General features: G+C 63.7%; 53 protein-coding genes (2 of these 53 cut by a window edge). 18 read left to right on the top strand and 35 right to left on the bottom strand.

From position 1 onward, the window contains the following. On the bottom strand, positions 1-606 hold the 5' portion of the coding sequence (locus PXK07_RS06680; protein WP_274847426.1) for a bile acid:sodium symporter family protein. 297 nt of this gene lie to the left of the window's left edge; 606 of the gene's 903 nt are visible here — the first part of the coding sequence; its start codon is at positions 604-606; its stop codon lies off the left edge, out of view. Next, on the bottom strand, positions 603-1,919 hold the full coding sequence (locus PXK07_RS06675) for a flavin-containing monooxygenase (RefSeq protein ID WP_274847425.1): 1,317 nt from the start codon (positions 1,917-1,919) through the stop codon (positions 603-605). The genes PXK07_RS06680 and PXK07_RS06675 overlap by 4 nt, the downstream gene beginning before the upstream one ends. A gap of 79 nt (positions 1,920-1,998) precedes the next feature. Here PXK07_RS06675 and PXK07_RS06670 point away from each other — a divergent pair, with 79 nt between their 5' ends. Next, entirely contained in the window at positions 1,999-2,652 is a 654-nt protein-coding gene (locus tag PXK07_RS06670; protein WP_274847424.1) for a TetR/AcrR family transcriptional regulator, read from the top strand. Here PXK07_RS06670 and PXK07_RS06665 read toward each other — a convergent pair. Then, on the bottom strand, positions 2,649-3,653 hold the full coding sequence (locus PXK07_RS06665) for a LacI family DNA-binding transcriptional regulator (protein ID WP_274847423.1): 1,005 nt from the start codon (positions 3,651-3,653) through the stop codon (positions 2,649-2,651). The two genes, PXK07_RS06670 and PXK07_RS06665, sit on opposite strands and share 4 nt — an antisense overlap. 183 nt (positions 3,654-3,836) lie before the next feature. Here PXK07_RS06665 and gap point away from each other — a divergent pair, with 183 nt between their 5' ends. After that, entirely contained in the window at positions 3,837-4,865 is a 1,029-nt protein-coding gene (gene gap / locus PXK07_RS06660) for a type I glyceraldehyde-3-phosphate dehydrogenase (protein WP_274847422.1), read from the top strand. A gap of 2 nt (positions 4,866-4,867) precedes the next feature. On the opposite strand, the gene PXK07_RS06655 is transcribed toward gap, so the two are convergent. The 3 genes from PXK07_RS06655 to PXK07_RS06645 form a co-directional block, all read right to left on the bottom strand. Further along, on the bottom strand, positions 4,868-6,796 hold the full coding sequence (locus tag PXK07_RS06655) for a putative bifunctional diguanylate cyclase/phosphodiesterase (RefSeq protein ID WP_274847421.1): 1,929 nt from the start codon (positions 6,794-6,796) through the stop codon (positions 4,868-4,870). Positions 6,797-6,929: 133 nt separating this feature from the next. Continuing rightward, the gene (locus PXK07_RS06650; protein ID WP_274847420.1) at positions 6,930-7,580 is read right to left on the bottom strand and encodes a ChrR family anti-sigma-E factor; all 651 of its coding nucleotides are present in this window, start codon (positions 7,578-7,580) and stop codon (positions 6,930-6,932) included. Further along, the gene (locus PXK07_RS06645) at positions 7,577-8,227 is read right to left on the bottom strand and encodes a sigma-70 family RNA polymerase sigma factor (RefSeq protein WP_274847419.1); all 651 of its coding nucleotides are present in this window, start codon (positions 8,225-8,227) and stop codon (positions 7,577-7,579) included. The genes PXK07_RS06650 and PXK07_RS06645 overlap by 4 nt, the downstream gene beginning before the upstream one ends. Before the next feature lie 162 nt (positions 8,228-8,389). On the opposite strand from PXK07_RS06645, the gene PXK07_RS06640 reads away from it, so the two are divergent. The 9 genes from PXK07_RS06640 (at position 8,390) to PXK07_RS06600 (ending at position 17,390) form a co-directional block, all read left to right on the top strand. Continuing rightward, positions 8,390-9,685 carry an NAD(P)/FAD-dependent oxidoreductase gene (locus tag PXK07_RS06640; RefSeq protein ID WP_274847418.1) on the top strand — a complete coding sequence of 432 codons (1,296 nt, stop codon included), beginning with the start codon at positions 8,390-8,392 and terminating at the stop codon, positions 9,683-9,685. After that, the gene (locus tag PXK07_RS06635; RefSeq protein ID WP_274847417.1) at positions 9,682-10,449 is read left to right on the top strand and encodes a DUF1365 domain-containing protein; all 768 of its coding nucleotides are present in this window, start codon (positions 9,682-9,684) and stop codon (positions 10,447-10,449) included. Before PXK07_RS06640 ends, PXK07_RS06635 begins: the two co-directional genes overlap by 4 nt. Beyond that, positions 10,449-11,606: an SAM-dependent methyltransferase gene (locus PXK07_RS06630; protein ID WP_274847416.1), complete on the top strand. Its 1,158-nt coding sequence runs from the start codon at positions 10,449-10,451 to the stop codon at positions 11,604-11,606. Before PXK07_RS06635 ends, PXK07_RS06630 begins: the two co-directional genes overlap by 1 nt. Beyond that, positions 11,599-12,123, top strand: coding sequence for a chalcone isomerase family protein (locus PXK07_RS06625; RefSeq protein WP_274847415.1), 525 nt, complete (start codon positions 11,599-11,601; stop codon positions 12,121-12,123). Before PXK07_RS06630 ends, PXK07_RS06625 begins: the two co-directional genes overlap by 8 nt. Position 12,124: 1 nt before the next feature. Beyond that, positions 12,125-13,345, top strand: coding sequence for an MFS transporter (locus tag PXK07_RS06620; protein WP_274847414.1), 1,221 nt, complete (start codon positions 12,125-12,127; stop codon positions 13,343-13,345). Continuing rightward, positions 13,342-13,890: a DUF3833 domain-containing protein gene (locus PXK07_RS06615; RefSeq protein WP_274847413.1), complete on the top strand. Its 549-nt coding sequence runs from the start codon at positions 13,342-13,344 to the stop codon at positions 13,888-13,890. Before PXK07_RS06620 ends, PXK07_RS06615 begins: the two co-directional genes overlap by 4 nt. A 1-nt stretch (position 13,891) precedes the next feature. Beyond that, positions 13,892-14,611, top strand: a complete 720-nt coding sequence (locus PXK07_RS06610) for an SDR family NAD(P)-dependent oxidoreductase (RefSeq protein WP_274847412.1) — start codon at positions 13,892-13,894, stop codon at positions 14,609-14,611. Positions 14,612-14,620: 9 nt separating this feature from the next. Continuing rightward, a complete protein-coding gene (locus PXK07_RS06605; protein ID WP_274847411.1) occupies positions 14,621-15,349 on the top strand; it encodes an SDR family NAD(P)-dependent oxidoreductase in 729 nt (242 codons plus the stop codon). Between the two features lie 88 nt (positions 15,350-15,437). Continuing rightward, positions 15,438-17,390 carry a sensor histidine kinase gene (locus PXK07_RS06600; protein WP_274847410.1) on the top strand — a complete coding sequence of 651 codons (1,953 nt, stop codon included), beginning with the start codon at positions 15,438-15,440 and terminating at the stop codon, positions 17,388-17,390. Positions 17,391-17,542: 152 nt separating this feature from the next. Here the strand turns inward: PXK07_RS06600 and PXK07_RS06595 are convergent, their stop codons facing one another. The 10 genes from PXK07_RS06595 to PXK07_RS06550 form a co-directional block, all read right to left on the bottom strand. Beyond that, positions 17,543-18,904: a sigma-54-dependent transcriptional regulator gene (locus tag PXK07_RS06595; RefSeq protein ID WP_274847409.1), complete on the bottom strand. Its 1,362-nt coding sequence runs from the start codon at positions 18,902-18,904 to the stop codon at positions 17,543-17,545. Continuing rightward, a complete protein-coding gene (locus PXK07_RS06590; RefSeq protein WP_274847408.1) occupies positions 18,901-19,026 on the bottom strand; it encodes a hypothetical protein in 126 nt (41 codons plus the stop codon). Before PXK07_RS06590 ends, PXK07_RS06595 begins: the two co-directional genes overlap by 4 nt. A gap of 4 nt (positions 19,027-19,030) precedes the next feature. After that, positions 19,031-20,344 (bottom strand): c-type cytochrome, encoded by a 1,314-nt coding sequence (locus tag PXK07_RS06585; RefSeq protein ID WP_274847407.1) that lies wholly within the window; start codon positions 20,342-20,344, stop codon positions 19,031-19,033. Positions 20,345-20,365: 21 nt separating this feature from the next. After that, the gene (locus tag PXK07_RS06580) at positions 20,366-21,574 is read right to left on the bottom strand and encodes a formate dehydrogenase subunit gamma (protein ID WP_274847406.1); all 1,209 of its coding nucleotides are present in this window, start codon (positions 21,572-21,574) and stop codon (positions 20,366-20,368) included. Between the two features lie 131 nt (positions 21,575-21,705). Then, positions 21,706-22,299 (bottom strand): formate dehydrogenase FDH3 subunit beta, encoded by a 594-nt coding sequence (gene fdh3B / locus PXK07_RS06575; RefSeq protein WP_274847405.1) that lies wholly within the window; start codon positions 22,297-22,299, stop codon positions 21,706-21,708. Between the two features lie 12 nt (positions 22,300-22,311). Next, positions 22,312-25,314 carry a formate dehydrogenase subunit alpha gene (locus tag PXK07_RS06570; RefSeq protein WP_274847404.1) on the bottom strand — a complete coding sequence of 1,001 codons (3,003 nt, stop codon included), beginning with the start codon at positions 25,312-25,314 and terminating at the stop codon, positions 22,312-22,314. Positions 25,315-25,431: 117 nt separating this feature from the next. After that, positions 25,432-25,623 (bottom strand): twin-arginine translocation pathway signal protein, encoded by a 192-nt coding sequence (locus PXK07_RS06565; RefSeq protein WP_274847403.1) that lies wholly within the window; start codon positions 25,621-25,623, stop codon positions 25,432-25,434. A gap of 59 nt (positions 25,624-25,682) precedes the next feature. After that, positions 25,683-26,306 (bottom strand): TorD/DmsD family molecular chaperone, encoded by a 624-nt coding sequence (locus PXK07_RS06560; protein ID WP_274847402.1) that lies wholly within the window; start codon positions 26,304-26,306, stop codon positions 25,683-25,685. A gap of 14 nt (positions 26,307-26,320) precedes the next feature. Continuing rightward, entirely contained in the window at positions 26,321-27,058 is a 738-nt protein-coding gene (locus tag PXK07_RS06555) for a DUF3306 domain-containing protein (RefSeq protein ID WP_274847401.1), read from the bottom strand. After that, the gene (locus PXK07_RS06550; RefSeq protein WP_274847527.1) at positions 27,055-27,594 is read right to left on the bottom strand and encodes a DUF3305 domain-containing protein; all 540 of its coding nucleotides are present in this window, start codon (positions 27,592-27,594) and stop codon (positions 27,055-27,057) included. The genes PXK07_RS06555 and PXK07_RS06550 overlap by 4 nt, the downstream gene beginning before the upstream one ends. A gap of 375 nt (positions 27,595-27,969) precedes the next feature. On the opposite strand from PXK07_RS06550, the gene PXK07_RS06545 reads away from it, so the two are divergent. After that, the gene (locus PXK07_RS06545) at positions 27,970-29,916 is read left to right on the top strand and encodes a 4Fe-4S binding protein (RefSeq protein ID WP_274847400.1); all 1,947 of its coding nucleotides are present in this window, start codon (positions 27,970-27,972) and stop codon (positions 29,914-29,916) included. Here the strand turns inward: PXK07_RS06545 and PXK07_RS06540 are convergent. Then, positions 29,910-30,746 (bottom strand): hypothetical protein, encoded by an 837-nt coding sequence (locus tag PXK07_RS06540; RefSeq protein ID WP_274847399.1) that lies wholly within the window; start codon positions 30,744-30,746, stop codon positions 29,910-29,912. The genes PXK07_RS06545 and PXK07_RS06540 overlap by 7 nt on opposite strands. Positions 30,747-30,830: 84 nt before the next feature. Here PXK07_RS06540 and apbC point away from each other — a divergent pair, with 84 nt between their 5' ends. The 3 genes from apbC to PXK07_RS06525 are packed head-to-tail and all read left to right on the top strand — an operon-like array spanning position 30,831 to position 33,087. Beyond that, the gene (apbC, locus tag PXK07_RS06535; protein WP_274847398.1) at positions 30,831-31,895 is read left to right on the top strand and encodes an iron-sulfur cluster carrier protein ApbC; all 1,065 of its coding nucleotides are present in this window, start codon (positions 30,831-30,833) and stop codon (positions 31,893-31,895) included. Then, positions 31,892-32,608: a biotin/lipoate--protein ligase family protein gene (locus tag PXK07_RS06530; RefSeq protein ID WP_274847397.1), complete on the top strand. Its 717-nt coding sequence runs from the start codon at positions 31,892-31,894 to the stop codon at positions 32,606-32,608. The genes apbC and PXK07_RS06530 overlap by 4 nt, the downstream gene beginning before the upstream one ends. Continuing rightward, positions 32,608-33,087 (top strand): DUF6505 family protein, encoded by a 480-nt coding sequence (locus tag PXK07_RS06525; RefSeq protein ID WP_274847396.1) that lies wholly within the window; start codon positions 32,608-32,610, stop codon positions 33,085-33,087. The genes PXK07_RS06530 and PXK07_RS06525 overlap by 1 nt, the downstream gene beginning before the upstream one ends. A gap of 156 nt (positions 33,088-33,243) precedes the next feature. On the opposite strand, the gene PXK07_RS06520 is transcribed toward PXK07_RS06525, so the two are convergent. The 6 genes from PXK07_RS06520 to phnC form a co-directional block, all read right to left on the bottom strand. Further along, positions 33,244-34,179, bottom strand: a complete 936-nt coding sequence (locus PXK07_RS06520) for a hypothetical protein (RefSeq protein ID WP_274847395.1) — start codon at positions 34,177-34,179, stop codon at positions 33,244-33,246. Between the two features lie 258 nt (positions 34,180-34,437). Next, entirely contained in the window at positions 34,438-35,052 is a 615-nt protein-coding gene (locus PXK07_RS06515; RefSeq protein WP_274847394.1) for a chloramphenicol acetyltransferase, read from the bottom strand. A 22-nt stretch (positions 35,053-35,074) separates the two neighbouring features. Beyond that, positions 35,075-36,472: a phosphonate ABC transporter, permease protein PhnE gene (gene phnE, locus PXK07_RS06510; protein ID WP_274847393.1), complete on the bottom strand. Its 1,398-nt coding sequence runs from the start codon at positions 36,470-36,472 to the stop codon at positions 35,075-35,077. Next, positions 36,469-37,350: a phosphonate ABC transporter, permease protein PhnE gene (gene phnE / locus PXK07_RS06505; RefSeq protein WP_274847392.1), complete on the bottom strand. Its 882-nt coding sequence runs from the start codon at positions 37,348-37,350 to the stop codon at positions 36,469-36,471. Before phnE (PXK07_RS06505) ends, phnE (PXK07_RS06510) begins: the two co-directional genes overlap by 4 nt. A 121-nt stretch (positions 37,351-37,471) precedes the next feature. After that, entirely contained in the window at positions 37,472-38,374 is a 903-nt protein-coding gene (gene phnD / locus PXK07_RS06500) for a phosphonate ABC transporter substrate-binding protein (protein ID WP_274847391.1), read from the bottom strand. A 65-nt stretch (positions 38,375-38,439) separates the two neighbouring features. After that, positions 38,440-39,264, bottom strand: coding sequence for a phosphonate ABC transporter ATP-binding protein (phnC, locus tag PXK07_RS06495; RefSeq protein ID WP_274847390.1), 825 nt, complete (start codon positions 39,262-39,264; stop codon positions 38,440-38,442). A gap of 276 nt (positions 39,265-39,540) precedes the next feature. On the opposite strand from phnC, the gene rpe reads away from it, so the two are divergent. After that, a complete protein-coding gene (rpe, locus tag PXK07_RS06490; RefSeq protein ID WP_274847389.1) occupies positions 39,541-40,230 on the top strand; it encodes a ribulose-phosphate 3-epimerase in 690 nt (229 codons plus the stop codon). A gap of 260 nt (positions 40,231-40,490) precedes the next feature. On the opposite strand, the gene PXK07_RS06485 is transcribed toward rpe, so the two are convergent. The 12 genes from PXK07_RS06485 to PXK07_RS06430 form a co-directional block, all read right to left on the bottom strand. Beyond that, positions 40,491-41,984 (bottom strand): class I adenylate-forming enzyme family protein, encoded by a 1,494-nt coding sequence (locus PXK07_RS06485; protein WP_274847388.1) that lies wholly within the window; start codon positions 41,982-41,984, stop codon positions 40,491-40,493. A 44-nt stretch (positions 41,985-42,028) separates the two neighbouring features. Then, positions 42,029-42,808 carry an oxepin-CoA hydrolase, alternative type gene (locus PXK07_RS06480; protein ID WP_274847387.1) on the bottom strand — a complete coding sequence of 260 codons (780 nt, stop codon included), beginning with the start codon at positions 42,806-42,808 and terminating at the stop codon, positions 42,029-42,031. Beyond that, positions 42,805-43,227: a PaaI family thioesterase gene (locus PXK07_RS06475; RefSeq protein WP_446728355.1), complete on the bottom strand. Its 423-nt coding sequence runs from the start codon at positions 43,225-43,227 to the stop codon at positions 42,805-42,807. The genes PXK07_RS06480 and PXK07_RS06475 overlap by 4 nt, the downstream gene beginning before the upstream one ends. Beyond that, positions 43,208-44,341: an acyl-CoA dehydrogenase family protein gene (locus tag PXK07_RS06470; RefSeq protein ID WP_274847386.1), complete on the bottom strand. Its 1,134-nt coding sequence runs from the start codon at positions 44,339-44,341 to the stop codon at positions 43,208-43,210. Before PXK07_RS06470 ends, PXK07_RS06475 begins: the two co-directional genes overlap by 20 nt. Beyond that, positions 44,338-45,537, bottom strand: coding sequence for an acyl-CoA dehydrogenase family protein (locus PXK07_RS06465; protein WP_274847385.1), 1,200 nt, complete (start codon positions 45,535-45,537; stop codon positions 44,338-44,340). Before PXK07_RS06465 ends, PXK07_RS06470 begins: the two co-directional genes overlap by 4 nt. Positions 45,538-45,658: 121 nt before the next feature. Next, positions 45,659-46,834: an acetyl-CoA C-acyltransferase gene (locus tag PXK07_RS06460; protein ID WP_274847384.1), complete on the bottom strand. Its 1,176-nt coding sequence runs from the start codon at positions 46,832-46,834 to the stop codon at positions 45,659-45,661. A gap of 1 nt (position 46,835) precedes the next feature. Then, positions 46,836-48,929, bottom strand: coding sequence for a 3-hydroxyacyl-CoA dehydrogenase NAD-binding domain-containing protein (locus PXK07_RS06455; protein WP_274847383.1), 2,094 nt, complete (start codon positions 48,927-48,929; stop codon positions 46,836-46,838). Between the two features lie 376 nt (positions 48,930-49,305). Next, positions 49,306-50,544: a Tm-1-like ATP-binding domain-containing protein gene (locus PXK07_RS06450; protein ID WP_274847382.1), complete on the bottom strand. Its 1,239-nt coding sequence runs from the start codon at positions 50,542-50,544 to the stop codon at positions 49,306-49,308. A gap of 14 nt (positions 50,545-50,558) precedes the next feature. Beyond that, positions 50,559-52,001 carry an aldehyde dehydrogenase gene (locus PXK07_RS06445; RefSeq protein WP_274847525.1) on the bottom strand — a complete coding sequence of 481 codons (1,443 nt, stop codon included), beginning with the start codon at positions 51,999-52,001 and terminating at the stop codon, positions 50,559-50,561. Further along, positions 51,908-53,527, bottom strand: coding sequence for a tripartite tricarboxylate transporter permease (locus tag PXK07_RS06440; protein WP_274847381.1), 1,620 nt, complete (start codon positions 53,525-53,527; stop codon positions 51,908-51,910). Before PXK07_RS06440 ends, PXK07_RS06445 begins: the two co-directional genes overlap by 94 nt. A gap of 24 nt (positions 53,528-53,551) precedes the next feature. Next, the gene (locus PXK07_RS06435; RefSeq protein WP_274847380.1) at positions 53,552-54,082 is read right to left on the bottom strand and encodes a tripartite tricarboxylate transporter TctB family protein; all 531 of its coding nucleotides are present in this window, start codon (positions 54,080-54,082) and stop codon (positions 53,552-53,554) included. A gap of 73 nt (positions 54,083-54,155) precedes the next feature. After that, complete coding sequence (locus PXK07_RS06430) at positions 54,156-55,100, bottom strand: tripartite tricarboxylate transporter substrate binding protein (protein WP_274847379.1); 945 nt, start codon at positions 55,098-55,100, stop codon at positions 54,156-54,158. A 180-nt stretch (positions 55,101-55,280) separates the two neighbouring features. Between PXK07_RS06430 and PXK07_RS06425 the strand changes: the two genes are divergently transcribed. Together PXK07_RS06425 and PXK07_RS06420 are read left to right on the top strand one after the other, a co-directional pair. Then, positions 55,281-56,060: an IclR family transcriptional regulator gene (locus PXK07_RS06425; RefSeq protein ID WP_274847378.1), complete on the top strand. Its 780-nt coding sequence runs from the start codon at positions 55,281-55,283 to the stop codon at positions 56,058-56,060. A gap of 78 nt (positions 56,061-56,138) precedes the next feature. Continuing rightward, positions 56,139-56,211, top strand: the start of a protein-coding gene (locus PXK07_RS06420; RefSeq protein WP_274847377.1) for an aspartate aminotransferase family protein. 1,283 nt of this gene lie beyond the right edge of the window; only the first 73 of its 1,356 coding nucleotides appear in the window; it begins with the start codon at positions 56,139-56,141; its stop codon lies beyond the right edge, outside the window.

Below are 56,211 nucleotides of genomic sequence, written 5' to 3'. Positions count from 1 at the left end.
GTTGGCCGCCAGCGCCAGTACGATGAAGGCGATGAAGATGCCCATCGACAGCCATTGCAGCGGGCGGCGAATGCGCGCGGTCAGATCCGGCTTGCGCATATTGAGCTGCACGCCCAGCACCAATGGCAGCACCAGCATCAGCCCCACGGTGATGGCAATCTGCACCGGGTCGATCTCGGTCTGTTGCAGGATCGCGCGTGTCGGCGGGTAAAGCCCACCCCACAGACCGATATTGACCGGCGTCAGCAGGATCGCCCCCACAGTGGCAAAGCCGGTCATCGACACCGACAGGGCCGCGTTGCCGCCCGCACGATGGGTGATGAAATTGGAGATATTGCCGCCCGGACAGGCCGCCACCAGGATCAGCCCCAGCGCGATCGAGGGGCGCGGATTGGTGAGCCAGACCATCGCGAAGGTCAGCACCGGCAGCACCAGGAACTGTGAGATGAGGCCCACGATCAAGGGTTTCGGCGCCCGCCGCAACCGGTGAAAATCGGACGGCTTCAGGTCAATGGCGATGGAGAACATCACCACCGCCAGGATCCCGTTCAGCAGCGTCAAAGAGGCGGGGCTGAAATTCAGCGCGACGTCATCAATCCCGTTCATGCGCCCGCCCCTGAGAGGCGCTTGATCCAACCGGTGACCGCCTTGCGATAGGTCGCCTTGTCCACGTAATAGGCCATGCGCGCGAGTTTCAGATAGGCCATGCCGCCGGTGGCGCGCTCGAACCCTGCGGCCTTTTCTGCCTGCAGGGCCTTGGCCTCGGCACTGCCGATCTGCAGCCCCTTGATGTAGCGGGCGACCATCTCGGCCTGCTCGTGCCGTCCCTGCCAGCCAAGGCCGCTGGCCTCGACCATGCCGAGGACGAACAGGTCATCGCGGGCAGGGTGCATCGCGTTGAGGTAGAGATGCGGCGCGGCGCCCTGCCAGTTCAGCAGATCCTTGTCGATGAAGGGATAATGCAGCTTGTAGCCAGTCGCGGCGAGGATCATGTCATAGTCAGCCTGGCTGCCATCGGTGAAATGCACCGTGTTGCCATCGATCCGGTCAATATCGGGGCGGATCTTCAGATCGCCATGCCCCGCGTGATAAAGCACCAGCGAGTTCACCACCGGGTGGCTTTCGTAAAGCTGGTAGTCGGGTTTCGGGAAGCCATATTTTTGCGGATCGCCCACGAACCATTTCAGGATCAACCCGTCGATGCGCCGCTTCAGCCACATCGGCAATTGGATCAACCCGCCCATGGTGTCCGCCGGTTTGCCAAAGACGTATTTTGGCACGAAGTAATAGCCGCGCCGCATCGACAGATCGCAAGTGGCGCCATGGTGGATCGCATCCACCGCAATGTCGCAGCCCGAATTGCCCGCGCCCACAACCAGCACCCGCTTGCCGCCGAACTGTTCGGCCCTGCGGTACTGGCTGGAGTGGATCAGCTCCCCCGCGAAATCTCCCGGGAATGTCGGCATGTTCGGCTCGGACAGGGTACCATTGGCAATCAGCACCCCTGCGAAGTCTTCGCTATGCTCACCTTCCGCATCGCGCCAGGTGACACGCCAGCCCTCGCCGGGGCCGCCCAGGGGTTCGGTCTTCAGCACCTCGGCGCCAAAATGGTAGTGCTGCCGCAGCCCGAAATGATCGGCAAAATCGTGGAAATAGCCTTTCAGGTCCCGGTGCGAGGGGTATTCGGCCACCTCCTCCTTCATCGGAAAATCGGCAAATTCCGTCATCCGCTTGGAGGAGATCAGATGCGCGCTTTCGTACATCGTGGACTTTGGCCCATCGATGTCCCACAAACCGCCCACATCCGAATGCAGCTCAAACCCCTGAAAGGGAATGCCTTGCTCGACCAATACCTTGGCCATAGCCAGCCCCATCGGCCCAGCGCCGATAAGGGCATAGCGCCCGCGCGTTTCCGTCATATTTCCTCCCTGTCCTCCGGCTTTAGATTGAACAATCGTTCAAAATAAGGCAAGATATTTTCGTCACAGGGAGTTTTTCGTGGAAAAACAACGCAAACGCGCCCCATCGGCCCGGTCGCTGCAGACCAAGGCACGCATCTTGGATGCTGCCGAACAGCTATTTGCCGAGCGCGGATTCGAAGGGGCATCGCTGCGCGACATCGCCGCGCTGGCCGGGGTTCAGGTGGGGCTGGTGCATCACCATGGCGGCGGCAAGGAAGAGCTGTTTCACCAGACCGTCACCCGCCGCGCCGATGAGCTGGCGGCGCTGCGCCTGACGGAACTGGAGGCGTTGAAACAGTCGGGGGATGTGACCCTGCGCGGGCTGCTGGATGCCTTCATGCGGGCCTATGTGACGCTGGCCCGCAACGGGGGTGCGCATTGGCAGCACTATGGCCGGTTGGTGGCGCATGTCTCCGCCGATCCGCGCTGGCGCCCCCTGGCGGCGGAGTGTTTCGACCCCACCGCGAACCGGTTCATCGAAGAGATCCTGGCGCTCTACCCGGCCGCCGAACGGCAGGCCGCCGCCACCGGCCAGGTCTATTCCGTCGCCGCCATGCTGGCCTTTCTCAACACCGGCTGGCGGATCGAGGCGCTCAGCCCCGGCGCGGCAGAGGCGCAGGTGGACCAGCTGATCGATTTCTGCACCGCAGGGATGGAGGCGATCCTCAGCCCCGGGCCGACCTGCACCTAAAGCGACTGGCCAAGGCTGATCTGCGGGCCAAGCCGCGTGCAGATGGGATCAAGCGGCTTTTCTGCGTCGCGCGCCTGCAAGACGATCTTTGCCGCCCTCTCACCGATTTCGCGGCGGCAGGCATCGGTGGTGGCCAGCTCCAGCGGCAGGCCTTGCAGGATCTGCAGGTTGTTGAACCCCGCCAGCGCCACATCCTGGGGCACCGTCAGCCCGGCGCCCAGGCAATGCATCAGCCCGCCGACGCTCATCACGTCCGACGAATAGTAGATACAGTCAAGGTCAGGGTTGCGCTCCAGCATCTGCGCGGTCAGCTGGCGCCCGGTCTGGATCGAGCTTTCTCCGGCATAGTGTTCGCGATCCAAGAGCGCGACGCCCTGCTCTGCAAGCCCTTCGACAAAGCCGTCAAACCGTTTACGGGCGCGGAAATCCTGCGGCATCTTGGTGCCGATGAAGCCAATCCGCCGATAGCCCCGCGCCAGGATCTGCGCCGCCATGTCGCGACCCACCTGAAGGTGGGAAATGCCGACACAATGGCGCACCGGGATGCCGTCCACATCCATCACCTCGACCACCGGACAATCGGCCTGCGCCATCATCCGCCGGGTCGCCTCAGAATGTTCCAGCCCCGCCACGATCAGCCCCGACGGCCGCCAGCTGAGCATTTCGCGGATAACCTCTTCTTCCTCTTCCAGCTCGTAGCCCGACACCCCCACCACCGGTTTCAAGGGCGTCTCCTTCAGCACCGAGGATATGCCCGACAGCACCTCGGGAAAGACGAAGCTGTTCAGCGAGGGCACCACCACCGCCACCAGGTTCACCGATTGCGACGACAGCGACCCGGCGATGCGGTTGGGCACATAGCCATGGGTGCGGGCGATCTCCTCGACCCGCGCCCGCGTCGCCTGGGAGACATCCGCCGTCCCGCGCAACGCCCGTGAGGCGGTCATCTCGCTGACCCCGGCGAGGCGCGCGACATCCTTGAGCAACAGTTTCTTCGTCATGGGCGCATCGTCCAGCACTTTGCCCGTCGCCGCAAGGGGCTGCGCCCCTTGGGCGTCAAAACTCCGCGAGCGGGGTTGATCTTCAAATCCGTTATCGATAACGATTCCCCCAATGTTAGCGATACCAAACTCCATTCCATACCCAAGGGGCACCCGCAGGCCCGCCGCACGGAGACAGAGACAATGACCCTCAAGATCGCAATCAACGGATTTGGCCGCATTGGCCGCGGCGTGCTGCGCGCCCTCTTGGAGCGCGGCGACAAGGATATCGAAGTGGTGGCGATCAACGACCTGGCACCGCCGGAGATGCTGCTGCACCTGCTGAAATACGATTCCGTCCATGGCCGTCTGCGCGCGCCTGTCGCGCTGTCAGGCGGGGTGCTGCGGGTCGGCAGCCAGACGATCCGGCTCAGCGGAGAACGCAACCCGGCGGATCTGCCCTGGCAGGATGTGGATATCGCCTATGAATGCACCGGGTTGTTCACCGCCCGCGACGCGGCGGCGGCGCATCTGCAGAATGGTGCGAAACGGGTGCTGATCTCGGCCCCCGGCAAGGATGCGGACCGTACCGTGGTCTATGGCGTCAACCATATGGATCTGACGGCAGAGGATGTGATCGTCTCCAACGCCTCCTGCACCACCAACTGCCTGGCCCCGGTGGCGCAGGTGCTGGACCGCGCCTTTGGGATCAGGACCGGCTACATGACCACGATCCACGCCTATACCGGCGATCAGCCCACCCATGACAGCCCGCATAAGGATCCCTATCGCGCCCGTGCGGCTTCGCTGTCGATGGTCCCCACCTCGACCGGCGCGGCCCGCGCCATTGCAGAGGTGCTGCCGCATCTGAAGGGACGGCTGGAAGGATCGGCGATCCGGGTGCCGACGCCGAACGTATCTGTTGTGGATCTGAGTTTCATGCCCGAACGCCCTGCCACGGTTGAAACGGTGAATGCCGCCATCCGCGCGGCCTCGGACACCGATCTTGCAGGCATCCTCGCCTATGAGGAGGATCCGATGGTCTCAGTCGATTTCAACCACGACCCGCATTCCTCCTGCTTTGCCGCGGCGCAAACGGCCGTAACCGGCGAAGGTCTGGTGCGGGTGGTCAGCTGGTATGACAACGAATGGGGCTTTGCCAACCGGATGCTGGACACCGGTCGCCACATGGGGCGGCTGCTGCACGGCGCGCAGATGCCATTGGCGAGCTAGGCTCAGGAGGCGCGCGAAATCGTGCCGGGATCCTCGGAGTCCTCCGGGGTTTCGATCCCGTCCAGGGATGTGGGGCGACCATAGAGGTAGCCCTGCAGGATGTCGCAACCCAATTGCGACAGATACTCGGACTGTTCCCGCGTTTCGATCCCTTCCGCCGTCACCCGCATGTCGAGACGATCACCCAAGAGGAGGATGGCCTCGATGATCTGGCGGGAGCGTTCCGGATCGCGGTCCAGCGCCGTCACGAAGGAACGGTCCACCTTGAGCCGGTCAAAGCCGAAGCGCCACAGATAGCTGAGGCTGGAATAGCCGGTGCCAAAATCGTCCATGGCCAGCGAGACGCCCATCTCCTTCAGGCAGTCGATCTGATAGGCCACCGCCGGATCGTCATCCAACAGCAGGGATTCGGTGATCTCCAGCTCCAGCCGGTGCGCCGGCAGCTCAGCCTCTGCCAGCGCGGAGCGCACGATGTCGGGCAGGCTGCCATCGCACAGCTGCGCCGCCGAGAGGTTGATCGCAACGGTGCTGTGATCGTCCAGCTGCGCGATCTCACGAGTGGCTTTCCGGATCACCCAGGCGCCGATATCTGCGATCAGGCCCAATTCCTCGGCGACGGGGATGAAGATGGAGGGCTCAATCTCCGAGCCGTCCTCGTCCTTCATCCGCAACAGCGCCTCATAGCCAACAACCTGTTTTGATTGCGCATCCACCAGCCGCTGATAGACGATGGCAAAGTTCTTTTCCTTGGTCGACTGGCGCAGCCGGGCGTGCAGCGCCATGCGCTTGCGATACTCATCGCCCATTTCCTCGCCGTAGACCGAGAAGGTGTTCCGACCGTTCGATTTCGAATGATAAAGCGCGGCATCGGCGTAGGACAGCGTGGTATCCAGACAGGTATCCTTGCCCAACAGCGCAATGCCCGCACTCATGGAACCGGCAATGACCGCATCATCGTGATGGAACTCTTCAGAGGCGTTGACGATAATGCTGCGCACACGTGCGACCACCCCGTCGTGATCCAGGTTCCGGAAGCCGATGACGAACTCATCCCCGCCAAACCGGGCCAGAAGATCATTGTGATGGGTGCAGCTGCGCAGGATCCCCGCAAGATGCACGAGATAGGCATCCCCCACTGCATGCCCGTGAACATCATTGATCGCCTTGAACTTGTCCGCATCCATATAGCAGATGGCCGACAGCTCTCCCTCGGCCCTCAAGGCATCAGCCTGCTGCAGGAACTCGCGCCGGTTCATCAACCCGGTCAGAGAGTCGTAGCTGGCAAGGAATTCCACTTCTTCCTGTGAATGCTCGGCGCGCCGTCTCTGCAGCATGTAGCCGATGTAAGGAACCGAGAACAGCAGCGCACAGACCGTTGTCAGGAGGACGGCAAAGCGGCTGAAGCTTTCATGGAAATATCCGTGGGTATCCGTCTGATCGATATAGACCTCGGCCACGCCGAAGATCTCACCCTCTGCGTCCAGCAGTGGCACATAGGCCTCGGCATATAGATCGGGGCGGTTCGGCTTCTCGGTGCCGTCCTTCACCTCGGCAAAGGACACATGGGATGCGATCACCTTCACGGCCTCGGGATCGGGTTCGCCCAGGGTCTGAGGCAAGCCCCCCTTGAGCGACGGATCATCCGACACCAGGACAAGCCGCCCGGCCGCATCAAAAAGCTTGAAGCGGAAGACATCGCCTAGGTGTCGAAGGTCACGGATCTGGTTTAACTGATCGGGAGCGGGGGTTGCACTGTTCAGCAGACCTTCGAGATCACGGATCTGCGACGCCATATAGGTCGCATGGTGCACCGCCTTGTCGACCGACTCGCGGCGCATCGCCTCAAAGACGCTGCTGCGCGTGGCATAGACAATGCCCGCCGCAAGGACGCTCAGCGCGATAGCAAGAAACCCAAGAAATCTAAACAGCATGGCCCCACTCCCCAGTAAGGAGTGACCCTTATAGGCCACAGACCTTAACAACCCTTGAACCAGGGTCCCAGGTGGAGCGCTCGGTCGACCTCCCCGCCGGTCTCTGCGGCAGGGAAAGCCCCGCAGCGGCGCCTCAGATACGGAAGACGGGCTGCAGCAGGCGCGGGATAAGCGAGCGGAACCGCAACGCCGCATCCGTGGCCGCCAGGCAGATGCAGGCCGGCCCCTCTTCGGCGATGGGAGTATGTTCCAGATCAGCGTTGGCAACCTCGACATCTCCGACGCCAAAGCGGCCGGTTTCATCGGAGAACGCCCCCTGCAGCACCAGGGTCAGCTCCAGCCCGTTGTGGCCGTGGTCAGGCACGGCCTGGCCGCCGGGGATGTACAGAAGCCGCACGCTGCCGCCCGTCCCACGCGACAGGATCGACTGGCGCACGCCGCCGCCCAGCGGTTTCCACTTGGGTGGCAGACCGCCCAGCGCCTCCATCACCGGGGCCGGGAAGATGCCGGAGGCGCCATAGCTTGGCGGTGCCTCGTAGGGATCGTCCAGCGCATCCATCAACCGGGCCTTCATATCGGCGGAGATGGAGATCCCCTGGTCCTCGGGCGGGGCAAGACTGTCCAGCAGCGCACCGCCAACAGCCTGATGGGCGCCAAGACGCGCCCGGCTTTCATCACACATGGAAACATGCGTCGCCACCACCAGCGCAAAGGCCGGATCGAGTGTCCCCGAAGCATAGGCGATCAGCAGCTCATCAGGAATATGATGGGTAATGCCGCTCATGTCGTGTCCGTTCCCTTTAGTTCGTGCCGCAACCGTTCCAGCCCCAGCCGGATGCGGGATTTAATCGTTCCGAGCGGCAGGCCCGTCTCGGCGCGGATGTCGGAATGGCTCAACTCGCCAAAGTAAGCCTTTTCCACCATTTCGCGCTGCGCAGGCTTCAGCCGCTTCAGTGCGTCCCTCAGACGTGTGGTCTCCTGTTCCAGGGCCACGATCTGACTGGCGTCTTCCTGAACCTCTTCGGGCTGCTTCAGCTCTTCGGGTACGGGGCGGCGTTCCTTTCGGATCACATCGATCTGGCGGTTGCGCGCAACCTGGTAGATCCAGGACGACACCTGCGCCCGCTGCGGGTCGAACAGATGCGCCTTGCGCCAGACGGTCAGCATCACGTCCTGCACGATGTCTTCGGCCTGGCCCTGGGAAATGCCGGACCGGCAGATCACCCCTTTGAGCCGTGGCGCGAAATAGTCGAACAGCCGCCCAAAGGCCGCCCGGTCCCGGTTGTCCCGTACCGCCAGCATCCATTGGGTCTGCTCTGAGAGCCTGTTTCTGTCCACCTGTTCCCTTTCGCGCGGGCGCGCTGCCGCAGCGTTCACCGTAACCGGTGGCGCGGGCGCTTCAAGTGCGGGATCGGGGTCAAGTTCCAACATATGTCCATTACGTTGCCACCCCGCATCCGGATCACAGCTGCGCAAGTTTTTTCTTCCCCTTGTCCTGTCGCACGCCAGAGCCGCCGTTTCCCCACCCTTTCGACAAAGTTTTGATCCGTCCCCGATGAGCCTGCGTACTGATTGAAAAGCCACGGAGTTGCCATGTCATTTGATGCCCCCCCAGTTCCTCGCCAACGCGTTGCCATTGTCGGCGGTGGTATTTCCGGCCTTGCGGCGGCCTATCGGCTGTCCCCCGGCCACGACGTGACCCTGTTCGAGGCCGCGCCGCGTCTTGGTGGCCATGCTCGTACCGTGCTGGCCGGGCGCCGGGGCGATCAGCCTGTGGATACCGGCTTCATCGTCTTCAACTTCGTGAACTACCCGCATCTGACGGCCATGTTCCGCGATCTGGATGTGCCCATCGTCAAAAGCGACATGACCTTTGGCGCCAGCATCGACGGGGGCGCGGTGGAATACGGGCTGAAGAATCTCCGGTCGCTGTTCGGCCAACCGCTGAACGCCGCGCGTCCGGCCTTTTACGCGATGGTGCGCGACATCCTGCGTTTCAACGCCCACGCGGTGGAGGCCGCCCAAAGCGACGATGTCACCATCGGTCAGCTGATGCAGGAGCTGCGCCTTGGCGATTGGTTCCAGCGCTACTACCTGATGCCGATCTGTGGCGCCATCTGGTCCACCCCGATGGAGGAAATCCACGGCTTTCCTGCCCGCACCCTGGTCCAGTTCTTCCGCAACCACGCGCTGCTCAGCGCCACCGGACAGCACCAATGGTGGACCGTGAAGGGCGGCAGCATCGAATATCTGCGCAGGCTGGAAGCGCATCTTCTGGCCAAGGGCTGCACCCTGCGCCCCGGCACACCGGTGCAGTCCGTCGAACGGCGCCCCGATGGCGTGACCCTTCGCCTGCCCACGGGCGAGGCGCAGGACTTCGACCAGGTGATCACGGCCTGCCATTCCGACGATGCCCTGCGCCTTCTGGCGGATCCAACCGCCCGGGAAGCCTCCCTTCTGGGCAATATGCGCTATCAAGACAACGAGGTGATCCTGCACCGCGATGAGGCCCAGATGCCGAAACGGCGCGCCTGCTGGTCCTCCTGGGTCTACAAGGCCGAGGCCCGCGATACCCGCCCGGCGATTGGCGTCACCTACTGGATGAACCGCCTGCAGAACATCCCCGAAGACGACCCGCTGTTCATCTCTCTGAACCCGGTCCAACCGGTGCGTGACGACACCATCTATGATGTCAACACCTTCCGCCATCCGATCTTTGACCGCGCCGCCCTCAGCGCCCAAAAGCAGATTGAGGAAATCCAAGGGCAGAACAACACCTGGTTTGCCGGTGCCTATCTGCGCCACGGCTTCCACGAGGACGGGTTCGCCAGTGCCGTGCGCGTCGCCCGCGCGATCGAGGCCAGAACAGCCGCGCGGATCACGGCATGAACCTGTTTGCCGCACCTCTTTGGCCCGACCACATCGCGGGCCATACCACACACGCGCGGCGCGGCAGCATCCGCAATGCCTTTCGCTATGGTGTCGATTACGTGCTGATCGACCCGGAAAGCGACGCAGGACCGGGGCTGTTTTCGCGCAATCGCTTCAACCTGGCCTCGGTCGATGATCGCAACCACGGCGGCCCCGTCGGCGCCGGGCGCGGCCTGCCCTGGGCGCAAGAGGTCTTTGCACGCGCGGGTCTGGACCTTGAAGGGCTGCGGATCCTGTTGCTGACGCAACCCAGCTTTCTGTGGTACACTTTCAATCCTGTCAGCTTCTGGCTGGCGATGGAAGGCGAGGATCTGCGCGCCGTTATCGCGGAGGTCTCCAACACCTTCGGAGACCGCCACAGCTACCTGTGTCATCGGGACGGGTTCGCGCCAATATCCGGCCCGGACGAGATCACGGCGCGCAAGATATTCCACGTCTCGCCCTTCCAGAAGATCGCGGGGGAATACCGGTTCCATTTCGACATCCGCACGGACCGGATCGCCATTCGCATCGCCCTGGAAGACGGGGCGGACGGCGTGATTGCCACCCTTGCCGGGCGGCGCCAACCGCTCAGCAATGCCTCGCTTTTGCGTGCCAGCCTGCGCCGCCCGCTTGGCGCCTTTCGTACCATCGCCCTGATCCACTGGCAGGCATTGAAACTCAAACTCAAGGGCGCGCCCTATCGTCGGCGCCCCCTGCCCCCGAAACAGGAGGTCAGCTGATGCTTTTCATTACCAACCGCGTAAAACGTGATTTCCTTGAGAGCTGCGCCCGCATCCGAAAGGGCAGCCTGCGCCTGACCACCCCAGAAGGCGAAGTGCATGATTTCGGCCAGGGCGCGCCTGAGGCCGAGATGGTCCTGTTCGATTGGGCCGCCATCACCGCCATGGCAGCGCGTGGCGACATCGGCCTTGGCGAGACCTACATCGAGGGCCTGTGGGAGACCTCCAGCATCGAGACCCTGATCCAGGTGGCCCTTCTGAACCTCGATTACTTTGGCGATTTTGCCTACCCGAGCTTCTGGAGCGGGCTGAAGTTCCGCGCCGTGGACCGCATCCTGCGCGCCAATTCGATCCGTGGCTCATCCCGCAACATCAAAGCCCATTACGATGTCGGCAACGAGTTCTACCAGCTATGGCTCGACAGTGGCATGACCTATTCCTCGGCCCTGTTTGCACCCGGCGACAACGATCTGGAGCGCGCCCAGACCCGAAAGTACGACCGCGCGCTCAGCCGACTGACCGGAGGTGAGCGCATTCTGGAAATCGGCTGCGGCTGGGGCGGCTTTGCCGAACGTGCCGCAGATACCGGGCGCCATGTGACCGGGCTCACCATCTCACCCAGCCAGCACGGCTATGCCGATGCGCGGCTGGATGGGCGCGCCGCGATCGAGCTGTGCGACTACCGCAAATCCAGCGGCACCTATGACAATATCGTCTCCATCGAGATGATCGAGGCGGTGGGTGAACGCTATTGGCCGAGCTATTTCGCAACCGTCAAATCGCGCCTTGCGGAGGGCGGCAAGGCGCTGGTGCAAGCCATCACCGTGCAGGACAGCTATTTCGACATCTACCGCAATTCCTCGGACTACATCCGCCAGTACACCTTCCCCGGTGGCATGCTGTTGTCGGATGCGGTGATCTCACACCAGGCGCGGCAGGCGGGGCTGAAGGTGACCAACTCCTTTGCCTTCGGGCAGGACTACGCCCGCACCTGCCGGATCTGGGCCGAGCGGCTGGGCGAGCGCGCGCCCAAGATCATGGAGCTGGGCTATGATGCCGCCTTCCTGCGCAACTGGCGCTACTACCTGGAAATCTGTGCTGGCTCCTTTGCCGTTGGCCAGACCGATGTGGTGCAGGTGGAGCTGAGCCATGCGTGACCTTCTGCGCAGGGCTTTGATCACCGGAGCTGTGGCGGCCCTGGTGCTGCCTGCCCCGGCGCTGGCGAACCTGCGCAGCTACGGGCTGGTGCAGCCGGTCGAACTGGGCAGCGCCACCCTACGCTGGCTGGGCCTTGCGGTCTATCGCGCCCGCCTGCACACCGATGGCGCCGACCAGTTCGACTGGAACCGCCCCCTGGCGCTGGAGATCGAGTACTTCCGCAGCATCAGCCGCGCCGATCTGACCCAATCGACCCGGTCTGAACTCCAGCGCATCGAAGGCACACGCCCCGATCTTGAGGCTTTGGTGCGCAAGCTCGGCAGCTGTTTTCGGGATGTGAACAAGGGCGATGTCTTCACCGCCGTGTCGGTACGCCCGGACAGCATGGAATTGTATCTGAACGGAGAACGCACCTGCGCGATCCGCCATGAGGAGCTGCGCAAGCGCTTCCTCGGTATCTGGCTCTCCGAGAACAGCCGCTCGGCGCGCCTGTCGGCCGAACTGCGGGGGCAATGACATGCACACCGCCCGGATCAGCCTGTTTGCCCTGATGCTGGCAGCGGCCGGGCTGCCGCTTTACATTCACCTGCCACGCTATGCCACCGCCGAGCTGGGCTTGAGCCTGGCGACGCTGGGCGCGGTGCTGGCCGGGATCCGGGTGCTTGATTTCGTGCAGGATCCCGCCCTTGGCTGGCTGATCGACCGCCACCCCGAGGCACGCAGCCGTTTTGCCGCTGTGGCCTGCCTTGGCATGGCTGCGGGGTTCCTGCTGCTATACACGCTGCTGCCAGCCTCGGGCACGCTGGTCTGGTTGGTCGTCGCATTGGTGCTGCTGTTCAGCGCCTATAGCCTGGGCACCATCCTGTTTTACGGCCAAAGCCTGTCGCTGGCCGGATCGTCAGAGGCGCTGATCCGCATGGCCGCCTGGCGTGAGGGCGGCAGCCTGACCGGCATCATCCTGGCCGCGCTTGCCCCGACGCTTCTGGTGGCGCTTGGCGCCGCGGGTCAGGGCTACGGCGCCTTTGGCGTGCTGCTGGCCCTTGTCTGCCTTCTGGTCTGGCTGCTGACGCGCCCCCTTTGGCGCCTGCCCGCCCGTCCCGAAGCGCCGATCTCCTGGGCCGCGCTGCACGATGCCGGGGGCACCCGGTTGCTGGTGCTGGCGCTGATCAACAGCCTGCCGGTTGCCATGACCTCCACCCTGTTCCTGTTCTTCGTGGAGGAAAGGCTGGGCCTGCCGGATCTGGCCGGTCCCTTTCTGATCCTGTTCTTCCTGGCTGCAGGCCTGTCGGTTCCCCTCTGGACCCGTGCCAGCGCCAAATACGGCGCGCGGCAGGTGCTGGTTCCCGCCATGACCCTGGCAATCCTGTCCTTCATATCCGCCGCCGCATTGCCCGAAGGCGCCGCCTTGGCCTTTGCCCTGATCTGCCTCGGATCGGGCGCCGCCCTGGGCGCGGATATGGTGATCCTGCCGGTCCTGTTTTCCTCGGCCTTGGCGCGGGCAGGGATTCAGGCCGGGCAGGCCTTTGGTCTCTGGAGCTTTGCAGCGAAACTCGCCCTCGCCGCTGCCGCGCTGATCCTGCTGCCGCTGCTGGAGCTCAGCGGGTTCAAGCCGGGTCAGCCAAACAGCGCCGCCGCCCTGCAGGCGCTCACGCTCGCCTATGCGGTTCTTCCCTGTCTTATCAAGCTACTGGCAATCGCCCTGGTGGTGCGCTTGCCGCGCGAGGTCTCTTTTTCATGAAACTGATCCTTCTCCTTCTTGTTGCAGCCATTGTGCTGGCCCTCTGGCGGCCCGGTTTCGGCTTTCGCTCCCAGCGGCTGGAGCAATACGCGGGCACCGGCCCCGCCTTTGACATCCAGGAACGCCTGTCGGGCGATCTGATCTCGGAAGGCATGATCTACGGGCCACGCGGGCGCGTGGTCTCTCGCTTCGTGGCGCGGATGCGGGGGGAGTGGGACGGCAGCAGCGGCACCTTGAGCGAGGATTTCTCTTACGCCAATGGCAGCACCCAGGCCCGCAAATGGAACCTCACCATGGGGAGTGACGGGCATTTCACCGCCACCGCCGACGACATCATCGGCACCGGCACAGGGCGCCAGCTGGGCGCCACGGTACAGCTTTCCTACCGCATCCGCCTGCCCGAAGATGCCGGTGGCCATGTGCTGGACGTCACCGACTGGATGTACCTGATGGACAACGGCACCATCCTCAACCGCTCGGAAATGCGCAAGTTCGGCATCAAGGTCGCAGAGCTGATCGCCACCATGCGACCGGAGGAGGGCTGAGATGTTTCAGGGCCGCAGATGGTGGATCGTCGGCGCCAGCGAAGGGCTGGGCTATGCCCTGGCCGAGGCGCTGGACGAGGCCGGTGCGCGGCTCATCCTGTCGGCGCGCAATGCAGCGCGTCTGGACGTGCTTGCATCGCGGCTCAGGGATGCCACATCGCTGCCGCTGGATGTCACCGACGCCGACAGCCTGTCGCAGGCCATGGCCACACTTGGCCCCTTGGATGGGGTGATCTACTGCGCCGGCGCCTATGATCCGCTGGCGGCGCGGGATTGGCAGCCGGAGGCGGTAGAGACCATGTGCCAGGTGAATTTCATGGGCGCCATGCGGGTGCTGGGGCAGATCGTGCCACAGTTCTGTCAAAGGGACAGCGGCCATATCGTGCTGATCGGCTCGCTGGCGGGGCACACCGGCCTGCCCGGCGCCATCGGCTATGGCGCCTCCAAGGCAGCATTGATGCACCTGGGCGAGAACCTGCAGGCAGATCTGCGCGGCACCGGCGTGCGCGTGCAGGTGATCAACCCCGGCTTCATTCGCACCCGCCTGACGGACAAGAACAAATTCAGGATGCCGCAGATCATGGAGCCGGAAGAGGCCGCGCGCCGCTGCCTGCAGGCAATGCGAAGCGGGCGGTTTTCCACCTCCTTTCCCGCGCCCTTCTCCTGGGTCTTCACCCTTGGCCGAGTCCTGCCCCGTCGCCTGTTCCTGAAACTGATGTGAGGGCCATCCATGTCTGCAGAGCCTGCCCCCAAAGAGGTGGTGATCCTTGGCGCCAGCGGCGGGATCGGAGACGCCCTGCTGCGCCACTATGCAGCGTTGCCCGGCGTGAAAGCCATCCATGCGGTCAGCCGCAGCGGTACCGTATCCGCCCCCGGTCCGGTCATCTCTCACAAGGCCGAGATCACCGATGAGGACAGTCTTGCGGCCCTCGCGGCCCGTGTGGAGGCCCCCGATCTGGTGATCGTCGCCGTCGGCATTCTGTCGGACGGTACGGCCCTCAGGCCCGAGAAATCCCTGAAACAACAGAGCCTGCCATCCTTTGAGCAGGTGTTTTCAGTCAATACCTTCGGGCCTGCGCTGGTGGCAAAACACCTGCTGCCCCGCATGCCGCGCGACCGCCGCGCGGTCTTTGCGGCGCTGTCGGCGCGGGTGGGCTCAATCTCGGACAATCGCCTGGGCGGCTGGCACGCCTATCGCGCCTCAAAGGCGGCGCTGAACATGCTTCTGCGCAATTACGCGATCGAGATGGCGCGCACCCATCCGCAGCTGATCTGCGCCGGTCTGCATCCCGGCACGGTAGACACGGATCTCTCCCGGCCCTTCAGCCGCGCGGTTCCCAAGGAAAAGCTGTTCACAGCAGACCACGCCGCCAGCTGTCTGGCGCAGGTCATCGCAGACCTGCACCCCGGTGTCAGCGGCCAGGTCTTCGACTGGGCCGGGAAAGTCATTCCCGCCTGATCCCTGCCAGGTCGATTATGCGGGCCTGCCCCTTGCCCTCCTCATGGAAGCGATGTCACAGTGCCCCGGCCATGGGAGGGGCCACACCTTGAAATCCGTTCGCCTACGCCTGCTCTTGCTGGCGCTTGTACCACTCAGCGTTTTGATGCCGCTGATGCTGATCCTGGCGATGACCCGTTGGAACGCGGATTACGACGCGGTGCTGATCGCCAAGGTGGACAGCGATCTGCGGATCGCGGAACAGTATCTTGGCCATCTGCAGACCGGTAGCGCCAACAGCCTGTTGAGCCTGGCGCAATCCACCGCTTTCGAGACCGCGCTGAAGGAGGGACCGGAAGCGGTGAGCCGCTTTCTGAGCGATCGCAGACCCCAGATGCAGCTGGATTTCCTGGAATATCTGCCTCTGACGGCGCTGAGTGGCGCGCAGGGAAAATGGCCCGTGGTGCAGACCGCCGCGCGTGGACGGCTGGCCTCGGAGATCGATATCTTTTCCGCCGCTGACCTGGCGCTTTTGTCGCCAGCCTTGCAGGAACGCGCCATCATCCCGCTGATCGAAACCGAAGCCGCCGCCCCAACCACGCGCCGGATCGAGGATCGCGGCATGGTGGTCCATACCGCGGCCCCGGTGATCATGCCCGGCCATAACGGTGTCCTGCGCGGCGGGCTGTTGCTGAATCGCAACCTCGATTTCATCGACCGGCTGAACGCGCTGGTCTATCTCGGCGACAAGGACGGCGGCAACCGGCAGGGCACGGCGACGCTGTTTCTGGAGGATACCCGGGTCTCCACCAATGTGCGCCTGTTCGAGGAGGTGCGCGCCCTTGGCACACGGGTCTCTGCGGCGGTGCGCACCCTGGTACTGGAGGAAGGGCGCACCTGGCTTGATCGGGCCTTTGTGGTCAACGACTGGTATATCTCGGGCTACCTGCCGCTCACCGACAGTTTCGGCGCCCGTGTCGGCATGCTCTATGTGGGATTTCTGGAAGCCCCCTACAATGCCGCAAAATCCGAAGCCTATTGGACCATCGTCGGGGTGTTCCTTCTGGTTCTGGCAATCTCGGCGCCGCTGTTTCTAAAGCTGGCCAAGGGGATCTTTGCGCCGCTTGAGCGGATGACCGACACCATGAAACAGGTGGAGCGCGGCGACCTTGCGGCCCGCAACGGCGATGTGGGCAGCCGCAACGAGATTGGCCAGGTGGCCAGCCATCTGGATACGCTCCTGGACCAGATCCAGGAGCGCGACCAAAAGCTGCGCGATTGGGCCGAAGAGCTGAATGCCCGCGTGGATCAGCGCACCAGCGAGCTGAAGGCCGCCAACCGCAAGCTGGAAGAGACCTATAAACAACTGGTTCTGAACGAAAAGCTCGCCTCCATCGGTGAGATCACCGCAGGTGTCGCCCATGAGATCAACAATCCCGTGGCGGTGATCCAGGGCAATGTCGATGTGATGCGGATGACCCTGGGGCCCGCAGCGGATGAGGTACAGACCGAGCTGGGCCTCATCGACAATCAGGTCATGCGGATCGGCGCCATCGTCGGCAAGCTGCTGCAATTCGCCCGGCCCTCGGAATTCGGCACCTTCGAGGAAAGCGTCGATATCGCGAATGTCATCACCGATTGCCTGGTGCTGGTGGATCACCTGATCGCCAAACATGACATTACGGTGACCGGTGATCTGGGGGCTGCACCGCTGGTGCGGATCGATCCGGGCGAATTGCAGCAGGTGATCATCAACCTGATCATCAATGCGGTCCACGCGATGAAGGACGGCGGCACCCTGACCCTCTCTCTTGCGGCTCAGGATCGCGATGGTGCGCCCGGCGCCTGCCTGACCGTTTCGGACAGCGGCACCGGGATCGATGAGGCGCATATCGCCGAGGTCTTCAACCCGTTCTTCACCACCAAACCGGGCGAAGGCACCGGCCTCGGCCTGTCGATCAGCCAGACCCTGATCCAACATGCAGGCGGTATCATCACCGCCCGGAACCGCCCCGAAGGCGGGGCTGCCTTTTCGATCTGGCTGCCGGAACGCCGCGACTAGACGCGCCCCCGCTGTGCAATAGCGCAGCCATCTATGCACGCGCGCGCTGCGCAATAGCGCAGCGCTGGGCCCAAGGCTATTTTGCGGGATTTGCCCTGCAAATCATGCAACAGGCGCGGGAGCCTCCCGCCCCGCGTCAGGCCCGCCCCCCGTCACACCCCCCAGGAGGCGCATTTGCGGTCGATGGTCTTGCGCGACACTCCCAGGCGCCGGGCCGCCTCGGCGCGGTTACCCTCGCAGGCGTCCAGCATGTGCATGATGTGCCGTTGGGTGACCAGGTCGAGCGTTTCGATCGCCGCCGGTCCCGTGACCGATCCCTTGCCGGAAAACTCCTCCGGGAAGGCGCCGAGGATCACCGAACGTTCGATGAGATTGCGCAGCTCACGCACGTTCCCGGGCCATTCGTAGCGCGAGAATTTCAGCAGGGTTTCCTCGTCCAGCTCCAGCGCCGGCATGGCCAGCGTTGCCGAGAACTGCTCCATGAACAGCGCCGCCAGTTCCACGATATCCTCGATGCGGTCGCGCAAGGGCGGCATCTCGATCTTCACCACGTTGATCCGGTGATAGAGATCGGCGCGGAACCGCCCCTCGGCCACCGCCTGCTCCAGATCGGCATTGGTGGCGAAGAGGAACCGCAGGTTCAGCGGGATGTCCCGCTCGGCGCCCACGGGCCGCACGCGCTGATCCTCCAGCACCCGCAGCAGGGCCGCCTGCACCTGATCGGGCATCTGCGCCACCTCGTCCAGGAACAGGGTGCCGCCGTCGGCATGCAGGAACAATCCGTCCCGGCGCCGGTCGTTGTCATCCAGCACCCCGAACAGCTCCTGCCCGATGCGATCCGGCGCAATGGCGGCGCAGTTGACCGCCACGAATGGCTTTTCCGCGCGTTCCGACAGGGAATGCAGGGTGCGGGCGGCGATCTCCTTGCCGGTGCCGCTGGCACCGGTGAACAGCACCGGTGTCGGCAGCGGCGCCAGCCGGGTCAGCATCTCCCGCGCCCGGGTGATGGCCGCCGATTTCCCCAGCAGCCGCCCCCGCGCCGTCGCCCCTTCGGCCGAAAGTTCGTGCTTCAGCAGGTAATTTTCCCGCCGCAGGTATTTTCGATCCAGCGCGCGGGCCACCGAGTTCAGGATCTGGTTGGCGCGGAAAGGCTTCAACACGAAATCCGCCACCCCGGCCCTCAGCGCCAGGATCGCGGTTTCCAGATCCGCATAGGCCGTGACCAGGATGGTATCGGCAAACAGCCCCACCCGGCGCTGTTCCTGCACCCACTCAAGGCCGGTCTTGCCGGGCATGATATTGTCCAGGATCACCAGGTCAAAATGGGCCTTGTCCAGGATCTGCGAGGCTTCGGCGGCAGAGCTCGCCTGCTCCACCCGCTTGCAGCGGGGGCTCAGGATCTTGGTCATGAAATTGCGCATGCCCGGTTCGTCATCGATCACCAGGATCGAGGCACCGGCAAGGTTTTCGCCGTATTCATCGCGCGGGGCGGCAGAGATCACAGGCTGGTTCAATCCAGTCGCACCGCTTGGCCAGAGAATTTCTCATCAGCGGCAAACCCTGCACGATCCAAGGCCAGATCCGCCCCCACGGCAATCACGGCAATCGCCGCAAAGCCTGCAATCATCGCTTTCATCCTGTCACTCCTCCGGTCGCGTTGCGCGTTTCAGAAACGCCACCAGATCCTTGCGATCCTCGGCGGCGGTAATGCGCTGCATCGGCATCTTGGAACCCGGAATATAGTGATCCGGCCCCAGATCGAACAGCGCGTCAATGGTGTCGTCGGTCCATATGATATCAGATCCATCCAGAACCGGCGAATAACGGTATCCCGGCAGGCTGCCCGCACGGCGCCCGAACAACGCATAAAGCGTCGGCCCCGCCTTTCGGCTGTCGCCAGGTGTCAGCGCGTGGCAGATCGAGCATTTGCGCATGAACTGCCGCTCGCCGTTGGGCATGCTGTCGGCCGGGCGCAGGAATGTGCGCTCCTGCCCCATGGCGGGATCGAAGTCTCCCATCAGTGCCACTGGCCAGCCATAGATCACGTCATCCAACCCTCCGGCCCATATGGTGTTGCCATCGGGGGAAAAGGCAAGCGCCCATATGGGGCCCTTGCGGGTGGCGCGGAAATCACGGGCGATACGCCAGCCATCATTCTCGTTGGCGCTGCCCTGCCCGGTGGCGATCATCATGATATAGCCGTGCCCATCACCCACCGCCAATTGGCCGGTGGCTGCATGGTAGGCCATGGCCAGGATCGGGCGGCGGTCGAGGGTGAAATCCGCGATTGCAGCGCCGTCGTTCAGGTCAATGATACGCGTCGCCCCATCGACGGCGCCATAGGCGAGCCAGCCTGCTGTCGCATCGACGATCAGGCGGTTGACGCCAAATCCCTGCTCTGCCAGCGGACGCGGCGCGCCATCCCCCTTGGGATCGATCCGCAGGACGCGCCCGTCCATGGTTGCGGCAAACAGCAGACCCTCCGGCCCATGGGCCACGTCATTCACCCCACTGCCGATCTCAATCATCCGCGCAGGCGCGCCATCCAGTGGCCAGATCCCGATGCTGCCATCCCAGCTGGCCGAGGCAATGGCGCCCCCATCGGCTGACACCGCCAGCCCGCGCACCTTGCCCTTGTGCCGCCCCAGCAGCTTTGAGCTGCCATCGGGCGCCCAAAGACGCAGGGCAAAATCGTCTCCCCCCGTCACCAGGCGATCCTGCCCGACAAAACGGACCGCCGTCACCGCCGCATCATGGCCCTCCAGCCACTGCGGCGCGCGCGCCTGCCAAAGCGCTGCCGAATTGTCGAAACTGGCGCTGGCCACCTGCCCCGAAGGCGCCGTCGCCACCCCCATGATCGGCCCGCCGTGTCCTTTGAGCGTCACGAATTCCTGCGCCGGAAGCGATCCGGCGCAGAGACAGGCAACAAGGGTCAGGCTGGCAAGAAGACGCATCTGCTTTCGGTCTGTGGAGGCCTATTCCGCCGGGGTTGCGCCCTTGGCGCTTGCGGCGGCTTTGGCTTTTTCTTCCTCCAGCCAGATCGAGTGGTGCTGATGGGCCCAGGCCTCGTCCACTTCCCCCGATCCCATGGCATCATAGGCACCCTCCATACCGACCGAGCCGATATAGATATGGGCAATGATGATCGCCATCAGCACGAAGGCCATAATGGCGTGCCAGGCTTGCGCGAACTGCATTTCTTCCTGCGGCGACAGCTGTTCCGGCAGGGTGCCAAGCCCGATCCACTGGGGTGCGCCGATATCGTTCAGCACCGCGAATGTCTTGGCGAACAGCGGCAGCTCATAGGGGAACAGCAGCGACAGCCCCGAGACCGAGATCGAGGCGCCAAACAGGATCACCGACCAGAAGATCACCTTCTGGCCTGCGTTGAATTTCTTTGCGGGCGGGTGTTTCTTGCCGATGATGCCGCCGAACTGGCGGATCCACACCAGGTCGGTGCGGTTCGGAATGTTGTGCACCACCCACATCACGAAGACCAGGACCAGCGCCACCATGAAGGCCCAGGCGACCGAGTTGTGCAGCCATTTACCATAAATCAGCAAGAAGGAATTGAGATCCTTGCCAAGGTAGGGCGCGATGAAGGCGCGGCCGAACAGGGTCAGAAGTCCGGTGATACCCAGCACGATGAAGGAGCCCGCCAGCGTCCAATGGGCCATGCGCTCGATGAACTTGAAGCGGGTTACGGTGCGCCCGGTCAGCTCTTCATCTATGGCGATGCGCCCGCGCAAGAGGAAGAACACCACCAGAGCGCCGATGGTGCCAAGCAGCAGCCAGCCCCCGTAGCTGCGCAACGGCCCGTCGCGGAAGGAAAGCCAGGTCATGCCGCCGTCCTGCATCAGCACGCTGGCAACCTCGCCCCCGGCCGAGACCGTCACATCGGCCGACCCATAGCGCAGCTGGCGCCAGACCTCGGGATCGGAGGCGCCGCCAAGGGTGCCCAGCTGTTCGGTGATACCGGCAGCGATCTCGGGGTTGCCGGTGGCATCGCGGCGGAAGGAGTCGTCCAGTCTCTCGCCCCGCTGCCGGGCGAGGATATCTTCAAGCGTCTGCGCGCCGCCGGTGGCGCTGCGATCCGGCGCGATTGGCGCGGTCGTGTCCTGTGCCTGCACCGCGCCGACCAGCAGCGTCAATTGCAGAACAAATGCGAAAACCATGCGCAGCATGAGCCACACTCCTTCGAGTCTGTCGTACGTACGGACGGGTGTGTCGTACGGGTGTGTCATCTGTGAATCACGTAGGGCAGGATGGCCCGCGCATTGCAGGCCATCCCCTAGTTTACCCTGAAAAGGCGGGTTTAGCCGCCCTTCTGGTCGTAAGCCGTACCCCAGCCCCAGGCACCGGTGCCGAAACCGCGCGCCACGACGCGTTCGCGGTAGACCGCCGACACCACGTCGCCGTCACCGGCCAGCAGCGCCTTGGTCGAGCACATCTCGGCGCAGATGGGCAGCTTGCCCTCTGCGATCCGGTTGCGGCCGTATTTGGAGAACTCCGCGTTGGAGTGGGTCTCCTCCGGGCCACCGGCGCAGAAGGTGCATTTGTCCATCTTGCCACGGCTGCCAAAGTTGCCCGCCTGCGGATACTGCGGCGCGCCAAAGGGGCACGCGTAGAAGCAGTAGCCACAGCCGATGCAGAGGTCCTTGGAGTGCAGAACCACCCCTTCCTCGTTCTGGTAGAAGCAATCCACCGGGCAAACGGCCATACAGGGCGCATCCGAGCAATGCATGCAGGCGACCGAGATCGAGCGTTCGCCGGGCTTGCCATCATTGATGGTCACGACACGGCGACGGTTGATCCCCCAGGGCACCTCATGCTCGTTCTTACAGGCGGTGACACAGGCGTTACATTCGATGCAGCGTTCGGCATCGCAGAGAAACTTCGCTCTTGCCATTACTCTAACTCCTTACGCTGGCATGATTTTGCAGAGAGTACACTTGGTCTCCTGCATCTGGGTCACACTGTCATACCCGTAGGTCTGCGCCGTGTTGGTGCTTTCGCCCAACACATACGGATCAGCCCCATCGGGATATTTCGAGCGCAGGTCGTCGCCCTGGAAATGACCGCCGAAGTGGAACGGCATGAAGGCAACGCCCGCGCCGACCCGTTCGGTGACCATGGCCATGACCTTGACCTTGCCGCCCTCCGGACCTTCGACCCAGCACTGTTCGCCGTCCCGCACGCCAAGGTTATTGGCGTCACGCGGGTTGATCTCGACGAACATGTCCTGCTGCAATTCGGCCAGCCAGGGGTTCGAGCGGGTCTCGTCGCCGCCACCCTCGTATTCGACCAGACGGCCGGAGGTGAGGATGATCGGATACTCCTGCGAGACATCCTTCTTCTGGATCGAGGCGTACATCGTCGGCAGACGATAGAACTTGCGATCCTCGTAGGTCGGATAATCCGCAACCAGATCCCGGCGGTTGGTGTAGAGCGGCTCGCGGTGCAGCGGCACCGGATCCGGGAAGGTCCACACAACCGCACGCGCCTTGGCGTTGCCGAAGGGAGCGCATTCGTGCTTGATCGCGACCCGCTGGATGCCGCCCGACAGGTCGGTCTTCCAGTTGATCTTTCCGATCGCATCGCCCGATTTGGCAAAGATCGCCTGGATCGCATCCGGCGTTTCGCCATCCTCGAAATCCGCATCGCTCAGGTTCAGGCTTTCGACATCGGTGAATTCACCGGCGGCGATGGCCTGGATGATCGCCCATTCGGCCTTGGTCAGGTCTTGGTCCCAACCCAGGTCATGCAGCATCGCCATGGTGAATTCAGGATAGCCGTCCTGGATTTCCGAACCTGCGGAATAGACGCCCTCGGCCAGGAGGTTGTCGCCGTCCCGCTCCACGCCGAAACGGGCGCGGAAGGTGAGACCACCCTCGGAGACCGGTTTGGACATGTCGTAAAGGTTCGGCGTGCCAGGATGGTTCATCTCGGCGGTGCCCCAGCAGGGCCAGGGCAGACCGTAGTAGTCGCCATCGGCCGGGCCACCCACCGCGCGCAGCGTGGTGCGGTCGAAGGTGTGCTGGTTGGCCATGTGCTTCTTCAGCCGTTCCGGGCTTTGACCGGTATAGCCGATGGTCCACAGGCCGCGGTTGAACTCCCGCGTGATGCTTTCGATGTTCGGGGTTTCCGCGTCTTCCATCTCGATGTTGCGGAACAGGCGGTCGGCCCAGCCGAACTTGTTGGCGAATTTCGCCATGATCACGTGATCGGGCAGGCTTTCGAACAGCGGATCGACCACCTTGTCGCGCCACTGGAACGAGCGGTTCGACGCGGTGACAGAGCCACGGGTTTCGAACTGGGTACAGGCCGGCAGCAGGTAGACGCCATCGGTGCGGTCATGCAGCACGGCGGAAACGGTGGGATACGGGTCGACCACGACCAGCATGTCCAGCTTTTCCATCGCCGTCTTCATTTCCGTCATCCGGGTCTGCGAGTTGGGCGCATGCCCCCACAGTACCATGGCGCGAACATTGTTCGGCTGATCCATGTTCTCCTTGTCTTCAAGGATACCATCGATCCAGCGGCTGACCGGGATACCCGTCAGGTTCTGCAGGCTCTTGTCCTTGCCGTCAGCGCCTTTCAGCGTGTCGAACTGACCCGCAAGCCATTCCGGATCTTCCTCCCAGACGCGGGCCCAATGTGCCCAGGCGCCCTTGGACAGGCCATAGTAGCCCGGCAGGGTGTGCGAGAGAACGCCAAGGTCGGTTGCACCCTGCACGTTGTCATGGCCACGGAAGATGTTGGTGCCACCACCCGAGGTGCCCATGTTGCCCAGCGCCAGCTGGAGGATGCAATAGGCACGGGTGTTGTTGTTGCCATTGGTGTGCTGGGTACCGCCCATACACCAGATCACGGTGCCGGGACGGTTGTTGGCCATGGTGAGGGCCACGCGGCGCAGCTGCGAACCGGGGGTGCCGGTGACGCGCTCGACCTCTTCGGGGGTCCACTTGGCCACTTCCTCGCGGATCTGGTCCATGCCCCAGACACGGGTGCGGATGAACTCCTTGTCTTCCCAGCCGTTCTCGAAGATGTGCCACAGGATGCCCCAGACCAGCGCAACGTCGGTACCGGGACGGAAGCGCACATATTCGTCGGCATGGGCCGCGGTGCGGGTGAAACGCGGATCGCAGACGATCAGCGGCGCGTTGTTCTGCTCCTTGGCCTTCAGCACGTGCAAGAGCGAGACGGGGTGCGCCTCGGCCGGGTTGCCGCCGATGATGAAGATCGCCTTGGAGTTATGGATGTCGTTGTAGCTGTTGGTCATGGCGCCGTAGCCCCATGTGTTCGCAACACCCGCAACGGTGGTGGAGTGACAGATCCGCGCCTGGTGATCCACGTTGTTCGTGCCCCAGTAGGCGGCGAACTTGCGGAACAGGTAGGCCTGTTCGTTGTTGTGCTTGGCCGAGCCGAGCCAGTAGACGCTGTCAGGTCCGCTTTCTTCGCGGATCTGCATCATGCCGTCGCCGATCTCGTTGATCGCCTGATCCCAGGAGATGCGCTTCCACTCGCCACCCTCTTTCTTCATCGGGTACTTGAGGCGGCGCTCGCCGTGGGCGTGTTCGCGCACGGATGCCCCCTTGGCGCAATGGGCGCCGAGGTTGAACGGGCTGTCCCAGCCGGGTTCCTGCCCGACCCAGACACCGTTCTGGACTTCTGCCACCACGGTACAGCCGACCGAGCAGTGGGTGCAGACGGATTTCACGGTTTCAACAGCGCCCGCAGCCGCGGTGGCCGCATTGGCCTGGGTCACCGACCCGCCGGTGGCGCTGATGGCAGCCAGGCCGCCGATGGCCAGGCCGGAGCCACGCAAAAAGGCGCGGCGGTCGACGGATGTTTCGCCGACTTTGGACAGGATACTGGTCCGCTGGGGGCGTCTCGCAACCCCGTTGGTCTTTTTCCTAAGCATTTAGAACCTCCCTTGCTTGCTTCCTCCTCAGAAAGCGCGCTGGGTTGACGAAAAACCTGTTGGCGGTCGGGCGTCACGCAACCAGTTGCCTCAGGCCATTAATGTGCGAACGGAGCCTTAGAACCGGGCGCTTTCGTAATAGGCGCGGGTATGCGCGGTATCCTGCATCGTCTCCTTTGCAAGATCGGGTTCTGCGGCCTCCACCGCGCCCCCGGTCGTCGCAACGGCCACTGCTGCCAGCGGCGCCGTTGTTGCGGCGACTTTCAGAAAGTCGCGGCGGCTCGATGCTGCCTCTGCTTTCTTGGTCATGTGAGTGTCTCCTCCTTGGTGGTCGCTCACGTTGATGGGGCAGGCAATTCTGCCCCGGTTTATGCGGATTGCTCCGCGCTCATCCGGAAGGCCTCGGCCTCGATCTCCATGAACACCCGGCCGACAGCGCCGACCGAGGCATAGAGAACCGAGTTCTTGGCCTTCTCCAGATCCAGAAAGAAGTGACCGGCCCAGGGGCCGATGTGGGTGTTGAAGAAGGTCTTCTGATCCGCAAGGCTGGCCGCTGCGCCAAACCGTCCCGCAATCAGCGCCCCCATCATCTCCATCAATGAGGCGATGTTGTCCTCGGGCTCATAGACATTCGCCGCCCGCGTCATGCCGCGCGCCGCCATGTCACGGCGCAGCTGTGCCAGCGGCTTTTCATTCAGGAAACCGGTCAGATAATAGCTTGCATAGGGCAGAAGCTCGCCCCGGCCCAGACCGATGAACAGCTTGTTGAACTCGCGCTCCACCGCAGGAGGCTTCGAAAGCTTCGCGATCTTGGCCAGCGCGTTGATCGCCACTCCCAGGTCGGTGTCATCCCCTTGCAGGCCCGCCGTCTGGGCCAGCAGGAATTCATCCGGCGGCGCCGACAGGATCAGCCCCAGGAAATTATACAGATCCGCGCGCAGGCGGTCCTCTTCGCTTACCAGCGGCGCTGAAGGGTCAGCGGTGGCTGTCATGGTGTACTCCTTGTTCATGCCCTCACCCGCGCGTCAGCCCGATCCTGATCAAAGGAAAACCGCATCCGGCGCGGCAGGGTGTCCAGGGGATCAGTATCACCGGCTTCATCCGTTCTGTCAGCCACCTGGGTGGCAGGCACAGAAGTGACGGGCGCAGAGACCGGAACCGGCCGATCTTCGGCCATCGCGGCCTGGGCCTCCTGTTCGATGGCGGCATCTGCTGCCAGCGCTTGGGCCTGTTCACAGGCCTGTTCCTCGACCTGTTCGCCTTGGTCCAGCGCGGGCGCGGCATCCTCTGCGGCAGTCTCTGCCGCACTCCCTGACCCGGCTGCCGCCGCCTTTTCCTTTTCGGCGGCTTGGCGGGCCAATTCCTCGACGTGTTTGGTCATGCCCTTGCCCACCTGATAGGCAGTCTGCATGCCTTCGACGACCATGGCGCTGTCGGTGAAATCCTCGCCGTAGTCCACCAGCCCATCGACATTGGCCAGCACCGGGTTGAGCCGCCACAGGCGGCGCAGCGCCCGGGTGCGGATGCGCGCGGGCACCACATCGCGCAGGAAGATCTTGAAATCGTCGCCCTGCTCCAGCGTGTCGGGATCCGGCAGCTCCAGCTCGGCCAGGATCTCTTCGTCGCTCTTTTCTTCCAGCGCCTGTTCGCGCTCGGCGATTTCGGCTGCAGCCTCGGCGCGGGCTTCGGCTTCGGCCTCTGCCTCCACGGCGGCCTTGCGGCGGGACCAGAAATCGCGGCTCATTGCAGGCGACCCTTCCTGACCAGCGCGGGCGAGCGGTAGACATCGGTCAGCTGCGCGATGCGCGGATCGCCAACGCCGTCCTCTGCCTCGCCCACGGTACGCTTGTCGCGACGGCGCTTCTTGAATTCCTCTTCCTGGAAATGCTTGAGCGTGAACTCCCGCACCCAGGCCACCAGGCCCGAGGGCATCGGCACCCTCTCCACCATATCCTCGCCGTTGTCGGCATAGTCCTGCGCCTCGAACGGAGAGGCGGTGACCAGCGTCACCTCCAGCGGGCGGGCGGCATCATCGCTGTCGCGCAGGATCACGTAGACGCAGGGCGGCTCGGCGGTGAGGCCCTGCATGTAAGCTTCGGCGTCGGCCCGGTGCAGCTCCAGCGGCAGGGTGGCGGCGTGGAATTCACTGGCGCCATCCTCTTCGCGCAAGAGCTGCCAATCGGCCGGTTTCGCGGCCGGCAGGACCCCGGACACCCGCCACGACCATTTGGCCCAGCGGGTAACCCCGGGGGTGCGGCGGATGACGATGCCCAGCGGCATCACATCGGTCTTGTCCAAAGTCTGGTTCACGGTCGGTTGGATCCCGGCTCTCCCTGCGTCACCGAAACTGTGCAGCATCATCGCGCTATCGTGAAAGCCTGCTGTGCGGTGTCTGGCCATATTTCGCACCAGCCGGACAAATTGGGGCAGCCAGCAAGACCCAGAGAGGCGCCGTGGTCGAATTGTCTATGTCGATCTTTTTTGTCGGAATACCGCAGTACACAATTCCCAGCGAATCACCCCGGCATTTTGCCCCCGCAAGATGCGCCTCGGCTCCAGCCAAACCGGTTTACGCGGCCCTCGAATCATGCCTAATCTGAGGCCCTGACAGCGGAAATTCGCCGTCACGCCAGCCCTGATGCAAGCGAGGAAAACATGACTAAGCATCTGATTTTATGCGATTGTTCCGGATCTCAAAAGATCGATGCGCAAGGCTTGTCACAGGCCACCGAATTGCCCTGCTCCAAGGTGCATTCCGCCCTTTGCACCCGCCAGACCGACAGCGCCGCCGCCGCCATCGCCACCGGCGAGGCAGTGATTTGTTGCACCCAGGAACAGCGCCTTTTCGAGGAGATCGCGGAGGAAATCGGCGCCCCGGTCCCGGCCTTTCTCGACCTGCGGGACAGGGGGGGATGGACCGCCGATAAGGGGGATCTGCTGCCCAAAATGTCCGCCCTGGTGGCAGAGGCGGCTGTGGATCGGTCCGCGGCCAAGACCGTGGATGTGGTCTCCGAAGGGCTGTGCCTGATTGTCGGCACCTCCGACGTGGCTCTGGCCGCTGCTGAACGGCTGCAGGATACGCTGGGTGTGACCGTGCTGCTGACCGATGCGGTCGAGGCCCCGGCAACCCGCGCCTTTGATGTGATCCGGGGGCGGTTACGCCAGGCAAGCGGGGCACTTGGCCAGTTCCACGTGACCATCGACGCCCTGCAGCAGATCGATGTCACCGGGCGCGCCTGGACCTGGAGCGATGCCCGCGATGGCGGGCGCTCGGAATGCGATATCATCCTGGATCTGACCGGTGGCACGCCGCTGTTTCCCGCCCATGAAAAACGCGAAGGCTACCTGCGCGCCGATCCAAAGGGCGTCCAGGCGGTGGCCGATGCGGTGCTCGCGGCGAGCCAGCTGATCGGCACCTTCGAGAAACCTCTCTATGTGCGCAGCGAACCGTTGCTTTGCGCCCATTCCCGCGCCAGCCAGACGGGCTGCAGCAACTGCCTTGACGTCTGCCCCACCGGCGCGATCACCGCGAGCGGCGATCACGTCAGCATCGATCCGATGATCTGTGCCGGTTGCGGCGCCTGTGCCTCGCTCTGCCCCTCGGGGTCGATCACCTATGACGCGCCGCCCACCGAAACCCTGATGCGCCGCATCCAGGTGCTGGCAAAGGCCTACCTTGATGCGGGCGGCCATGCGCCGCGGCTCTTGGTGGTCAATGCCCATGGCGCCGAGATGATCCGCCTTGCGGCGCGCTTTGGCCGCGGCCTGCCCGCCGATGTGCTGCCGCTGGAGGTGGAGGCGCTGAACACCTTCGGCCATGCCGAAATCCTGGCGGCGCTGGCAGCAGGCTTTGCCCATGTGTCCATTCTGCTGTCGCCCAAGGCAGACCGGGAGGTGCAAGAGCGCGAATGCAACCTCGCCTGCGCCATCGCAGGCGAGAAGGCCACGCTACTGGATCTCAACGACCCGGATGCGCTCAGCGATGCCCTATACGATGCACAGGTGCCTGCGCCGATTGCCGCGCCGCTGCGCCCCATGGGCACCCGCCGCCAGATCACCCGCCAGGCGGCCCGCGCATTGGCGCCCGAGGCCGAGATGCTGCCCCTGCCCGAAGACGCCCCCTATGGCGCGGTGCTGGTGAACACCGACAGCTGCACCCTGTGCCTGTCCTGCGTGTCGCTCTGCCCCTCGGGCGCGCTGGGGGACAACCCGGACCAACCGCAGCTGCGGTTCCAGGAGGACGCCTGCCTGCAATGCGGCCTTTGCGCCAACGTCTGCCCCGAGCAGGCGATCACTTACGAGCCGCGCCTGAACCTGCAGCCCGAAGCGCTGAGCCAGGTGGTCCTGCACGAGGAGGAACCCTTTGCCTGCATCGAATGCGGCAGCCTGTTCGGGGTGAAATCCACCATCGAGAAGATCACCGAGAAACTGGCCGGAAAGCACGCGATGTTTGCCACGTCCGATGCGGCGCGGATGATCCAGATGTGTGATGACTGCCGCGTCAACGCGCAGTTCCATCAGCAGAACAATCCCTTCGCGGGCAAGGATCGCCCAGCCGTGCGCACCACCGAAGACTACCTCAGCAAGCGCCGCGATCACTGATGCTGCAAGGGGGCCCCCAGATCCGCCGGCGTGAGGCCGGCCACATAGGCAAGGATTGCCTCCAGATCGTCGAGCGTCATGGCGACCGGCACGATCGGGGACGGGCGATCCTCGGGGAAGGGCGGCGTCACATCCTCCACCTGGGTGAAGGCGGGATGCGGGTTCAGCGCATAGAAGGCCTGGAAGCGGTAATCCCAGTCCGGCAGGGTGCGCAGCACAAAAAACGAAGGGGTCGAGCCGATATCGGACATCCGCCGGTCCTCTGCCACCACGTGGCAGCGTCCGCACATCACCTGCGACAGGCTTTGCCCCCGTTCGGCATCGCCGTCGAAAGAGATCTCCTCGACCGTGGCGCGCTGAACCTGCGGCAGGGTGAACATCTGCACGCCCTGTGGCGCATAGGCGGTGATGGTGCGCGCGCCGATCTCGGAATTCAGCCAGTCAAGAAATCGCTGGGTTCCGGGGTGGTCCTTGTCCAGAACCGTGAGGTACCACAGGTCCGCACCGGCCTGGAACACCGGTGTTCCGCCCGCGCGCGTCTCGGTGCCAAGCGCGGCCTCCGCCGCCTCTCCGGGCATAACGATCTGCACCCGGACCTGGGTTTTCAGGGAAAACCGCGGCAGAAGGTGCCGCAGGAAACCGGTCTCGACCAGCGCCTCCGGCACCGCCATCCGCACCAGACGATCCTCAGCACGCGCGGGCACGGCGGCCATCAGCGCGACAAACACGATACCGGCAGCCAGAACAGCAAGGCGGCCTGGCGCGGGGCTGATCCGATTGATCGCTGCGCAACACCAGCGGATCGGATAGAGAAAAAACAAACGGGCCATTCGAAATGCTAGGAAGCAACCTAGATCTCAGTCAAGTGTTCCGTCCGAATACGACAAACGACAATACCAAAGGAGTAGACCGGCGTGTCCCTCACCCGTGAAGCTGTCCTCGAGGCACTGAAGACCATCACCGACCCCACAAGCGGCAGCGATATCGTCGCCGCAGGCATCGTACGCGCATTGAACATCGAAGGGGCAGAGGTCCGTTTCGTGCTGGAGATCGACCCGGCGCGCGCCAAGACCTACGAACCGATCCGGGATGAGGCCGAAGCCAAGGTCACGGCTCTGGCCGGGGTCGAAAAGGTCTCGGCGCTGCTGACCGCCCATTCCGACAAGGCGCCGCCGGATCTGAAGCCGAAGAAAGCCGCGCAGCCGCAAGGCCCGCAGAAGATCCCCGGCGTGGATCGGATCCTCGCCGTGGCCTCGGGCAAGGGCGGCGTCGGCAAGTCCACGGTATCGGCCAACCTCGCCTGCGCGCTGGCCGCCGAAGGGCGCAGGGTGGGCCTGCTGGATGCAGATGTCTACGGCCCCTCGCAGCCGCGCATGCTGGGCGTCTCGGGCCGCCCGGCCAGCCCCGATGGCAAGACCATCCTGCCGATGCGCAACCACGGCGTCACCATGATGTCCATTGGCCTCATGACCAACGAGGATCAGGCCGTGGTCTGGCGCGGCCCGATGCTGATGGGCGCCTTGCAGCAGATGATGATGCAGGTGCAATGGGGCGCCTTGGACGTGCTGATCGTGGACCTGCCGCCCGGCACCGGCGATGTGCAGATGACCCTTGCGCAAAAGGCCCATGTGGACGGCGCCATCGTGGTCTCCACCCCGCAGGACGTCGCCCTGATCGACGCGCGCAAGGGCATCGACATGTTCAAGCAGCTGCATGTGCCGATCGTCGGGTTGATCGAGAATATGTCGACCCACATCTGCTCGAACTGCGGCCATGAGGAGCACATCTTCGGCCATGGTGGCGTCGCTGCCGAAGCCAAGAAGCTGAACGTACCGCTCCTGGCGGAGATCCCGCTGCATCTGGACGTGCGCCTGGCCGCCGATGGTGGCGCGCCGGTGGTGGTCAGCAAGCCCGACAGCCCGCAGGCGAAGGCCTTCCAGGATGTCGCCAAGGGGCTGATCGCACGGGGCGCCGCATGAGCGAGACTGCCACAGCGCTTTCCTTTCCGCCGTTGATGTCGGGCGCGGCGGTGACCGGCCTTGAGGATCCGTTCGAGACCGCCTGCAAACGGGCGGTCCTGGGCTGCGATGCGGGTCTCGTGGTCTATAACCTTGCCCATGACACATTGCGCGCGGCACTGGTCTTTGCGCCCGAGGTGCCGCTGGCACAGGCCATGGCAATGCTGCCCACCTGTGGCGTGGGGTTCCAGAATGCGCTTGGCACGCTGGCCCCGCCCGAGGTGGCCGTGCACCTGGAATGGGATGGCGCCATCCGTATCAACGGGGCCCGCTGCGGGCAGTTGCGCGCCGCCGCCAGCACCACCGATCCGGCAGAGGTGCCGGACTGGCTGGTGATCGGGCTGGAACTGCCCTTGTGGCCCGCCGATGGCGATGGCGGCGAGACCCCGGACCAGACCGCGCTTTATGCCGAAGGCTGCGCCGATGTGGCGGCCCCCGCCCTGGTCGAAGGCTGGGCACGTCACTGCCTGCACTGGATCGCGCGCTGGGAAGAGGAAGGCTCCAAATCGCTGCACGAAGAATGGCGCAGCCTGGCTCATGGCATGGGTGAACCTATCGAGCAGCAGGCCCTGAGCGGCACCTTCCTTGGCATAGACGAGGCATTCGGCATGCTCTTGCGCGATGGTGAGACCACCCACCTCATTCCCCTGACAACACTTCTGGAGACCCCGTGATGCACCTGGCCCGCGCCATCCACTTCGACGAGAGCGATCAAAACGTCTTTGCCAACCCCGCGCGCACCGGGGAGTGGTGCATCTCGGGCGGGTTCGAATTCTCCAACTGGGGCGAGGCGGATCTGACCGGCAAGCAGCGCCAGGCCTTTGCCAATGGCTGGATGGGGCTGGAGACCGGCGGCCGGGTGACCTTTGTCGCGGTGACCAAGGTTGAGGAGGCGGAGCTGGAGACGCTGACCGACCTTCTGGCGCATCATTTCGTCGGCTACTACGGCGCACCCGATGTGGCCGCCGCCCGGCCTGTGGCTGCCGAGGAGATCGCCCATATGGCCGAGCTCTGCGCCGATCACGCGCCCAACACCCTGCTGACCGTGATGCGAGAGCTGACCGAGGCCGGCGTGCGCGAAAGCTACCGGATGATCGAGGCGCAATCGGCAGGCCTGGAGCAATTCGCCATCCACGGCGATATGGACAGCTAAGGCGGGGCGCTCCCGCCCGTCGCTGGATCATGGACATGATCCGCTCCCGTTGGGCCGGGCGCCGCTGACGCGGCGCTTATTCGTCTTCGAAGGCGGCGATTGAATTAAGTGTCAGAAGGCTACTCAAGAAGTTACTACCGATAGGAAAACTCAGGTTCAAGAAAGCTCTTCTTCAAAATTCTTTTCTCTACCACCAAACCTTTGGAAAGTATCGCTCATCACGCTTGTCACTACGAACGCGAAATGATGCCGGTAGGTGTTGCCGAGTGGATCGTAGTAGTCAACGAAACCAATAACTGGCGGAGGGTTGCCAATAAAATGATATTGGTTCTCCTCTGTAAGGTGTGCAGTGCCGAGAAGCCGACCGAGAGGGGAAATTTGCGGACCAAAGCCCGGCTCAAGAACCGCAAATTCTCCACGCTGCAGAACGGTCAGCCATTTCTGACCCCCATGAAGCCATTCCGGAGGCGGGACGTCGATATATCCGCGACTTTCGTCCACAAGGAGACAGACAGACAGGTCATCAACAGACGCCGGAATATCACCGATGCTTGTGACTTTTACCTGTACCCGCATCTTTATTTCACGCCGTTCTCCTTGCTTCCAGTCTGGGTCAAGGAGATCTTTTTTATTCTCAATGAATGTTCCAGAGAGCTCAACGGTTATCCAAGGTTTGAAGCCCGAATAGAACTGCTTCGAGGCGACCTCATTGGCCTCCTGCGCAGCTTGCACAGCATCTATGGATGACTTTACTTGAGCGTCTCCGAATTTTCGCGTGTCGGAGGCCATGCGCCGCGTTTCCGTCACCATTTCCCGAGTGGCCACAAGAGTTCGCCACACAAGGATCACTGCCGCAAATGTCAACAGTGTCACGATCCACTGTGCAAGGGTATCGGCTGGGGTGACAAATGCCTCAAGAGAACGATCCCAAGCACTGCCTATCACGCTAAGGTTTGATTGCTCGTCAGCCCCGGTTGCGGGGTCATGTTTTTGTAGCGAGAGATAGTCAAGCCAAAGGAATAGGTTTAGGGTAATCCCGCCGCCGACGACTACACCAAGTGCAAAAGCTCCATTCCGATAGCAATCAGACATGATTTTCTAACCACGGCGCCGATCTTTTCCCTCTCGGAAAATCAAAGCGAACGTTACCCTCTCTGATAGCAATTCCAGTTTTGGATAAGGTTTCAGCAATTTCAAAACGTGTCACGGTCTTTTTCGATCAAACCTCATATCAGCACACTTTCCTGACATATCCCCCCGCGCCGCGTCAGCGGCGCCAGGCCCAACCGGGGCGGCCCTGCTTACCAGAAGGGCCAGACACGGGCGGGAGCAGCCCCCGCCCTTTCGCACTCAGGCGTATTTCTCGAGGAACTCTTCCGCCTTCAGCGCGCGGAAATCTGGCAGGGCGGCGCGTAAGGTCGCGTTGTCCCAGTCCCACCAGGCGAGATCCATCATCGCCTCACCCACCGCCTCGGGGTAACGGCGGCGGATCAAATGCGCGGTGTTGCCGCCGACGATGGTATAGGGGGCGACGTCCTTGGTCACCACGCTGCCCGAGGCCACAACCGCGCCGTGGCCGATAGTGACCTCGGGCTTGATCATCGCGCCATGGCCGATCCAGGTGTCGTGGCCGATATAGGCCGTGCGGCTGGCGCGGTGGGCGAACCAGTCGGCGTCCGCTTCGGCATCGTCCCAATAGTCGGCTGAGCGATAGAGGAAATGGTGCAATGATGCCTTCTCCATCGGGTGATCGGTTGCCCCGATGCGGGTGAAGCTGGCGATATTGGCAAACTTTCCCACCTGAACATTGGCGATGTCGCAGGTGCGGTCGCAGTAGCTGTAGTCGCCAAAGCGGCTGTTGGCGATGCGGCTGCCCGCACCGATCTCAACATAGGCGCCGAAGTGGCTTCCGGTGATCTGGCAATCGGGGTGGATGAAGGGCTGATCTGCCTGGAGGCGGGCCATACTCGGGTCTTTCTTTTGAGGGTCAGGGCAGCACGAAGGGCATGTTGCGCAGCGGCGGCTTCTTGGTGGTCTTGCGGCGCGGCTTGCCGCTGTCGCTCTGGATCAGGCGGCGACGCAATATCCCTGAGAACCAGTCCATGACCATCACCATCAGGATCACCAGCACGATGTAATAGGCCACCTCTTCCCAGTCCTTCTGGGTGATGATGGCCTGGGTCAGCAACAAGCCGATACCGCCGCCGGTGATGGCGCCGATGATGGTGGCGCTGCGGGTGTTGGATTCAAGGAAGTAGAGAAGCTGCGACAACAGAACCGGCGTCACCTGCGGGATCACCCCGAAACGGTAGCGCTGGATCGGTTTGGCGCCGGTGGAGGCGACGCCCTCGATCTGCTTTTCGTCGACGTTTTCCAGTGCCTCGGAGAAGATCTTGCCGAAGGTGCCGGTGTCCGTCACCAGGATCGCCAGCGCGCCGGTCAGCGGGCCGGGACCAAAGGCGCGCGCCAGCACAACCGTCCAGATCAGGCTGTCCACGCCGCGCACGAAGTCGAACAGGCGGCGGGTGGCGAACCTCAGCGTGCGGATCGGCATGAAATTGCGGGTCGCCAGGAAGGCCAGCGGCAGCGCCACGATGCCTGCCCCGATGGTACCGAGGAAGGCCATCAGCAGCGTCTCACCAATGGCCCAGGCCACATCCTGGTGCCGCCACATCTTGTTGGTCCAGAAGTCATTGAAGATCGCACCGGCTTCACCGCGGAAGGCTTTTTCCAACAGGGCCACCGGGCCAAGGCCATGATAGGGGCTGTCGAGGGTAAAGAAGAACAACTCCCAGCCCATGAAATAGCGGAACACTTCCGAACGGTTGCGGGTCACGGTCAGGCGGCCCGCCTCGGTCTTGATCGCCAGGCGGTTCTTCGAGGTGCTGATCCAGTCCGGCACATCGCCCGCTGGCAGTTCCGCCTGCACGCCTGCACTGCGCGACGGGGTGGCACGCACGGTGCCGTAACCGGGAATGTCATATTCCACCGTCTCGGGGCCAAAGCGCACGATGTGACCGTTCTCCAGATCAATCACCGTGGTTTCTCCCAAGGTGACCCATTCGGGGGCCTCGCCTTCGGGGTAGCTGCCCTTGCGCTCCCCTTCGATGGCGACCGAGACGGAGGCATCGCGGTTGTCGCGGGTCACATGGGTCTTGTAGCTGTAGCTGTCGCTGACCAGGGTGCGGGCATTGTCCAGGCTGGCGCGCTCCCACAGGCCCGGCACCTCGAAGGCGAAGAAGACATAGGTCATATAGGCCAGCACGATCAGCGGCAGCGCGAAGGCCATCAGCTTTTTGGCGCGGAACAGCCGTGTCATATCCTGTTTCAGCGCGGCGGCGTCACAGGGCAGGGTCGCGCCCGGGTTCACATCAAGAGTGGTCATTGATTGGCTCCGTTGATCAGCCGGTCACGCAGCTTGCCAGAGATCTGGTCGACCACGACGATGGTGACAAAAAGCAGGATGAAGATGGCGGCGGCCTCGTCATAGCGGCCCTTGCCCCAGGACATGGCGTTCTTCAGCTCGTAGCCGATGCCGCCCGCGCCGACAAAGCCGAGGATCGCCGAGGCGCGAATGTTGATTTCAAACCGCAAGAGCGCGTAGCTGACGTAGTTCGGCCCCACTTGCGGGATCACCCCCAGCCACATGCGCTGCGCCCAGGTGGCGCCCACCGACGAAAGCCCCTCGATCGGCTTCAGCGAGGCGTTCTCGTTCACCTCGGAAAACAGCTTGCCCAGGGCACCGGCCGTGTGGATCGCGATGGCGATCATGGCGGGCACCGGGCCACCGCCCAAGAGGAAGATCAGCACCAGGGCAATGACGATTTCCGGGATTGCCCGGCAGATATCCATGACCCGGCGAAACAGCGGGATCAGTGACGGCCACAGCGCCATGCCCCGTGTCGCCAGGAGCGAAAACAGCGTGCCGAAGATCGCCCCGATCAGGGTCGAGGCCGCGGCGATGTTCAGCGTCTCCACCAGCGCCGGGAAGAAATGCATCACATGGCCGGGCAGCTGAACGGCCTTTTCCGTGGCTTCGCTCAGCACCTCGGCCGGGTAGTCGAATATGCGCGTGAACCCGTCGGCAAAAGATCCGGCGTTGCGGTCATCGGCGGTGCGGAAGCCCGCCACCATCATGGCGATGAAGACGATCAGAAGGATCGACCCGTAAAGGCGCTTGCGCCGCGTGAGGTCCACATATTGGGCGCGGATCGCCTCTGTCGTGGAGGCGCCGGAGGGCGGGGCCGCTGTCAGATCTGCCATGAGGATGTCCTGGTATTCGAATGAGGCTCTAACGGTCAGGCAATGGCACAAGGCCAGCCTCCCTCAGAGGAATACGGGGCCCGGCACAAAGACCGGACCCCGCCGTTTTGGTTCTGGGAAATTAATTGGACTTCAATTTGCGTGCTTCGATGATCACTTCGTAGGCGTCGTGGGTGATCGGCATGAAGCCTTTGGCTTCGCCTGCAGCCACACCGTAGAAGCAATCGGCATCCATCGACTTCAGGCTTGCCATCAGGCCGGTCATCTTGACCTTGACGCTTTCGGGCAGATCCTTGCGCAGAACAACGGGGCCTTCCGGGATCGGCTTGGACTGCCAGATTTTGACCAGATCGTTCATGTCGATCAGACCGGCATCGACCGCCTTGCGCAGGGCGCCGGAGTTGTAACCGTCTTCCCAGTTGCCCAGACCGTCGGCCCAGGTCACGCCGCCGTCGAAGTCGCCGTTGTTGACGCCAACGATGGTCTGCTCGTGACCGCCGGAGAATTTGACCTCACCGAAGTAGGCGCCGGATTCCATGGTGGAGCCGGTGGCCTGCGGGATCTCGATCGAGGGGATCAGGTAGCCGGAGGTGGAGTTCGGGTCACCAAAGCCGAAGACCTTGCCCTTCATGTCTTCCAGCGAGGTGATACCGCTGTCCTTGCGGGCAAAACCGACCGAGTAGTAGCCATAGCCGCCATCGGTGTTCACCTTGACCAGGATCGGCTCAACCGCGTCGGGGTTGGACAGGAAGGTCTTGGCATAGCCGGAGGCGCCCAGCCAGGCCATGTCGATGGTGCCGCCCAGCAGACCCTGGATCACGCCGTTGTAGTCGGCGGGGGCGAACAGCTTGGTTTCGACACCCAGCAGCTCTTCGGTCTTGGCGCGCAGGCACTCGTTGTTGTTCAGACGGTCCTGGGCGTTTTCACCGCCAAGGATGCCGATACGGAATTCCTGAATGTCCTCGGCCATGACCGGGGTGGTCAGTGCGGTGGTCATCAGGGCGGCAGCAATCAGTTTTTTCATCTCTAGGTCACTCCGGTTTGGTTGGCCCAAAGCGTCGTGCTTTGGGGGGATGAAAAGGGTGGAATTCATAGCGCGGCGGCTTCGGCCTCGCGGATCGCGGTGTCGGCACGCTCCAGCGTCTCGATCTCGGTCGATGTGGCGGCTTCGGAAAAATCGGCCCCTGCGCCGTAGATCTCGCGGGCAACGCCGGTGGTCAGCTGTTCGGGCAGCCCGTCAAAGACGATGCGCCCGTCGCGCATGCCCACCACCCGGTCGCAATAGCGGCGCGCGGTATCCAGCGTATGGAGGTTGGCGATCACCGTGCGCCCGTCTTCCTCGTGGATGCGGCGCAGCGCCTCCATCACGGTTTGCGCATTCATCGGGTCAAGCGAGGCAATGGGCTCATCCGCCAGGATGATCTTGGGGTCCTGCATCAGGGCGCGGGCGATGGCGACACGCTGCTGCTGGCCGCCCGACAGGGCCTCGGCCCGTTTGGCGGCATGTTCGGCAATGCCGAGACGGTCCAGAATGTCGATGGCCCGGTGGATGTCCTCCATCGGGTAAAGGTTGAACATGGTCGCCAGTGCCGAGCGGCGGTTGAGCGTGCCATGCAGCACGTTCGACACCACGTCCATGCGCGGCACCAGATTGAACTGCTGGAAGATCATCGCGCAGTCGGACTGCCAGGCGCGCTTCTCGCGGCCCTTCAGCGTGGTGACATCGCGGCCCTCGAACAGGATCTTGCCTTCGGTGGCATCGCCCAGGCGATTGATCATGCGCAGCAGCGTGGATTTGCCCGCACCGGAGCGACCGATGATGCCGATCATGCAGGGCTTGTCGATATCGAGCGTGGCGGCATCCACCGCGGTCTTGTCGCCAAAGCGTTTGGTGAGTTTGTCTATGCGCAGCACAATCGGCCCCCGTTCGTTTCCGGGACTGCCTAAAGGGGCTGCTCAAACCATTTGTGTAAGAGTCGTGAATTATTTGTAACGCGACGCGGGCCAGTCCCTCACGCCTGTCACAATCCGGTCATACGCATGCAGTCCGAACTCGCCTCCATCTGGCTCGCCCCCATCTGGCCTGTGTGACACCGGCAAGAGACAATCTGCCCCTGTGCAGGAGGCGCCAGCCGGTCTATATGGCCCTCAGACCCCAACCTTGCCCCAAGCCTGAAGGAAGCCTCCCCGATGTCCTTTGACCGCAGCGTGAAGATCGCGCCCTCTATCCTCTCTGCCGATTTCGCCAACTTCGGCCAGGAGATCCAGGCCATCGAGGCCGAAGGCGCCGACTGGGTGCATGTGGACGTGATGGACGGTCACTTCGTCCCCAACCTCACCTTCGGTCCGATGGCGGTGAAAGCCTTCCGCCCGCATGTGAAAACCGTGATGGACGTGCACCTGATGATCGCGCCGGTCGATCCCTACATCGAGGCCTATGCCGATGCGGGCGCCGATGTGCTGACCGCCCATATCGAGGCTGGCCCGCATATCCACCGCACCCTGCAGGCCATTCGCGGCGCGGGCATGAAGGCGGGTGTGGCGCTCAACCCCGGCACCCCGGCCGAGGCGGTGGCGCATCTTCTAGACCTCACCGATCTCATCTGCGTGATGACGGTGAACCCCGGGTTTGGCGGGCAGAAGTTCATCGACATGACCGGCAAGATCGCCACCCTGCGCCAGATGATCGGCGACCGCCCCGTGCATATCGAGATCGACGGCGGCGTCGATCCCACAACCGCGCCCAAGGTGCGCGCGGCGGGCGCCGATGTGCTGGTGGCGGGCTCGGCGGTTTTCAAGGGCGGCTCGGTCGACAATCGGTCGGTCTATGGCACCAACATCCGCGCCATCCGCGAGGCCGCCGAAGGCACCTGGGCCTGAGGCAGACACCCCCGCCCGCCACATGGCCTTTGGGGGAGATTCGGGTCAAGGGCCGCAACGCGGCCGCGCCCTGGCGCGGTTCACCCTTGAGGCGTCTCTTCCCTTTCCAATACTGGACAACGCGCTTTCAGGGGCAGACCTGCCCCTGAAACGCTTCTCGGCAGGACCCTTTTGCGCCGCGCCAGCGGCGCCACGCCCAACCCCGAACAAGGTCTGCAGCGCAGACCGCCGGTCAGGGGGCGGGAGGCCGCCGCCTCACCTCAAGCAAGCTGATCGGCAAAGGTATCCAGCAGTTTGTGCTTGAGGATCTTACCCGTCGGCGCGGCGGGCAGCGCCTCCACCGCGATGATCTGGGCGGGGCATTTGTACCCCGCCAGCTGCTGACGCACGAAATTGGTCAGCTCGGCCGGATCCGGCGCATCGCCCGGTGCCACCTGGACAAAGGCCAGCACCTGTTCGTCGCCCTTGGCCCGGCGCCCCACCACCGCCGACTGCACCACCTGCGGATGGGCGTTGAGCGCGGCTTCCACCTCGGGGGGGAAGACGTTGAACCCGCCGTGAATGATCAGCTCCTTCGACCGGCCCTCGATATGCAGGAAACCGCGCTCGTCCAGCCGCCCCATGTCGCCGGTGCGCAGCCAGCCCTCGGCGTCCAGCACCTTGGCTGTCTCCTCGGGGTTACGGTAATAGCCCAGCATGATGTTCGGCCCGCGCGCCAGCACCTCACCCACACCGTCACCACCGCCCGGTACGGTTTCATCGATCCGTACCTCCACCTCCGGCAGCGCCGGTCCGGTCGAGATATCAGGATCCCCCAATTGGCTGTTCTTGGTGGCGCAGATCCCGGCAGTGGTTTCGGTCATGCCGTAGCCGTTCTGCAAGGCGACACCGTAGAACTCTTCCGCCTTGCGCTTCCATTCCGGATCAAGCGGTGCAGCCCCGGACGAGACATATTGCAACACGTCGCTGCCCAGACGCACCAACCCCTGCTCCTTGGCATATTGCATCACCAGCGCGTGCATCTGCGGCACCGCCGACAGGCGCGTCACGCCATCGCGCAGCGCCTGATACAGCTTGGCTGCCGAAAACCGCGCCTCCAGCCGCACCTCGGCACCGGCATGGATCGCCGCCGTCATCACCGAGGCGAGGCCAAAGACATGGGTGAGCGGCAGCACACCATAGATCACGTCCCCCGGCGCCATATCGCGCAGCTCTGCCGAGGACTTGCCCCCAAAACGCACATTTGCATGGGTCAGCATCACCCCCTTGGGATCGCCCGTTGTCCCCGTGGTGTACAAAAGCACCGCCACGCCGTCGGGTGCATCGCCGTCGGACGGAAACGGGCTGGTCAGATGCAGGCGGCCAAAGGCGCCTGTGATTTCGGAGGCCTGCATGCGTTCTGCATGGGCTTTGGCCTCGACCGAAATCCCGGAGGTGAACAAGACCGCCGCCGGGCGCGCATGGGACAGGATGCGGTCCACCTCTCCCGCGCTCATACGGGCATTGACCGGCACCGCAATGGCGCCAAGCGTCGAGGCTGCCAGCATCGCTGCCACGGCGGAACAGCAGTTTTCCGAAACCACCATCACCCGGTCGCGCGGCTCAACGCCTGCGCTGCGCAGATCTGCCGCCAGCTGCTCCACCGCGGCAGAGAGGTCGGCAAAGGACCACTGCGCGCCGCCACTGTCAGAAAAGGCCGGAGCGTCGGGGCGCAGTTTCACCTGCGCCGCCAATAGATCGTGCCAAAACTCCATCGCCGTCTCCTCTCACGTCAGGCGTAATTCTTCTTCCCCGGAGGCTAACCGCCGAATTGGGGGGCGCGTTTTTCCAGAAAGGCGGCGATCCCCTCGCCGGCTTCCGAGCCTCCTGCAGCCCGCGCCATGGCACTGCATTCGTGATCCAGCTGCGCCGCCTCGCTTGCCTCATAGGCATGCGAGACCAGCTGCCGGATGGTGCCCTGGGCCTCCCGAGGCCCCTGCGCCAGCGTATCGGCCAGGGCATGGGCGGTGCTGAGCACCCGCTGCGGCGCCACCACCTGATTGACCGCGCCGAGGGCGGCCAGACGGCCCGCCGTCACCGGACGGCCCAACAGGCACATCTCCATCGCTAAGGGGCGCGGCAGCATCCGGGCAAGCGAGGCGGTCAACCCGCCATCCGGCACCAGCCCGGCCTTCACATAGGCGGCCGTGAAGGCGGCACCGTATGAGGCCACGATCAGATCCGCCGCCATTGCCAGCGACACGCCCGCGCCCGCCGCACCGCCTTCGACGGCGGCGATCACCGGCACCGGGCAGTCCCGGATGCCACGGATCAGATCATGCAGGTTGTTGACCTTGGCGCGGCGCTCGTCCTCGCTGAGGCCACGCCGGTCGATCAACACGTTGAGATCGCCGCCGGCACAGAAGAACCCGCCTTCCGAGGTCAGAAGAACAGCGCGGATGCGTGGCTCCTGCGCCAGCTTCAGGGCTGCTTCGATCGCATCATAAAGGTCCTGCGACAGGGCACCCCGGCGCGCAGGATTCATGTTCACGACCACCGCGCGGTCGCCCAGATCGTCCATCCGTGCAAGTCGGCTCATTTGCGTATCCTCTTGAAAATCCCGTTGGCCGTGGCCAGCAGGCGCCCTTCATCATCAAACAGTTCACCAAAGATATAGGCGATGCTCTTGCCGCCTCCGGTGGGCCGCGCCCGGGCCGTGATCACCCCCTGCCGCGCCGCCGCCACATAGGACAGGTTCAGCGACACCGTGACCAGATCCGCGTGGTTTTCGGGGTCGAAATACTGCGAGGCGGTATTACCACAGACCACATCCAGAACCGTCGCCACCATACCGCCATGCAGGATGCCATGGCGGTTGAGGTGCCTGGGTTCCAGCTCCAGTGTCACCGTGCAGGAGCCATCTGTCCGGTCGATCTCGGTCCGGTAGCCAACCATCTGCTGGCAACCGGGGTCCTCGATCAGGCGGATCTCGCCCCTCTCACGCGGCGCTGAGGTCAAGGAAACGCTCCAACTGCGTGTCCGCATCACCAAAACGGTGCTCGGCCATGACGATGCGCTTGGCGATATGGGCCAGCTCATACTCCTGCGTCATGGCGATGCCACCATGCAACTGGATCGAATCCTCGGCCACCAGACGACCTGCGCGCCCGATCAGGTTGCGCGCCGCAGCGATATTGAGATCGCGCATGCGGGTGTCGCCCTCCAGGTGACCGGCGGCGTTGATCACCCCCGAGCGCGCCTGCTCGATCTCGATCAGCAGCTCGGCAACCCGGTGTTGCAGCGCCTGGAAAGTGCCGATGGGGCGGCCAAACTGGCTGCGGGTCAGCAGGTACTGGCGGGTGAGCTCGGTCGCGGTCTCCATCGCGCCCAGGGTTTCGGCGGCCAGCGCCACCTCGGCCCGGGCGATGACACCGGCGATCGCCTCCCAGGCACCTCCGGCGGCACCTAGACGCGCGCTGACAGGCAGGCGCACCGCGTCCAGATCAACTTCGGCAGCGCGTCCACCGGCCAAGAGCGCATAGCCGCGCAGAGACAGACCCGCCGTATCGCGCGGCACCAGGAACAGCGAAATCCCGTCCGTTGCATCCACATCGCCGCTTTCGCGGGCCGATACGATCAGGTGGTCGGCCGCTTCGGCGTTGACGACAACCGCCTTCTTGCCGGTGAGGATGATCTCGTCGCCCTCGACCGTTGCGGTGGTTTCCACCCGCGTCAGCTCATAGCGGCTGGTCGGTTCTCCATGGGCAAAGGCCAGTTGCACAGCGCCGCCGATCACCTCTTCCACCAGCGCCTTCTGGTCATCATTGCCAAGGGCCGCGATCAGCCCGCCGCCCAGCAGCGCCGTATCCAGCAAGGGTTCGACCACGCCCGCGCGGCCCAGCTCCTCGAACACGGTGGAGATGTCAAAGCCCGCGCCGCCAAAGCCGCCGTCCTCTTCGCTGAACAGCGCGCCGATGACGCCCAGTTCGGCCAGTTGCCCCCAGATATCGGCAGAGTAACCTGCCTCGCTTTCGAGGATCTCGTTGCGCACCGATGTGGTGTAGCGATCGGACAGGAAGCGGCGCAGGCTGTCCTGCAGCATCTGCCGCTCTTCGGTCAGGTCGAAATTCATGCCCGGCCTCCCATTTTCACTTTTGCGATGATGTTCTTCTGGATCTCGTTGGAGCCACCAAAGATCGACAGTTTGCGGTTGTTGAAATACTGCGCGGCCACGGCTGCGGTGCCTTCGGGGCCGATGGGCGGCTCGTTGCCCCCTTCCACCGCTTCCGAGGCGAAGGGCATTGCGTAAACGCCCGCGGCGCGGCGCGCCATGTCGTTGATCTCCTGGCGGATCTCGGTACCTTTCACCTTTAGCATCGAGCTTTCGACGCCCGGCGCCTGCCCCGAGGCGGCGGCAGAGATGATGCGCAGGTTGGTGGTGGCCATGGCCATCAGATCGATTTCCGCCTGCGCCACGCGGGCGGCGAAATAGGGGTTCTCGATCAGCGGGCGGCCCTTGTGCATCTGGCTGCGCGCCAGGCGCTTGACCGCATCAAGCCCCGCCTGGCTGAAGCCGACACCGGCAATATTCGTGCGTTCATGGGTGAGCAGGTACTTGGCGTAGGTCCAGCCCTTGTTTTCCTCGCCCACCAGGTTCTCGACCGGCACCTTCACATCGGTGAACCAGACCTCGTTCACCTCATGGGTGCCATCCAGAAGGATGATCGGGCGCACTTCGATGCCGGGCGTGTCCATGTCGATCAGAAGGAAGGAGATCCCCTCCTGCTGCTTGGCGTCCGGATCGGTGCGCACCAGGCAGAAGATCCAGTTGGCGTATTGGCCAAGGGTGGTCCAGGTCTTCTGGCCGTTGACGATATAGTGGTCCCCCTCGCGCACGGCCTTGGTCTTGAGGCTGGCAAGGTCCGAGCCCGCGCCGGGTTCCGAATAGCCCTGGCACCACCAGTGCTCGCCGCTCAGGATCTTCGGGAGGTAATAGTCCTGCTGCTCCTTGGAGCCGAATTTCTGCAGCACCGGCGCCAGCATGGTCAGGCCAAAGGGCACGATGCGCGGCGCATGGGCGCGGCAGCATTCTTCCTCGAAGATGTGGCGCTGCACCGCGTTCCAGGCGCAGCCGCCGAAGTCCTGCGGCCAGTTCGGCGCCAGCCAGCCCTGCTCGTTCAGGATGGCGTGCCAGCGGTCGTGGCCTTCCTTGCCCAGGCCGCGTCCCTCGCGCACGGCGTCCGACATCTCCTTGGGCAGTTTTTCCTCCAGGAAGCTGCGCACCTCCTGGCGAAAGGCCTGCTCTTCTGCGGTATAGCTCAGATCCATTTCTTTCTCCTCCTGGCCGATCCCTGTGGACGGGCCAATGCACGGCCCCTTCAAGGGGCCGGGTAGCGCCCGGTGGACCCTCGATGGGTTCGCCGGGCGCCGCCTGTTTTCATGTTGCGCTTCAGTAGATTTCGAACAGACCCGCCGCGCCCATGCCGCCGCCGACACACATGGTGACGACACCCAGCTTGGCACCACGACGCTTGCCTTCACGAAGAATGTGGCCGACCATCCGCCCACCGGTCATGCCGAAGGGGTGGCCGATGGCGATGGAGCCGCCATTGACGTTGCATTTCTCGTCATCGATACCCAGCCGGTCCCGGCAGTAGAGCGCCTGGCTGGCGAAGGCTTCGTTCAGCTCCCAGAGATCGATGTCATCGACGGTCAGCCCGTGACGCTCCAGAAGACGCGGCACCGCAAAGACCGGGCCGATACCCATCTCGTCGGGCTCGCAGCCTGCAACGCAGAAGCCCTTGAAGGCGCCCATGGCCTCAAGACCGCGTTTCTCGGCCTCCTTGGAGTCCATCAACACCACAGCAGCGGCGCCATCGGACAGCTGGCTGGCGTTGCCCGCGGTGATGAAGTTGCCTGCGCCACGCACCGGCTCAAGGCTGGCCAGACCGTCCAAAGTGGTGGAGGGGCGGTTGCATTCGTCGCGGTCCACCACGACCTCTTTCATCGAGATCTCGCCACTCTCCTTGTCCTTCACCGCCATGGTGGTGGTGACGGGGATGATCTCATCGGCGAACAGACCCGCCTCCTGCGCGGCAGCGATACGCTGCTGGCTGCGCAGACCATAGGCGTCCTGGTCTTCGCGGCTGATGCCATAGCGCTGGGCCACGATATCCGCGGTTTCGATCATGGTCATATAGACGGCAGGCTTGTGCTCCATGAGCCAAGCCTCATGTGCCGGGCGCAGTTTCGGCTGCACCATCGAAATGCTTTCGACGCCACCCGCAACCATGGGACCGGCGCCTTCGCAGATGATCTGCTGCGCGGCCAGGGCGATGGTCTGCAGACCGGACGAGCAGAACCGGTTCACGGTCATGCCCGAAGCGGTGATCGGCAGTCCGCCACGCAGGGCAATCTGGCGCGCGATATTGGCACCGGTTTCCCCTTCGGGAGCGCCACAGCCCATGATGCAGTCTTCGATTTCCGCACCCTCGATACCGGCGCGGGCCACGGCCGCCTCGACGGCCGCGCCGCCCATGGTGGCACCATGGGTCATGTTGAAGGATCCCCGGAAGGACTTGGCCAGCCCGGTACGGGCGGCGGAGACGATAACGACTTCTTTCATATCAGCTGTTCTCCTTGTTCAGATCGTCAAATGTACGCCCTTCGGCGACCAGCTGCTCAAGCAGGGGCGCGGGCTGCCAGAAGAAGTCGTCTCCCTCGGCATAAGATTTGATATTGGCCAGAAGCACATCCAGCCCCTGCATATCGGCCCATTTCAGCGGCCCGCCGCGATAGCGCGGGAAGCCGTAGCCAAAGAGCAGCGTCATATCGACGTCCAGCGGACGGCGCGCGATGCCCTCGCCCACCACCTTGGCGGCCTCGTTGACCATGGCCGCCATGTAGCGGGTCACGATTTCCTCGTCCGAGAACTCTTTCGGGGTGATGCCCTTCTCAGCGCGCTCGGCCTCGATCAGCGCGGTCACCTCGGGGTTCGGGGTGCCGCCGCGCTTGCCTGCCTCGTAGACATAGTAGCCCTTGCCGGTCTTCTGACCGAAATTGCCGGCCTCGCAGATCTTGTCCGCATAGGTGCTGTCGCGTTCGCGCGGGTCCATGCCTTCGGCGCGCTTGCGCTTGCGCACGGCCCAACCGATGTCGAGACCCGCCAGATCCGCCACCGCAAAGGGGCCCATGGCAAAGCCGAAATCGGTGAGCGCCTTGTCGATCTGATAGGGCGAGGCCCCGTCCAGCACCATGTGGTCGGCCGCCTTGCGATAGGTCGCCAGGATCCGGTTGCCGATGAAGCCATCGCAGACACCGGCGCGGACCGAGATCTTCTTCAGACGTTTGCCCAGCTCGAACCCGGTGGCAACCACGTCGAGCGCGGTCTTGTCGGCCACCACGATTTCCAAGAGCTTCATCACATGCGCCGGAGAGAAGAAGTGCAGCCCGATCACATCCTCGGGGCGCGAGGTGCAGGCGGCGATCTCGTTCACATCCAGATAGGAGGTGTTGGAGGCCAGGATCGCGCCCTTCTTGCAGACCGCATCCAGCTTGCCGAACACCTGTTTCTTGACGCTCATTTCCTCGAAGACGGCCTCGATCACCAGATCCACGTCGCTGAGGGCGTCATAATCCGTCGCCAGCGTCAGCGCCTCACCGGTCAGGTGATCGAATTTCTCCTGGCTGATCTTGCCGCGTTTCAAGGCACCTTGCAGGTTGCCCGAAATGCGACCCTTTGCGGCCTCTGCGGCCTCGGGGGTCATTTCCAGCATGACAACCGGCAGACCGGACAGCAGCGCGGCGGTGGCGATGCCTGCGCCCATGGTGCCGCCACCGATGACGCCAAGGCTGTTGACCGCGCGCGGTGCAACACCTTTCAGTTCCGGCAGCTTGCTGACCGCCCGCTCCGAGAAGAAGGCATGGATCATGCCCTGACGCTGGTCGGTGCCCATCAGCTCCATGAAGAGTTCCCGCTCGCGCTTCATCCCTTCGTCAAAAGGCAGCTCGCAGCAGGCCTGGATGCCACGGATCGCAACGGCCGGTGCCAGCAGGCCGCGGCCCTTTTTCAGGACCGTCTCGTATAGCGCGTCGAAATCGACCGCTTCGGGTGCGGGCATTTCGCTGATGGCGCGGCGGGTTGCGCCCTGATCCAGCAGCTCCTGGGTATAGGCCAGGCCGATCTCGCGCGGCTCGCCCTCTTCGACGCGGTCCAGAATGCCGAGGCTCAGCGCTTCCTTGGCGCCGACCTGACGGCCCGAGGTGATCACATCGACCGAAGCGTCAATACCGATGAGGCGCGGCAGGCGCTGGGTGCCACCGGCGCCCGGCATCACGCCGATCAGCACTTCCGGCAGGCCGATGCGGGCCGAGGGCACCGCGATGCGGTAATGCGAGCCCAGCGCGACCTCCAGACCGCCACCCAGTGCGGTGCCATGCAGCGCCGAGACCACCAAGAGCGGCGAAGCTTCGATGCGGGTGCAGACATCCGGCAGGAAGGGCCCCTGCGGCGGCTTGCCGAACTCGCGGATATCGGCGCCCGCGAAATAGGTGCGACCCTCACCGTAAATCAGCACCGCCTTGGCGCCCTCCGATTCGGCGCGCTCGATCCCGCTCACCAGTCCCTGGCGCACATCCAGTCCCAGCGCGTTCACCGGCGGATTCTGCGCCTTCAGGACCGCGATATCACCAACGCGCTCATATCCAATGGCATCCGTCATTCGTTTTTCCTCTCCTTTGCGGGGCTGGCAGCCTTGGCCCGCAACAGCACCGCTATTCCCGTCGAGATCTAGCCATGCTCCCCCTGCCTGCGCCAAGCCCTGCCTTTGCAACGTGTGCAAGAACCCGGCGTCAAATGCGGGCCACAGCGGTCAGGTCTCGAGGAGTGGCTTCACCTCAATTCCACTATGTGGAACATCGTTCCACTAATTTGACAGCACCCTAGGCCGCGGCCTCTCCCATGGCAAGCAATATAATTGCGTGTATCGGACAGGTTGGACAGGAAAATGCTGTTTGGACCCGGAGGTCCGCCCCCATATGTAACAAGGGCGCCTGCATGAGCAAGCGCCCTGTAACTCATTAAGCGTGATGCAAGGGTTAGGCGGATCCGCCCGGAATCACCCCTTCCGCCACCCAGGCGTCGAAGATCTCCAACACCTTGTCCGCGAATTCCGCATCGTTGATGTGGCAGTCGAGGGCATGCAGCGCTGCATTCTTCGGGTAGGCCGCCTGCATTTCGTCGCAGAAGGCGGCAAGGCCTTCACCATCATGCAGATCGGCGCCGGGGCGGTCCCATTCATTGCAGCCCCCCTTGGGGAGCAGGACCGCAACCGGCCCCTTGGCCTGCCCCAGCTTGTCGCAGATGGTACGGGCCACCAGACGGCGTTCCTCCGCATCCAGAACGGCGGAGGTCAGCAGCCGGTTATGCGCATGGGTGGGGCGTCCCTGCAGTTGCGGCGGGGTCTCCTGCCAGCCGATGAAATCCACCAGATCATAACAGCCCGGCGCCACCAGCTGCGGCGTGCCTGCAGCACCTGCATTGGTCATCCGGTCCGCCCCTGCCGACAGCCCGCCAAAGAGGTGATTCGAGACCTCCTGCGGCGCAAAGTCCAATACGGCGGCAAAGGCCCCTTCGGAAGCTAGGCTTTCAAAGGCCCGTCCGCCCATGCCGGTGGCATGGAAGACGGCGACCTCATAGCCGCGCGCCTCCAGCGCCGGTTTCAGGCTGACCATGTAACGCAGCACCGTCTTGCCAAATGACGTCATCCCAATGAGGGGCCGGTCGCGTTTGGGGGGCTCCACCGCGCGCGCCGCGCCCAGGACCGCCCCCGCCGCCTGGCTCAGCGCCGCCTTGCAGACGGAATTGAGACCGTAAAGCCCCCCGGCCCAGAGGATCATCTGAACATCCGCCGCGATCCGCTCGGGCGGCATCAGGGGCGAAAAGGACACCGTCGAGACGATGTATTTCGGCACCCCCACCGGCAGCGCCGCGCAAAGATCCAGCGCCAGATCGGTGCCCATGGTGCCGCCCAAGACGATCACTCCGTCGATGGTGCCAGCCCGGTACAGCTCCAGCGCCTTTGTCGCCGCCCCCCGCGCCATGATCTGCATCGCGGTATTCTCATCACCACTGTCGATGGCGGCCTGGATCGAACTGCCGCCTGCCTCGGCCACCTCGTGCTTGCTGACGTCAGTGGGCTGGCTGGGATCGCCCAGGACACTCACATCCATGGTCAGCACGCCGCCGCCCTGCCCCCGGATCACATCGGCAAGATAGGCAAGTTCGGCATCCTTGGTGTCATAGGTGCCTGCAATCAGGATGGTCTTGTCGGGCATGGGGTGTCCTTCCGTCACAGCTGGATCCAGGCGGTTTTGAGATCCACGTATTTATCAAGCGCATGGAGCGATTTGTCATGGCCGTTGCCGGATTGTCCGACACCGCCCAGCGGCACCGTATTGTCGGCGCCGCCATAGGTGTTCACATGCACCACGCCCGCGCGGATGCCCGCCACCATGCGATGCGCGCGGGAGAGGTTTGCGGTCCAGACGCCCGAGGCGAGACCGAACTCGGTGGCATTGGCAAGGCGCAGCGCCTCTTCTTCCGTCTTGAAGGGCGTGACCGACAGGACCGGGCCAAAGACCTCCTTCTGGAACAGGCTGTGACCTTGGGCGACACCGGTCACGATGGTGGGCGCCATATAGGTGCCGCCGGACTCTTCCAGGATGCGGTTGCCGCCGGTCACGATCTCTCCGCCCTCGGCACGGGCCGTGTCCATGAATGATAGGTTCCGACTGAGTTGATCCTCGGAGTTCACCGCGCCGATAGTGTTGCTGAGATCCAGGGGATCGCCAACGCGCAGGGCCTCGGCCTCTGCCACCAGCAGGGCCACGAATTCATCATGGATGGACTGTTCCACCAACAGGCGCGAGCCTGCGACGCAGACCTGCCCCGAATTGCGGAAGATCCCGGCGGCCGAGACCTTGGCCGCGTGGCGCAGATCGGGGGCGTCGGCAAAGACGATATTGGGAGATTTGCCGCCCAGCTCAAGGTAGCAGCGTTTGAGGTTGGAGCGTGCCGAGGCCTCCAGCAGCTTGCGCCCCGTCGCGCCAGACCCGGTGAAGGCCAAGACATCGACGCCCATGGATTCGGCCAGCGCAGCACCCGTTTCCGCACCTGCGCCGGTGACGACATTCAGCACCCCATCTGGCAGGCCGCAGTCTGCGCAGATCTCGGCCAGGCGCAGCAGCGACAGCGAGGCGGTTTCGGCCGGCTTCAGCACCACGGAATTGCCCATGGCCAGCGCAGGTGCCAGTTTCCACGCCCCGATCATCAAGGGGAAGTTCCACGGCACGATGGCGCCCACGACACCCACCGGCATCCGGTGGACAAGGCCCAACACATCGGGGGCGGTCGGCGCGACCTCCCCGGCGAGTTTGTCCAGTGCCTCGGCATAGTAACGGAATGTGCCCGCCGCCGATCCCGGCTCTGCCTTCAGCGCCATGCCCATCTCGGTGCCATTGTCGCGCACACCCAGAACGGCCAGCGCCAGCGCCTCTGCCTCGATCCGGTCGGCGATGCGGTGCAGCACCTTCTTGCGGGCAGCCGGGGCAAGCCGCGACCAGCGGCCATCCTCGAAGGCCGCGCGAGCCGAGGCCACGGCACGCTCCACATCTGCCTTTGACGCGCCCTCAAGGGTGGTCAGAACAGATCCGTCAATCGGCGAAGTAACTTCGCATGGCGTGCCCGTACCTGCTTGCCACGATCCTTCAAGAAAGAGTTTTTGCGGCGCCACATCAGCCCGCCGAAGCTCATTGATGAGGTTTTGATCTGCCATTCGGCCTCCTTCAGTTCCTTGCGGTCGCGGAAGGCACGGATGATGTGCAGCGCAAGGACCAGTATGATGATGGAAAACAGGATGAACGCCACCGGGCGGTCAATGAAATCAAAGGGGGTTTTGACCCGTGCCATGGCCGCGCGCAGCTTGACCTCCATGATGCCGCCCAGGACCATGCCCAGGATGATCGGCACCGCGGGCAGCGACAGGCGTTTGAGGATGTACCCTACAAGGCCAAAGGCCGCCGCCATCACGCAGTCGGTGGCAGAGTTGCGCAGGGAATAGACCCCCACGAAGCTGAGCGTCAGGATACAGACGCCGAGGAACCGGTTGGGGATCTTCACCACCTGGATCAGGCTGCGGGTGGCGAACAACAGGAAGATCAGCACTAGGACGTTCAGGATCAACAGCGCGAGATAAAGCGCCACCACGAAATCCATGTCGTTCTGGAACAGCCCCGGCCCCGGCACCACGTTGTGCACGTAAAAGACGCTCAGCATCATGGCCGTCAGCGCCTCACCCGGAATGCCCAGCGCCAAGAGCGGCACCATGGCGGCGGCGGGCACGGCGTTGTTGGCGGTCTCGGCGGCGATCAACCCTTCCGACGATCCACGCCCGAAATCCTGCGGTCGTTTCGAGGTCTTTTGCGCGTAGGTATAAGACATGAACTGCGCGGTGAATTCACCGACGCCCGGGATCATGCCCATCAACACGCCAAACCCTGCCGAGACCGACGCCACACGCGGATGGCGCGACAACTCTCGCAATCCCTGGAACATGCCACCGCGCAACCGGGTGAGGTGGATCTTCTCATCCTCATCCGTCAGCAGCACAAAGGCCTGGGAGATTGCAAAGAGGCCCAAAACAACGACGATCAGGTTGATGCCGCCGCCCAGGAAATCCTGCCCGAAGGTGTATCGCTGGGTGTATTTCACCGGCTCCATGCCGATGGTGTTGAGGAAGATGCCGAAACAGGCCAAGGCGCCCGCGATCAGCGCCTGCCCGCGATGGGCGACGACGACAAGGATCAACCCGAGCAGAGCGGCAAGGAAGATCTCGCGACTGCCGAACATGGGTGCCACCTTGGCCAGCACCGGCGCGAATAGAATCAGACAGATGACCGAGAAGACCCCGCCAAAGAAGCTGGCGGAATAGGCGAGGCTCAGGGCGCGGCGCGGCTCTCCGCGCGCGGTCATCGGATAACCGTCATAGGTGGTCAGCGCATTGACCGCCGTGCCCGGCGTGTTGATCAGGATCGCCGGGATCGCGCCGCCATACATGGAGGAGCCGTAGATCCCCAGAAGCACGGTCAGGCCGACGATCGGATCCATCGAGAATGTCGCGGGCAGCAGGATCGCGATCGCCACGGCCGGGCCGACGCCGGGAATGGCCCCGATCAACACACCACCCACCGACCCCGCCAATAGGGCCAGCGCCACGTCCCAGCGCATCAGGATCTCGATTGCAGAAAGGATAAGGTCCATCGGGGGTCCCGTCGAAATGAAGGCCTAGAGGTAGAGAATGGCGAAGCTGCGCAGGGAACCGGGCAGGTATTCGTAAAGCAGCGCGCCGGGGATGCGCACCGACAAGAGCCCCTTGAAAACCAGCACAACCGCGATGGCGAAACAGGCGCTGATCCACAGCATGCGCGGGCTGCGATACCCCATGCGCCAGGTCAGCAAGGGCACGAAAACCAGCGTCACCGGCAGGTAGCCAACGATGGGCACCAACAGGACATAGCCCATGAACCACAGCACATATTCCAGCGCCTGCCCCCAGCGCCGCGCCTCCCAGCCGTCATAGCGCGTGACCCGCCGCCAGGGCATCCGGTAAAGATGCAGCCCCCCCATCAGCACCATGCCGCCAAGGGCCACGGCGGGCCAGAAGCGGGGCTGGGCAAAGAACTTGGTCTTTTTGACCCAGGCTGTCTGCTCACCGATCAGCGCCAGCAGCAGCGCCGCGAGCGCCACAAAGGCCAGGGCAAAGATCAGCTGTCCGCGCCGGGGTCCGGGGAAACGGCGTTCGCGTTCTGTGGTCATGGGAGGGGATCTTTATGTCGCGCGAAAGACATGCACCGGGACGCCCGAAAGCGCCCCGATACGGGAGGAGGACTTATTCGAGGATGGAGCCGATACGGTCCATGGTCTCGATGTCAGTGGCCACGCGGGCGGCACTGTCCGCAGCACTCTGCCAGTAGACCAGCGCGCCGGTCTCCTTGGCCACCGCCTGTGCGCGCTCGCTCATCACGGTCTTCTCGGCCACGGCGATGATCTTGGCGCGCACGTCCTGCGGCGTGTCCTTGGTCACGAAGAGACCGTTCCACAGCGCGATATTGAGGCTTGCGTCCAGCTCACCAATCGCGGGCGCATCGGGCACCAGCGGGATGCGCTCATCGGTGATCGAGACCAGCACCTTCACATCGTCAAGGCAGGGCAGGATCAGCTGCAGCGTGGTGTTTATCACATCCGCATCGCCCGAAGCCAACGTGTTGCAATCGAGCGCGTCAAAAGCCGCGTCAGAGCCCCACTCGAAACCGGCGTTCTTGGCAAAGGCCTTGGTCACCTGTGTGGGCGTCAGCACATCGCCGAAATGACCCAGCGCCACCTCGTTCTCCTTTGCGTAGGCGGCCAGCTCCTCCATCGAGGAATAGGGCGCATCGCCAGAGGTGGCGATCACGAAGGGATAGGTCAGGAAGATGCCCAGCGGGTCGAACTTGGCCGGGGTCAGCGGCGGGATGTCGATCTGGTGCCCCACCACCGGCACGCCAATCACGAAGGAGCCGATCGTGTAGCCATCAGCGGGCGCATTGGCGACCTCGATCGCACCGGGGAAAGGACCACCGCCGCCACCGGGCTTGTTCACCACCGCAGCCGCAACTCCATATTCCGCCTGGAAGTCCTCGGCGATCATCCGCGTCAGCACGTCTTCCAGATCACCCGGAGGCCAGGGCACGATGAAGTTCACCGGCTTTTCCGGATACTCGGCCTGCGCCGCAACGGCGCTGAGGCCAAGGGCGGCGGCTGCCGCTGCGCCTTTGACGATGGTGGTCAGTTTCATTGCAAGTCTCCCGGTTGCTGTCAGTTGGGTTCGGCTTTTATTATTGGTTCATTATTTGAACCATTGGTTTGTTTTTAGATTGACAGCCTCCCCGGTTATCTGTCAACAAAATTGAAAGACGGGGGCGGATTTTCTTTGCATTCGCCTCATCACACAGCAGTCACGGGATCGCCGCACCACATGGGAACAGTCACCAAAGCCCTGTCCTTATTGGGATATTTCTCTCATGGCCGCCCCGAGATCGGGCTCAGCGACCTCACGCGCCTGTCGGGGATGAACAAGGCGACCGTCTATCGGCTGATGAGCGAATTGCAGGAATCAGGATTTGTCGAACAGGCCGATGGTGACCGCTCCTACCGGCTGGGACCGCAGGTTCTGCGCCTTGCCGCCCTGCGCGAGGCTGCCGTTCCGATCCTGTCGGTGTCGCGCCGGGTGCTGAAGGATCTGAGCACACAGACCGGCGAGACCACCCACCTGTCGCTGGTGCAGGGCAGCCAGCTGAACTCCCTCAGCCATGCTTATTCACCGCGCCACGCCACCCGCGTGATGATGGAGGACGCCGAGGTGCTGACCTATCACGGCACCGCCTCGGGCCTTGCGGTGCTGGCCTTTGCGGAACCCGATTTTGTCGACGCCATCCTGTCCGGTCCGCTGCACAGCCACACCGCCGCCACGGTCACCGATCCGGAGGCGATCCGCGCCCATCTGCGCGAGGTGCGAAAAGTCGGCATGGCGCAGTCGGTCGGCGGCTTCGAGGCCGAGGTCCATTCCCATGCGGTGCCGGTCTTTGGCCCCGATGCCAAGGTCATCGGCGCGCTGGCCGTGGCCGCGCCGGTGTCGCGCATGACGGCGGACCAGGCCGCCCTGATCCCCGAGGCCCTGCGCGGCGCGGGCCGCACCCTGACCCACCGCATCGGTGGCGCAGCCCCTGCCGATTACCCGAATGAGGCCGCCGCATGACCTGCCAAAGCCGACACCCGTTTTTCGCCCTTCCCCCCTTGCCCGCCGTTCATGGCGCCGCAGTCAGGAGCTGATTTCATGAAAGATTCCAACTACCTCAAGGAACACAACGCCAAATCCCTATGGCATCCGATGGCGCATCCCGCCGACA

This window comes from Phaeobacter sp. QD34_24 (assembly GCF_028890115.1).
GTDB lineage: Bacteria > Pseudomonadota > Alphaproteobacteria > Rhodobacterales > Rhodobacteraceae > Phycobacter.
Note: the sequence above shows the minus strand (reverse complement) of the source record. Positions and strands in the feature narration are given on the sequence as shown.

Excerpts from the sequence above, each read along its gene's own strand:
- PXK07_RS06675 (WP_274847425.1), bottom strand. The coding sequence starts at position 1,919 with ATGACGGAAACGCGCGGGCGCTATGCCCTTATCGGCGCTGGGCCGATG.
- PXK07_RS06665 (WP_274847423.1), bottom strand. The coding sequence starts at position 3,653 with ATGACGAAGAAACTGTTGCTCAAGGATGTCGCGCGCCTCGCCGGGGTC.
- gap (WP_274847422.1), top strand. The coding sequence starts at position 3,837 with ATGACCCTCAAGATCGCAATCAACGGATTTGGCCGCATTGGCCGCGGC.
- PXK07_RS06655 (WP_274847421.1), bottom strand. The coding sequence starts at position 6,796 with ATGCTGTTTAGATTTCTTGGGTTTCTTGCTATCGCGCTGAGCGTCCTT.
- PXK07_RS06650 (WP_274847420.1), bottom strand. The coding sequence starts at position 7,580 with ATGAGCGGCATTACCCATCATATTCCTGATGAGCTGCTGATCGCCTAT.
- PXK07_RS06645 (WP_274847419.1), bottom strand. The coding sequence starts at position 8,227 with ATGTTGGAACTTGACCCCGATCCCGCACTTGAAGCGCCCGCGCCACCG.
- PXK07_RS06640 (WP_274847418.1), top strand. The coding sequence starts at position 8,390 with ATGTCATTTGATGCCCCCCCAGTTCCTCGCCAACGCGTTGCCATTGTC.
- PXK07_RS06635 (WP_274847417.1), top strand. The coding sequence starts at position 9,682 with ATGAACCTGTTTGCCGCACCTCTTTGGCCCGACCACATCGCGGGCCAT.
- PXK07_RS06630 (WP_274847416.1), top strand. The coding sequence starts at position 10,449 with ATGCTTTTCATTACCAACCGCGTAAAACGTGATTTCCTTGAGAGCTGC.
- PXK07_RS06625 (WP_274847415.1), top strand. The coding sequence starts at position 11,599 with ATGCGTGACCTTCTGCGCAGGGCTTTGATCACCGGAGCTGTGGCGGCC.
- PXK07_RS06620 (WP_274847414.1), top strand. The coding sequence starts at position 12,125 with ATGCACACCGCCCGGATCAGCCTGTTTGCCCTGATGCTGGCAGCGGCC.
- PXK07_RS06615 (WP_274847413.1), top strand. The coding sequence starts at position 13,342 with ATGAAACTGATCCTTCTCCTTCTTGTTGCAGCCATTGTGCTGGCCCTC.
- PXK07_RS06610 (WP_274847412.1), top strand. The coding sequence starts at position 13,892 with ATGTTTCAGGGCCGCAGATGGTGGATCGTCGGCGCCAGCGAAGGGCTG.
- PXK07_RS06605 (WP_274847411.1), top strand. The coding sequence starts at position 14,621 with ATGTCTGCAGAGCCTGCCCCCAAAGAGGTGGTGATCCTTGGCGCCAGC.
- PXK07_RS06590 (WP_274847408.1), bottom strand. The coding sequence starts at position 19,026 with ATGAAAGCGATGATTGCAGGCTTTGCGGCGATTGCCGTGATTGCCGTG.
- PXK07_RS06585 (WP_274847407.1), bottom strand. The coding sequence starts at position 20,344 with ATGCGTCTTCTTGCCAGCCTGACCCTTGTTGCCTGTCTCTGCGCCGGA.
- PXK07_RS06580 (WP_274847406.1), bottom strand. The coding sequence starts at position 21,574 with ATGCTGCGCATGGTTTTCGCATTTGTTCTGCAATTGACGCTGCTGGTC.
- fdh3B (WP_274847405.1), bottom strand. The coding sequence starts at position 22,299 with ATGGCAAGAGCGAAGTTTCTCTGCGATGCCGAACGCTGCATCGAATGT.
- PXK07_RS06570 (WP_274847404.1), bottom strand. The coding sequence starts at position 25,314 with ATGCTTAGGAAAAAGACCAACGGGGTTGCGAGACGCCCCCAGCGGACC.
- PXK07_RS06565 (WP_274847403.1), bottom strand. The coding sequence starts at position 25,623 with ATGACCAAGAAAGCAGAGGCAGCATCGAGCCGCCGCGACTTTCTGAAA.
- PXK07_RS06560 (WP_274847402.1), bottom strand. The coding sequence starts at position 26,306 with ATGACAGCCACCGCTGACCCTTCAGCGCCGCTGGTAAGCGAAGAGGAC.
- PXK07_RS06555 (WP_274847401.1), bottom strand. The coding sequence starts at position 27,058 with ATGAGCCGCGATTTCTGGTCCCGCCGCAAGGCCGCCGTGGAGGCAGAG.
- PXK07_RS06550 (WP_274847527.1), bottom strand. The coding sequence starts at position 27,594 with ATGCCGCTGGGCATCGTCATCCGCCGCACCCCCGGGGTTACCCGCTGG.
- PXK07_RS06545 (WP_274847400.1), top strand. The coding sequence starts at position 27,970 with ATGACTAAGCATCTGATTTTATGCGATTGTTCCGGATCTCAAAAGATC.
- PXK07_RS06540 (WP_274847399.1), bottom strand. The coding sequence starts at position 30,746 with ATGGCCCGTTTGTTTTTTCTCTATCCGATCCGCTGGTGTTGCGCAGCG.
- PXK07_RS06530 (WP_274847397.1), top strand. The coding sequence starts at position 31,892 with ATGAGCGAGACTGCCACAGCGCTTTCCTTTCCGCCGTTGATGTCGGGC.
- PXK07_RS06525 (WP_274847396.1), top strand. The coding sequence starts at position 32,608 with ATGCACCTGGCCCGCGCCATCCACTTCGACGAGAGCGATCAAAACGTC.
- PXK07_RS06520 (WP_274847395.1), bottom strand. The coding sequence starts at position 34,179 with ATGTCTGATTGCTATCGGAATGGAGCTTTTGCACTTGGTGTAGTCGTC.
- PXK07_RS06515 (WP_274847394.1), bottom strand. The coding sequence starts at position 35,052 with ATGGCCCGCCTCCAGGCAGATCAGCCCTTCATCCACCCCGATTGCCAG.
- phnE (WP_274847393.1), bottom strand. The coding sequence starts at position 36,472 with ATGACCACTCTTGATGTGAACCCGGGCGCGACCCTGCCCTGTGACGCC.
- phnE (WP_274847392.1), bottom strand. The coding sequence starts at position 37,350 with ATGGCAGATCTGACAGCGGCCCCGCCCTCCGGCGCCTCCACGACAGAG.
- phnD (WP_274847391.1), bottom strand. The coding sequence starts at position 38,374 with ATGAAAAAACTGATTGCTGCCGCCCTGATGACCACCGCACTGACCACC.
- rpe (WP_274847389.1), top strand. The coding sequence starts at position 39,541 with ATGTCCTTTGACCGCAGCGTGAAGATCGCGCCCTCTATCCTCTCTGCC.
- PXK07_RS06485 (WP_274847388.1), bottom strand. The coding sequence starts at position 41,984 with ATGGAGTTTTGGCACGATCTATTGGCGGCGCAGGTGAAACTGCGCCCC.
- PXK07_RS06480 (WP_274847387.1), bottom strand. The coding sequence starts at position 42,808 with ATGAGCCGACTTGCACGGATGGACGATCTGGGCGACCGCGCGGTGGTC.
- PXK07_RS06470 (WP_274847386.1), bottom strand. The coding sequence starts at position 44,341 with ATGAATTTCGACCTGACCGAAGAGCGGCAGATGCTGCAGGACAGCCTG.
- PXK07_RS06465 (WP_274847385.1), bottom strand. The coding sequence starts at position 45,537 with ATGGATCTGAGCTATACCGCAGAAGAGCAGGCCTTTCGCCAGGAGGTG.
- PXK07_RS06460 (WP_274847384.1), bottom strand. The coding sequence starts at position 46,834 with ATGAAAGAAGTCGTTATCGTCTCCGCCGCCCGTACCGGGCTGGCCAAG.
- PXK07_RS06455 (WP_274847383.1), bottom strand. The coding sequence starts at position 48,929 with ATGACGGATGCCATTGGATATGAGCGCGTTGGTGATATCGCGGTCCTG.
- PXK07_RS06450 (WP_274847382.1), bottom strand. The coding sequence starts at position 50,544 with ATGCCCGACAAGACCATCCTGATTGCAGGCACCTATGACACCAAGGAT.
- PXK07_RS06440 (WP_274847381.1), bottom strand. The coding sequence starts at position 53,527 with ATGGACCTTATCCTTTCTGCAATCGAGATCCTGATGCGCTGGGACGTG.
- PXK07_RS06435 (WP_274847380.1), bottom strand. The coding sequence starts at position 54,082 with ATGACCACAGAACGCGAACGCCGTTTCCCCGGACCCCGGCGCGGACAG.
- PXK07_RS06430 (WP_274847379.1), bottom strand. The coding sequence starts at position 55,100 with ATGAAACTGACCACCATCGTCAAAGGCGCAGCGGCAGCCGCCGCCCTT.
- PXK07_RS06425 (WP_274847378.1), top strand. The coding sequence starts at position 55,281 with ATGGGAACAGTCACCAAAGCCCTGTCCTTATTGGGATATTTCTCTCAT.